The 56,163-nt window shown below is 56.1% G+C and carries 58 protein-coding genes and 2 pseudogenes (2 of these 60 running past the window's edge); 32 read left to right on the top strand and 28 right to left on the bottom strand.

The features are described from left to right. Positions 1-41 carry the start of a zinc-dependent alcohol dehydrogenase gene (locus tag A7K61_RS04720; protein WP_069557067.1) on the bottom strand. 1,099 nt of this gene lie to the left of the window's left edge, so 41 of the gene's 1,140 nt are visible here — the first part of the coding sequence; it begins with the start codon at positions 39-41; its stop codon lies off the left edge, out of view. A gap of 280 nt (positions 42-321) precedes the next feature. On the opposite strand from A7K61_RS04720, the gene A7K61_RS04715 reads away from it, so the two are divergent. The 3 genes from A7K61_RS04715 (at position 322) to A7K61_RS30930 (ending at position 1,676) form a co-directional block, all read left to right on the top strand. Then, positions 322-699 (top strand): Rho termination factor N-terminal domain-containing protein, encoded by a 378-nt coding sequence (locus A7K61_RS04715; protein ID WP_069557053.1) that lies wholly within the window; start codon positions 322-324, stop codon positions 697-699. Between the two features lie 234 nt (positions 700-933). Further along, the gene (locus tag A7K61_RS33505; protein WP_083263046.1) at positions 934-1,242 is read left to right on the top strand and encodes a hypothetical protein; all 309 of its coding nucleotides are present in this window, start codon (positions 934-936) and stop codon (positions 1,240-1,242) included. A gap of 188 nt (positions 1,243-1,430) precedes the next feature. Continuing rightward, complete coding sequence (locus tag A7K61_RS30930; protein ID WP_139129457.1) at positions 1,431-1,676, top strand: hypothetical protein; 246 nt, start codon at positions 1,431-1,433, stop codon at positions 1,674-1,676. A 169-nt stretch (positions 1,677-1,845) separates the two neighbouring features. On the opposite strand, the gene A7K61_RS04710 is transcribed toward A7K61_RS30930, so the two are convergent. After that, positions 1,846-3,300 carry a site-specific integrase gene (locus tag A7K61_RS04710; RefSeq protein WP_069557052.1) on the bottom strand — a complete coding sequence of 485 codons (1,455 nt, stop codon included), beginning with the start codon at positions 3,298-3,300 and terminating at the stop codon, positions 1,846-1,848. Between the two features lie 332 nt (positions 3,301-3,632). On the opposite strand from A7K61_RS04710, the pseudogene A7K61_RS30925 reads away from it, so the two are divergent. Then, positions 3,633-3,913, top strand: a pseudogene (locus A7K61_RS30925) (IS630 family transposase); the annotation flags it as partial. A gap of 83 nt (positions 3,914-3,996) precedes the next feature. Here the strand turns inward: A7K61_RS30925 and A7K61_RS04700 are convergent. The 13 genes from A7K61_RS04700 to A7K61_RS04640 form a co-directional block, all read right to left on the bottom strand. Further along, complete coding sequence (locus A7K61_RS04700) at positions 3,997-4,257, bottom strand: hypothetical protein (protein ID WP_069557051.1); 261 nt, start codon at positions 4,255-4,257, stop codon at positions 3,997-3,999. An 82-nt stretch (positions 4,258-4,339) separates the two neighbouring features. After that, positions 4,340-5,587: an acetyl-CoA hydrolase/transferase family protein gene (locus A7K61_RS04695; RefSeq protein ID WP_044275667.1), complete on the bottom strand. Its 1,248-nt coding sequence runs from the start codon at positions 5,585-5,587 to the stop codon at positions 4,340-4,342. A 94-nt stretch (positions 5,588-5,681) separates the two neighbouring features. Next, on the bottom strand, positions 5,682-5,960 hold the full coding sequence (gene catC / locus A7K61_RS04690; RefSeq protein ID WP_044275668.1) for a muconolactone Delta-isomerase: 279 nt from the start codon (positions 5,958-5,960) through the stop codon (positions 5,682-5,684). Positions 5,961-5,974: 14 nt separating this feature from the next. Then, positions 5,975-7,279 carry an MFS transporter gene (locus A7K61_RS04685; RefSeq protein WP_069557050.1) on the bottom strand — a complete coding sequence of 435 codons (1,305 nt, stop codon included), beginning with the start codon at positions 7,277-7,279 and terminating at the stop codon, positions 5,975-5,977. A gap of 133 nt (positions 7,280-7,412) precedes the next feature. Then, on the bottom strand, positions 7,413-8,288 hold the full coding sequence (locus A7K61_RS04680) for an acyl-CoA thioesterase II (protein WP_069557049.1): 876 nt from the start codon (positions 8,286-8,288) through the stop codon (positions 7,413-7,415). After that, positions 8,285-9,007, bottom strand: coding sequence for a 3-oxoacid CoA-transferase subunit B (locus tag A7K61_RS04675; protein ID WP_371914716.1), 723 nt, complete (start codon positions 9,005-9,007; stop codon positions 8,285-8,287). The genes A7K61_RS04680 and A7K61_RS04675 overlap by 4 nt, the downstream gene beginning before the upstream one ends. Then, entirely contained in the window at positions 9,004-9,708 is a 705-nt protein-coding gene (locus A7K61_RS04670; protein WP_044275672.1) for a 3-oxoacid CoA-transferase subunit A, read from the bottom strand. The genes A7K61_RS04675 and A7K61_RS04670 overlap by 4 nt, the downstream gene beginning before the upstream one ends. 201 nt (positions 9,709-9,909) lie before the next feature. Then, on the bottom strand, positions 9,910-10,611 hold the full coding sequence (locus A7K61_RS04665; RefSeq protein WP_044275673.1) for an SDR family oxidoreductase: 702 nt from the start codon (positions 10,609-10,611) through the stop codon (positions 9,910-9,912). A 22-nt stretch (positions 10,612-10,633) separates the two neighbouring features. Next, entirely contained in the window at positions 10,634-11,686 is a 1,053-nt protein-coding gene (locus tag A7K61_RS04660; protein ID WP_069557048.1) for a cyclase family protein, read from the bottom strand. Positions 11,687-11,809: 123 nt separating this feature from the next. Next, on the bottom strand, positions 11,810-12,733 hold the full coding sequence (locus tag A7K61_RS04655; RefSeq protein ID WP_044275675.1) for a LysR substrate-binding domain-containing protein: 924 nt from the start codon (positions 12,731-12,733) through the stop codon (positions 11,810-11,812). Positions 12,734-12,824: 91 nt separating this feature from the next. Further along, complete coding sequence (locus tag A7K61_RS04650) at positions 12,825-13,715, bottom strand: MBL fold metallo-hydrolase (protein WP_044275676.1); 891 nt, start codon at positions 13,713-13,715, stop codon at positions 12,825-12,827. 33 nt (positions 13,716-13,748) lie between these two features. Continuing rightward, positions 13,749-14,609: an alpha/beta fold hydrolase gene (locus tag A7K61_RS04645; protein WP_069557047.1), complete on the bottom strand. Its 861-nt coding sequence runs from the start codon at positions 14,607-14,609 to the stop codon at positions 13,749-13,751. 13 nt (positions 14,610-14,622) lie between these two features. Further along, positions 14,623-15,819 (bottom strand): acetyl-CoA C-acetyltransferase, encoded by a 1,197-nt coding sequence (locus A7K61_RS04640; protein WP_069557046.1) that lies wholly within the window; start codon positions 15,817-15,819, stop codon positions 14,623-14,625. 263 nt (positions 15,820-16,082) lie between these two features. Between A7K61_RS04640 and A7K61_RS04635 the strand changes: the two genes are divergently transcribed. Next, positions 16,083-17,321 carry an OprD family porin gene (locus A7K61_RS04635; protein ID WP_069557045.1) on the top strand — a complete coding sequence of 413 codons (1,239 nt, stop codon included), beginning with the start codon at positions 16,083-16,085 and terminating at the stop codon, positions 17,319-17,321. Positions 17,322-17,399: 78 nt separating this feature from the next. On the opposite strand, the gene A7K61_RS04630 is transcribed toward A7K61_RS04635, so the two are convergent. The 3 genes from A7K61_RS04630 to A7K61_RS04620 are packed head-to-tail and all read right to left on the bottom strand — an operon-like array spanning position 17,400 to position 20,248. Further along, positions 17,400-18,218 carry a CoA ester lyase gene (locus A7K61_RS04630; protein ID WP_044275680.1) on the bottom strand — a complete coding sequence of 273 codons (819 nt, stop codon included), beginning with the start codon at positions 18,216-18,218 and terminating at the stop codon, positions 17,400-17,402. An 11-nt stretch (positions 18,219-18,229) separates the two neighbouring features. Then, entirely contained in the window at positions 18,230-19,393 is a 1,164-nt protein-coding gene (locus A7K61_RS04625) for an acyl-CoA dehydrogenase family protein (RefSeq protein ID WP_044275681.1), read from the bottom strand. A 27-nt stretch (positions 19,394-19,420) separates the two neighbouring features. Beyond that, positions 19,421-20,248, bottom strand: coding sequence for a MaoC family dehydratase N-terminal domain-containing protein (locus tag A7K61_RS04620; RefSeq protein ID WP_069557044.1), 828 nt, complete (start codon positions 20,246-20,248; stop codon positions 19,421-19,423). A gap of 237 nt (positions 20,249-20,485) precedes the next feature. On the opposite strand from A7K61_RS04620, the gene A7K61_RS04615 reads away from it, so the two are divergent. The 3 genes from A7K61_RS04615 to A7K61_RS04605 all read left to right on the top strand — a co-directional run bounded on the left by A7K61_RS04615 (position 20,486) and on the right by A7K61_RS04605 (position 22,753). Continuing rightward, complete coding sequence (locus A7K61_RS04615; protein WP_235369491.1) at positions 20,486-21,034, top strand: TetR/AcrR family transcriptional regulator; 549 nt, start codon at positions 20,486-20,488, stop codon at positions 21,032-21,034. 106 nt (positions 21,035-21,140) lie between these two features. Next, complete coding sequence (locus tag A7K61_RS04610) at positions 21,141-22,418, top strand: MFS transporter (protein ID WP_044275684.1); 1,278 nt, start codon at positions 21,141-21,143, stop codon at positions 22,416-22,418. An 11-nt stretch (positions 22,419-22,429) separates the two neighbouring features. Further along, positions 22,430-22,753, top strand: a complete 324-nt coding sequence (locus A7K61_RS04605; protein ID WP_044275685.1) for a 4-methylmuconolactone methylisomerase — start codon at positions 22,430-22,432, stop codon at positions 22,751-22,753. Between the two features lie 647 nt (positions 22,754-23,400). Here A7K61_RS04605 and A7K61_RS04600 read toward each other — a convergent pair. Genes A7K61_RS04600 through A7K61_RS04590 form a run of 3 tightly spaced genes read right to left on the bottom strand, consistent with a single transcriptional unit; the run spans position 23,401 to position 29,334 of the window. Beyond that, on the bottom strand, positions 23,401-25,644 hold the full coding sequence (locus A7K61_RS04600) for a DEAD/DEAH box helicase (protein ID WP_083263044.1): 2,244 nt from the start codon (positions 25,642-25,644) through the stop codon (positions 23,401-23,403). Further along, the gene (locus A7K61_RS04595) at positions 25,619-26,914 is read right to left on the bottom strand and encodes an ATP-binding protein (protein ID WP_069557042.1); all 1,296 of its coding nucleotides are present in this window, start codon (positions 26,912-26,914) and stop codon (positions 25,619-25,621) included. Before A7K61_RS04595 ends, A7K61_RS04600 begins: the two co-directional genes overlap by 26 nt. Next, positions 26,911-29,334, bottom strand: a complete 2,424-nt coding sequence (locus tag A7K61_RS04590; RefSeq protein WP_069557041.1) for a TerB N-terminal domain-containing protein — start codon at positions 29,332-29,334, stop codon at positions 26,911-26,913. The genes A7K61_RS04595 and A7K61_RS04590 overlap by 4 nt, the downstream gene beginning before the upstream one ends. Before the next feature lie 777 nt (positions 29,335-30,111). Here A7K61_RS04590 and A7K61_RS04585 point away from each other — a divergent pair. Next, complete coding sequence (locus tag A7K61_RS04585; protein WP_069557040.1) at positions 30,112-30,462, top strand: helix-turn-helix transcriptional regulator; 351 nt, start codon at positions 30,112-30,114, stop codon at positions 30,460-30,462. A 36-nt stretch (positions 30,463-30,498) separates the two neighbouring features. Continuing rightward, complete coding sequence (locus A7K61_RS04580) at positions 30,499-31,557, top strand: NAD(P)/FAD-dependent oxidoreductase (protein ID WP_069557039.1); 1,059 nt, start codon at positions 30,499-30,501, stop codon at positions 31,555-31,557. 41 nt (positions 31,558-31,598) lie between these two features. On the opposite strand, the gene A7K61_RS04575 is transcribed toward A7K61_RS04580, so the two are convergent. Continuing rightward, on the bottom strand, positions 31,599-32,801 hold the full coding sequence (locus A7K61_RS04575) for an MFS transporter (RefSeq protein ID WP_069557038.1): 1,203 nt from the start codon (positions 32,799-32,801) through the stop codon (positions 31,599-31,601). Here A7K61_RS04575 and A7K61_RS33500 point away from each other — a divergent pair. From A7K61_RS33500 to A7K61_RS04545, 7 genes are all read left to right on the top strand, one after another. Continuing rightward, positions 32,800-32,934 (top strand): hypothetical protein, encoded by a 135-nt coding sequence (locus A7K61_RS33500; protein ID WP_256557700.1) that lies wholly within the window; start codon positions 32,800-32,802, stop codon positions 32,932-32,934. The genes A7K61_RS04575 and A7K61_RS33500 overlap by 2 nt on opposite strands. Before the next feature lie 5 nt (positions 32,935-32,939). Then, positions 32,940-33,437 (top strand): MarR family winged helix-turn-helix transcriptional regulator, encoded by a 498-nt coding sequence (locus A7K61_RS04570; protein ID WP_069557037.1) that lies wholly within the window; start codon positions 32,940-32,942, stop codon positions 33,435-33,437. A 64-nt stretch (positions 33,438-33,501) separates the two neighbouring features. Next, positions 33,502-34,005, top strand: a complete 504-nt coding sequence (locus tag A7K61_RS04565) for an arsinothricin resistance N-acetyltransferase ArsN1 family A (protein WP_069557036.1) — start codon at positions 33,502-33,504, stop codon at positions 34,003-34,005. 14 nt (positions 34,006-34,019) lie between these two features. Continuing rightward, positions 34,020-35,375 carry an NAD(P)-binding domain-containing protein gene (locus A7K61_RS04560; RefSeq protein WP_069557035.1) on the top strand — a complete coding sequence of 452 codons (1,356 nt, stop codon included), beginning with the start codon at positions 34,020-34,022 and terminating at the stop codon, positions 35,373-35,375. A 326-nt stretch (positions 35,376-35,701) separates the two neighbouring features. Next, the gene (locus A7K61_RS04555; RefSeq protein WP_069557034.1) at positions 35,702-36,646 is read left to right on the top strand and encodes a chromate resistance protein ChrB domain-containing protein; all 945 of its coding nucleotides are present in this window, start codon (positions 35,702-35,704) and stop codon (positions 36,644-36,646) included. Continuing rightward, positions 36,639-37,997, top strand: coding sequence for a chromate efflux transporter (gene chrA, locus A7K61_RS04550; protein ID WP_069557033.1), 1,359 nt, complete (start codon positions 36,639-36,641; stop codon positions 37,995-37,997). The genes A7K61_RS04555 and chrA overlap by 8 nt, the downstream gene beginning before the upstream one ends. A gap of 83 nt (positions 37,998-38,080) precedes the next feature. Continuing rightward, the gene (locus tag A7K61_RS04545) at positions 38,081-38,533 is read left to right on the top strand and encodes a chromate resistance protein ChrB domain-containing protein (protein ID WP_069557032.1); all 453 of its coding nucleotides are present in this window, start codon (positions 38,081-38,083) and stop codon (positions 38,531-38,533) included. 48 nt (positions 38,534-38,581) lie between these two features. On the opposite strand, the gene A7K61_RS32145 is transcribed toward A7K61_RS04545, so the two are convergent. The 3 genes from A7K61_RS32145 to A7K61_RS04535 form a co-directional block, all read right to left on the bottom strand. Beyond that, a complete protein-coding gene (locus tag A7K61_RS32145; RefSeq protein WP_139129456.1) occupies positions 38,582-38,713 on the bottom strand; it encodes a YHYH domain-containing protein in 132 nt (43 codons plus the stop codon). A 95-nt stretch (positions 38,714-38,808) separates the two neighbouring features. Next, the gene (locus A7K61_RS04540; protein WP_069557031.1) at positions 38,809-39,945 is read right to left on the bottom strand and encodes a nickel/cobalt efflux protein RcnA; all 1,137 of its coding nucleotides are present in this window, start codon (positions 39,943-39,945) and stop codon (positions 38,809-38,811) included. Between the two features lie 7 nt (positions 39,946-39,952). Next, positions 39,953-40,252, bottom strand: coding sequence for a metal-sensing transcriptional repressor (locus tag A7K61_RS04535; RefSeq protein WP_069557030.1), 300 nt, complete (start codon positions 40,250-40,252; stop codon positions 39,953-39,955). 513 nt (positions 40,253-40,765) lie between these two features. Here A7K61_RS04535 and A7K61_RS04530 point away from each other — a divergent pair. The 14 genes and pseudogenes from A7K61_RS04530 (at position 40,766) to A7K61_RS33480 (ending at position 52,352) form a co-directional block, all read left to right on the top strand. Next, entirely contained in the window at positions 40,766-41,503 is a 738-nt protein-coding gene (locus A7K61_RS04530) for a HupE/UreJ family protein (RefSeq protein ID WP_069557029.1), read from the top strand. 12 nt (positions 41,504-41,515) lie between these two features. Then, the gene (locus A7K61_RS04525) at positions 41,516-42,157 is read left to right on the top strand and encodes a transmembrane anchor protein (RefSeq protein ID WP_069557028.1); all 642 of its coding nucleotides are present in this window, start codon (positions 41,516-41,518) and stop codon (positions 42,155-42,157) included. Positions 42,158-42,838: 681 nt separating this feature from the next. Beyond that, on the top strand, positions 42,839-43,252 hold the full coding sequence (locus tag A7K61_RS33495; protein ID WP_069557027.1) for an arsenate reductase ArsC: 414 nt from the start codon (positions 42,839-42,841) through the stop codon (positions 43,250-43,252). A 9-nt stretch (positions 43,253-43,261) separates the two neighbouring features. After that, the gene (locus tag A7K61_RS33490; RefSeq protein WP_010455862.1) at positions 43,262-43,633 is read left to right on the top strand and encodes a metalloregulator ArsR/SmtB family transcription factor; all 372 of its coding nucleotides are present in this window, start codon (positions 43,262-43,264) and stop codon (positions 43,631-43,633) included. 27 nt (positions 43,634-43,660) lie between these two features. Continuing rightward, positions 43,661-44,131 (top strand): arsenate reductase ArsC, encoded by a 471-nt coding sequence (locus tag A7K61_RS04510; RefSeq protein ID WP_069557026.1) that lies wholly within the window; start codon positions 43,661-43,663, stop codon positions 44,129-44,131. A gap of 17 nt (positions 44,132-44,148) precedes the next feature. Further along, positions 44,149-45,222, top strand: coding sequence for an ACR3 family arsenite efflux transporter (gene arsB, locus A7K61_RS04505; protein WP_069557025.1), 1,074 nt, complete (start codon positions 44,149-44,151; stop codon positions 45,220-45,222). Then, on the top strand, positions 45,215-45,931 hold the full coding sequence (gene arsH, locus A7K61_RS04500; RefSeq protein WP_069557024.1) for an arsenical resistance protein ArsH: 717 nt from the start codon (positions 45,215-45,217) through the stop codon (positions 45,929-45,931). Before arsB ends, arsH begins: the two co-directional genes overlap by 8 nt. Positions 45,932-45,943: 12 nt before the next feature. After that, a complete protein-coding gene (locus A7K61_RS04495; protein ID WP_069557023.1) occupies positions 45,944-46,456 on the top strand; it encodes a cyclin-dependent kinase inhibitor 3 family protein in 513 nt (170 codons plus the stop codon). Between the two features lie 23 nt (positions 46,457-46,479). Then, entirely contained in the window at positions 46,480-47,484 is a 1,005-nt protein-coding gene (locus tag A7K61_RS04490) for an ArsJ-associated glyceraldehyde-3-phosphate dehydrogenase (protein ID WP_069557022.1), read from the top strand. A 9-nt stretch (positions 47,485-47,493) separates the two neighbouring features. Next, a complete protein-coding gene (gene arsJ / locus A7K61_RS04485; RefSeq protein ID WP_069557021.1) occupies positions 47,494-48,714 on the top strand; it encodes an organoarsenical effux MFS transporter ArsJ in 1,221 nt (406 codons plus the stop codon). Positions 48,715-48,787: 73 nt separating this feature from the next. Continuing rightward, positions 48,788-50,329, top strand: coding sequence for a hypothetical protein (locus A7K61_RS04480; RefSeq protein WP_069557020.1), 1,542 nt, complete (start codon positions 48,788-48,790; stop codon positions 50,327-50,329). A gap of 154 nt (positions 50,330-50,483) precedes the next feature. Continuing rightward, positions 50,484-50,663: pseudogene (locus A7K61_RS04475) on the top strand (hypothetical protein); the annotation flags it as partial. Between the two features lie 175 nt (positions 50,664-50,838). Continuing rightward, positions 50,839-51,618 (top strand): hypothetical protein, encoded by a 780-nt coding sequence (locus A7K61_RS33485; RefSeq protein WP_256557699.1) that lies wholly within the window; start codon positions 50,839-50,841, stop codon positions 51,616-51,618. Next, positions 51,567-52,352: a YaaC family protein gene (locus A7K61_RS33480; protein WP_256557698.1), complete on the top strand. Its 786-nt coding sequence runs from the start codon at positions 51,567-51,569 to the stop codon at positions 52,350-52,352. The genes A7K61_RS33485 and A7K61_RS33480 overlap by 52 nt, the downstream gene beginning before the upstream one ends. Before the next feature lie 60 nt (positions 52,353-52,412). Here the strand turns inward: A7K61_RS33480 and A7K61_RS04465 are convergent, their stop codons facing one another. The 3 genes from A7K61_RS04465 to A7K61_RS34170 all read right to left on the bottom strand — a co-directional run bounded on the left by A7K61_RS04465 (position 52,413) and on the right by A7K61_RS34170 (position 55,322). After that, on the bottom strand, positions 52,413-53,876 hold the full coding sequence (locus A7K61_RS04465) for a site-specific integrase (protein ID WP_069557018.1): 1,464 nt from the start codon (positions 53,874-53,876) through the stop codon (positions 52,413-52,415). A gap of 723 nt (positions 53,877-54,599) precedes the next feature. After that, entirely contained in the window at positions 54,600-54,698 is a 99-nt protein-coding gene (locus tag A7K61_RS34175; protein WP_371914715.1) for a hypothetical protein, read from the bottom strand. A 60-nt stretch (positions 54,699-54,758) separates the two neighbouring features. Next, entirely contained in the window at positions 54,759-55,322 is a 564-nt protein-coding gene (locus tag A7K61_RS34170; RefSeq protein WP_069557017.1) for an AAA domain-containing protein, read from the bottom strand. 641 nt (positions 55,323-55,963) lie between these two features. Here A7K61_RS34170 and A7K61_RS04455 point away from each other — a divergent pair. After that, positions 55,964-56,163, top strand: the start of a protein-coding gene (locus A7K61_RS04455; RefSeq protein ID WP_083263041.1) for an AAA family ATPase. It continues 862 nt past the right edge of the window; the window shows 200 of its 1,062 coding nt (coding positions 1-200); the start codon lies at positions 55,964-55,966; its stop codon lies off the right edge, out of view.

Genomic DNA, 56,163 nt, shown 5'->3' with positions numbered 1-56,163 from the left:
AGCCGGATGTCACCCACGTCATGAAATACGACTGCTTTCATCATCCACCTCGCCATTGGTTTTCAGTTCAGTTGTCTAGCAATGGAGGTCTTGGAAATACGAAAGGTTTATTTAATTAAGATGACCCTGACGAAAGGAACGAACTCTTGAGGCACGCCGGTTACCGGGTCGTGCCCGGCGTTGGACGTGAAAATTAGCGAAGGGAGTAATTGGTCTCGAGATCAATCAGATAAACCACTGGTCGACCTAGACGAACTGATGGTTAAACCGGCGCTTCTACCTTAGTAGGTGAATGTCACTGTTAACTAAGAGGATTTGATCATGCCGCGCGGTGATAAAGACAAATACACAGACAAACAGAAACGTAAGGCCGAACACATTGAAGACAGCTATGAGGCCAAGGGTGTTTCCAAAAACGAGGCAGAGAGCCGTGCCTGGGCTACCGTGAACAAACAATCAGGTGGCGGTGAGCGTAAGGGAGGCTCGGGGCAGAAAACCAGCGAAGCGGCAAAGACAAAGGCTCGTAAATCGTCAGGCCGTCGAGCGGCAGTTAGCCGACAAGGCGTGGCTAGAGCTGGTCAGCAACTCGAGGACATGAGCAAGACGGAATTAATGAGCCGAGCGCGAAAACAGCAAATCGCTGGACGCTCAACTATGCGTAAGGCTGAGCTAGTCGAGGCTTTGCGCCGAGCCAGTTGAGTCAGGATCCTGAGCCTGGCGAGTTTATGGATTGGACTCAGTCACAACTCCGATGGTGATTGTGATGGGGTTCGTTGTTGCGGCTATAGCAGTTGGAAGTTGTACAAAAAATTGGAGCGTGTACAGCTGTTTTCTACCAGTTGTCCGATACTGTTTCGACGAGGTTGCACTTCGCTTGTAGGGGTCTAGTTTTGGACACTACTGACCATCATAGGGAACGGGCGGGAGGGCTCTATGAGACTTCGAGGCGACATCTTCTGGGAGTGGGCAGACCCAGAGCTCCACTGTAGAACACATGATGAAACTCTTAATGATGGGACTCACATCGACGTACAAGTTAGGCTTTCGCGCGCCGGCGAAACGCAGATGTTCATCGGTATTTATGCGCCCGATGGCATGGCTTTGCATGAAATGGCGGTTGACTCACACCCTGGCGAATCGATGACCAGAGTTCTGGCTTGGGGTGTCGGTCGAGCTCGGCAGTTGGCTGCTGGTGCTGGTGCTGGTGGTCCGGCGATTCGTAAATCAGCGTCCTCGAAATAGCGATCAACCTTGAAGGGTGGAGAGAGCAGTAAATCGCCAAAATAGACAGTTCGAAAAATTCGGCTTGGAACTCAATTTCCCGTAACCGACTGTCCGACCGTTCGCAATGAAATGCTCAGTACTGTCACACTGATGTCATGTGGTGCGGGAACGATCCCGCCCGCTCACCAAAATATAAGTGTGACGTCATGCCTTCGATTGATGATTTTCGCTTCACCGCCCACCATCTTTTGCTCGATCTCGATGCAACTACCAACCATCTTATGATGCTAGTGGTTTCAAGCAAGGTTTCGGGAAGCCAATGGGATGAAGCGGTGGCTCGACACAAGAATGCATATGCTGCGTGGGCTTCCATCGTAACCGGCGTTCAAACGGATCCGATGCCTGCTTTAGACGCTCGCCCGGTAGATGGAAATACACCCTCGGCGGACTAACTATCGGTGCAGGTACTTTCGGCGATCAAGGAAGATGCTTTACGAAGAAACGTAGGTATTGACCTCCGCGAATCTGTACATGCAATCGGTCACCTTTGCTCATCGCAAATCACGTCGAACGCGGGTTGTCGAGGATGTTAAATTTTAGACAACTCTTTGTGCAGCAATTCTATGAGGGTGGCCGCATCTCTGTCGCCGCATACGCTGGAAAAGACAACATCGACTCGTTTGGCGTGTGCTCGTAGTTCGAGGACAGCACGGCACTGAGCCGATCGCCCAACAGGTCCCAAGCGCGCTTCTTCTCTTCGGCATAGTCGTGATGCAGGTAATGGCGTCTTACCCGCGAGCCGGCCAGCACATGATTTTGGCAACGATCGATAACGTCCAGGCTGACACCTAAGGCCTGCATCATGGTGGCGCCGGTACGGCGCAGGTCATGCGGCGTCCAGTCGCCGATTTGGCCATCGGCCAGCACCAGGGTATCGTCATGACGCCGTCTGGAGAGGGCCTTGCGGTTTTTGAACCGGGCCTGGCGATCGCCGACCTGTTTGCTCACCACTTTCACGTCCACATGCCCATCATCCAGCTTGTTCGGAAAGCACCACTGGGAGTCTCCCGTCAGGGTCTTGAGCTCCTGAAAGAAATGCAAGGCGAAGGGGGAGAGGAAGACATGGTGGTCCTGTTTCTTGCCGCGGGAGCCTTTGACGTTTTCGCTCGGGAGGAAACAGGTCTGCCGCTCCAGATCGACATTTTTCCATTCGGCCTGCAGTAACTCGCCAATCCGGCACAGCGTTCCCAGGCTGATCCAAAGCGCGAGTTGAGTCTCCTTCTTTAATGGACGAATACCCTCGTACTTTTGGCCGGCGGGGAGGGCGTTGTAATCGGCGGTCATTTGCTGGAAGCGGTTGTGCAATTCCAACAGCTCAGCTGGGGAAAGGATGCGGCTTCTTTCCGCTTCGTAGTCGGCAGGGATCAATGGGGAGATGTCGACCAGTTCAGTCGGATCGCCCTCAACCAGTAACGCCCGCCAAGGTTGGCGCTTTCTGGCCCAACTGAACATTTGATTGAGGTCGGCGAAGAAGCTGATGGCTTGCCGGTGAGCGCCGCGGTTGACCACGGCCCGGATCAGCGCCCGAACATCATGCTCGGACACACTACTGACTGACGTCTTGCCGAGTGCTGGGTAAAGGTCCTTATTAAAGCGTCGTTGCAACTCGGCATTGCCGTCTTTACGCGCGACGCCATCTAACAGCCACGCCTTGGCCAGATCCTGGACGGTCAGCGTTTTCACCTTCGTCGTTTTTACTAGTTCAGCCTCTACGTTAGCAGCGGCGTATGCTTGTGCCTTGGCGGTTTTCTTTTGCTCGTTGGGATTGATCTGCTCATCGATGAGCGCACGTGCCTGGTTGCGTGCTTTACGGATGTCCGTCAGGGATTTGCGCGGCCAGGTTCCGCAGGCGTACTCTTTGTTCTGGTCGCCCCAGCGATACCGATAGAAAAAGCTGACCGACACACCGTCCTTACGGACTGAGATTCGACCGGCGAGATTGCCATCCTCCCTGAGGATGCGGCCGGCATCATTGGCGGTCAGCGACTCGAGTTCTTTGATGGTAATTTTGGCCATGAAACGGACTCCCCCTACTTTTACCCCCACAAAAACGTCGGCTCTTGATGGACGTTACTGGACTCTCGTAGAGCAGAACACCGCTGGAGCTCAAGTAAATACTAGCTTAGAAAAATCCAGAGTGAAATTTTGGAGTCTTTCTAGAAGTATGAAAAAGGAGATGGGGTGCTAGGGGTCGAGTGTTCGAATCACTCCGTCCCGACCATATAATTCAAGGGGTTGCGAGATTTTATCTCGCGACCCCTTTTTATTTCTAATCGTTTTTACCCCTACAATACGACTGGCTCTCAGTGGAATCCTCACTGTTGGCGCTGATTGAAAACTGACCCACAAAGCATCCCAAAGTGAGGGCGTGGCTGGGAAAACATAAACGCTTTCATATGCATTTCACCCCGACGTCCAGCTCGTGGATGACATGGTTGAACGCTTTTTTCGGGACATTACGGTGTATTTGCGTGATGGCAACTTCAGTTCAGTGCGCGAGCTGGAGACCTCGATTACCACCTTCCTGGCCCTGCGCAATGCGCAACCGACTCGGTATGTCTGGAACGCAAAAGGTGAAGACATCCTGAACAAAATTCAACGCGCCCGGGAGGCACTGGTCACAGGCTAATGAGTGAATTATTTTGAGAACAGCACACTAGGCCGCTTAACGTCATGCACGGTGCCGCCGCCGGTCGTGTCGCAGATACCATTTCACGGTTTCATAGGACAGCACCAAGGCCCGGGCGATCTTTGGTTCGGGAGTGCCTGGGCGAGCAGGCGCAATAGTGCTCTCTCACGTTTGTTGAGGGTGTTCACCCCGGCGGCAGCTTCCAATGCACTGCGCTGGATTTGCCTGCTGACTCTCACTTCCCGCAACTGCACCGGTTGCCGAAGTGCCAGAAGGCGCTGGCCATAGAAAGTCAGCATCGGGTCGAGGTTTTCGTTCTCGGCGATGCGGGTAAGCAAGTTCAAAGCTGACGCCTGACCCCTGATCACCGAGGCTGACACGACCCAAGCTCAACATACGCTGGAGCACTGCAAAGATACTGAATAGTCAATGCGCCGAGTTTTGCAGCGCAGTCCGGTGGTCGGGATGAGCGATCTGCAACAATTTGCGGGTGCGCTGATCAAGCGTCAAACCGCGTAAATCGGCTACGCCATGCTCGGTGACGACAATCACCGCATCGCTGCGGGCAACGGTGACGGGGCCGCTCAACTTGGTCACGATTCTGCTTTGTGCACCTGCGGTGGAGGGCAGGGCGATTATCGGTAGGCCGCCTCTTGAAGCGCGCGCACCGCGGATAAAGTCGATCAGCCCGCCGACGGCCCCGATGTAACTGCCCGCGGCACACTCCGAATTCACCTGGCCAGTCAGGTCAACCTCGACCGCTGAGTTGATCGCCACCAGTTTGTCGAGACTCGCCAGGACGTGCGCATCGTGGGTATAGCGCGTCGAGCGCAGTTGCAGGGACGGGTTGTTGTGCGCGTAACGGTGCAACAGGCTGCTGCCCATGAGAATGCCACCGACGCTGATGCCGCGGTCGATCGGCTTGCGTTGATTGGTGATAGCCCCGCTCTGCATCAGCCTTGCGACGCCATCGCCAAGGCTGCCCGAATGCACGCCTAAATGGCGGTGCTCAGCCAGCGCACTCAAAACGGCATCGGGTATGGCGCCGATGCCCATTTGCAGAGTGGCACCATCTTCGACCAGCCCGGCGATGTGGTTGGCGATCTGGCGAGCGCTTTCGCGGATAGGGCTGACTGCGTTCTCCATGGGCGCCCGGTCGGAAAACACAATGGCATCCAGGTCGTCGTCAGTCAGGGTCCTATCAGCGTAGGTCCAGGGTGCCTGGGCATTGATTTCTGCGATGACCAAGCGCGCGCTGTCGAGTGCTGGCAACAAGTACTCGCTGGCAATGCTCAGGCTGTAGCGGCCCTCGGCGTTGGCAGGCGCCAGTTGCAGCATCAACACATCGATGCGCAAGGCACCGCTGGTGATCAGCTCGGGCAGCTCGGAGTAGTGGCTGGGCAGTACCTGCAATAACCCGGCGTCCGCCAGTTCGCGATTGGCGCCTGCGCCGCAATAGGAGATGAAATCTACGCGGTCCGCGTGCTCTGGTTTGCAGGTGGAAGTGTTGGCAATGCCCAGCATCACCCGGAATCTGCCTATCTTATGTCGCTGGGCCATCAATGCCTGGGTCAACGGCAGAGGCTCTGCGTTGGCTTGGCCCCACATGACGGTGTCACCCGGTTGAACGAGGCCAGCGAGGTCCAGCGATTCGAGGTGCAAGAGGTGTGGCATCAGGCGATCTCGGCAACAGCCAGCCGCGGCTGCCGTTTGGCCAGCCGAGGCTCGACGGAGGAGGGGAACGGCGGCGGCAGTGCCGCCGCGGTCGTTAGACGATTGAGGACGGATGTTTAGCCAGCGGCGTGACCTGGATGGTCATGTACGGGAACAGCGGCAGGCTCGACAGCAGCGCATGCAGCTCGTCATTATTTTCCACGTCGAGGATGCTGATGTTCGAGTACTGGCCGACGATCCGCCACAGGTGCGGCCATTTACCTGACTCCTGAAGTTCGGTGGCGCGTTTTTTCTCGGCGAGCTTGATCGCATCGATGGTATCGACAGGGATATCGCGCGGTATGTTGACGTCCATTTTTACGTGATAAAGCATTGGTTTTGCTCCGCTCAGATTTTGCTATTGGTCAGTGGATGGTCGGCAACCCTGGACGTACGATCGTCCGCATTGGCGTCCAGGTTTGCATCGACATCTTCCAGTCGTACGCCGCGCGTCTCCGGGAGCAGCAATACGGCGATGATTGCCAGGGCGTAGGCCACCAGGCAAAAGCCTCCGATTGCCTCAGCCAAGCCGAAACGCTCGGACAAGACCCCCACCCCAGCGATGGACAGCGCACCCAGGGACTTACCGAGGTTGTAGGAAAAGCCCATGCACGTGGTGCGGATGTGGGTCGGGAACAGCTCACTCAGGAAGGGGCCGACAACCGCGAAGATACCTGTTGCGAAGGCGCCTACCGGAAAGCTCATCAGCATCAGCACGGTTGGGCTCATCGGCACCAGCATGTAGATCACGGTGAAGATCCACGCGCCCAGGCAGAACAGCAGCAGCGCCGGTCGCCGACCGTAGCGATCGGAGAGGTACGCGGTGAGCACGAAGCCTGCGAATGCACCAGCACACATGATCAGCATGGTGATGACGACCGGCCCCGGCTTCAGCCCGCGGACCTGCACCATCAAGGTCGGCAGCCACGCCATGATGGTATAGGCGGCGGCCTGCAGACCCGTCACCAACAGTGCGCCCAGCAGGGTCAGGCGGATCACGGAAGGGCGGAACGCGGAAAAGATCGAGGCTTTTTCTTTGTTGGCAGCCTTGGCTTCCTTGAAAATTTCCGGGTCCTTGACGTGACGGCGGATAAACAGCACGAACGCGGCCGGAATGATTCCCACCCAAAATGCCACACGCCATGCCATTTCCGCAGGCAGGTAAGCGAGCAGGGCGGTCATCACCACCGCAGACATGGCCCAGCCCACCGAGAACCCGCTTTGCACGAAGCCCATCGCCTTGCCGCGATGCTGAGGACGGACCACCTCGGCCATCAGCGCGGCACCCACGGCCCACTCGCCGCCGAAGCCCAAACCTTGCAGGGTCCGCACTACAAGCATTTGTTCAAAGGACTGGGTAAAACCGGCCAGCACGCCGAACAGCGTGAACCAGCAGATGGTGAAGATCAGGATCCGCACCCGACCGTAACGGTCGCTGAGGATACCGGCGACCCAACCGCCCAGGGCTGCCGAAAGCAAAGCGGCGGTGCCAAGGATGCCGGCCTCGCCTTTAGATATCTGCCAGACCGCCATGAGCGTCGGTAGCAGGAAGCTGAACATCTGGGCGTCATAGGTATCCAGCGCCCACCCGGAAAAACATGCCCAGAACGTTTTACGTTCTTGCGAGGAGCCGGTTTTGTACCATTCGAACATTTCGCTGTCCTTTATTGTTATTGGGCTTCTTATTGAAAGTACTTGGGCTGCGAGGCCGTGATCCAGCATGCAACAGTTAGCGGATGGCGCCCATTTGCCTTTGCAAAACCCGGCCTTCCAACCTGGCTAATGCTTAGGCATCGCGTGGAGAAATCAACAAATCTTGGGCCATGCTGGCGACCAGGCGGCCGTCTTGCCGATAGATATGGGTCATGTTAAGCCCTCTACCTGACAGGCTGCGCACGGCATCGTTGACGAACAGCAACCACTCATTGACGTTGATCTCCAAGCTGTGAAACCACAGCGTGTGGTTGAGGTTGCTGACGTAATGGTTTTGCCAGAGATCGAGCATCCCATGCGCGGGCGCCAGGCTGGCATTCAGCCAACCGTCGGACAGGTAGGCCAGCGCCGTATGATGCAGGCAGCCTTCGGCCGTGAGCGGTTGGGTCAAGCGCACCCAGTAAGCGATGTCGCGGCGGGCGGCGGGCTGCTCGAAAGCATCCTGATGAATCAAGCGGATATCGAGCAAAGGCCGGCCGCTGAAACCAAGCTGCACGGCTGCGCTGTCCGAGGCGTACTGCTCGGCCAGTTCGGCCAGCGTCGGCAGGCCTTCCGGTGCAGGCATTTGCATTTGCAACCGGTGCGGCTCGCCAGGCTCGGACTGTGCCGCCTGAAAGCTGGCGTTGGCGCTGAGGACCACCCCGGTGCCTTGCACGCCATAGACATGGCGGGTGGACAGGCGTCGGCCGTCTTGCAGCGCTTCGACGCTGTATTCGATGGTGTCATCTGGGCGGGCGCCCTGCAGAAAGGTCATCTGCAACATGCTCGGGCTACGCCCCGGCGCCGTTTGCGCTGCGGCCCACAGCGCTTGCCCCAGCAACTGACCGCCGTAGACCCGGCCATTGGCATTGATGTCGCAGGCATAGCTGTGCCAATTGTGTTGGCCTGCCGGTTCCAGGGTCAGCAACTCGGTGAGATCGCGCTGGTCCCAACGACGCCCACTGTTCATGGCGTCAGCGTCGCGAGTGGGCGATGGTCCATCGACGGCTGCGCAGTCGACGCGACTTCATGCGCGTTCAGCGCACTGAAGTCCAGCGGCACTTCGGTTACGTCCTGCAGGGCCAGCGGGGTGATGCCGCCGATCAACTCACGTACTTTTACGCCGGTCGCGGTGATGTCCAGGGTCGCCAGTTCGGTGTAGATACGACTGACGCAACCGAGCCCGGTCAATGGGTAAGTGCACGCCGGCAACAACTTGCTGCGACCGTCCTTGCCCAGGTGTTCCATCATGACGTAGACGCGCTTGGCGCCGATCGCCAGGTCCATGGCGCCACCCACCGCGGGAATCGCATCCGGTGCGCCGGTGTGCCAGTTGGCCAGGTCACCGCTGGCAGACACTTGGAATGCACCCAATACGCACACGTCCAGGTGACCGCCGCGCATCATGCCGAAGGAGTCCGCATGGTGGAAAAAAGCGCCGCCAGGAGCCAGTTCGATCGGTTCTTTGCCGGCGTTGATCATGTCCCAATCTTCTTCCCCGGGTGCGGCCGCTTGCCAGCGGCCCATGACGCCGTTTTCACTGTGCAGGAAGAAGTCTTTATCCAGCGGCAGGTGGTTGGCAACCAGAGTCGGCAGGCCAATACCGAGGTTGACATAAGAGCCTTCGGTGATGTCTCGGGCGACGCGTTGCGCCATGGCATTACGTACATTCTTGTCCATACCAATCATCCCGCTAGATTTATAGGTGCCGTCGCTACGGCGGCCTGGTCGCGACGCAACACCAGGTGCTTGACGAAGATGCCTGGCGTAACGATGGTCTCGGGGTCCAGCTCTCCCAGCTCGCAGAAGCGCTCAATGGAGGCAATGGTGTTTTTCGCCGCCATGGCCATCACCGGGCCGAAGTTGCGTGCCGTCTTTCGGTACACCAGGTTTCCCCAGCGGTCGCCAGCCTCGGCCTTGATCAAGGCGTAATCGACGTGAATGGGATACTCGAGTACGTAATCGCGACCCTCAATGGTGCGGGTCTCTTTACCTTCGGCCAGCAACGTGCCAAAGCCGGTAGGGGTAAAAAACGCGCCGACACCCACGCCGGCAGCGCGCAAGCGTTCTGCCAGATTGCCTTGAGGCACTATCTCCAGTTCGATGTTTCCCGCCCGGTATAGCGTTTCGAAAACGTGCGAGCCGGTCATCCTCGGGTAGGAGCAGAGAATGCGGCGAACGCGTCCGGCCTTGAGCAGTGCCGCAAGCCCGGTATCGCCCTGGCCTGCGTTATTGCTGACGAGCGTCAGGTTGCAAGCGCCCTGTTCAATCAGCGCGTCAATCAGGTCGTCGGGCATACCTGCGCCGCCGAAACCGCCCACCGCGATGGTGGCTCCGTCGGGAATATCAGCCAAAGCCGCCTGGACGCTGGTGGAAAGCTTGTCGATCATGGATGGAGTCCTTGTTGTGAATCTTGCGCCGTTACCGCCAGAGTCGGGATAGAGACGGGTACAGGCAGACGAAGCGCCGGGTGCGTGGCCAAGACGCTTCGACTTCCTGGTTGGATCAGCTTGCCCAACCCGGCCGCCAGCCACAATTTCGGTGTTCGGAAGGCTTGATTAACCGGTGGTTAACAGCCGCCCGACCTTCACTCAGACACCCGCCACGCCGACTGTCATGCCGCCACAGACATACAGCACCTGACCGGTGACGAAGCCGCTGCGGGCGTCCAGAAAGAACGCGGCAGCCTGGGCAATATCCTCCGGTAAACCCAGGCGCTGAACTGGCACTGAATCAATGATGGCTTGCGTGCACGGGCTGTCTGGCGGATTGGCCCGCTCAAACAGTTCGGTGCGGATCGGCCCGGGGCCGATCGCGTTGGCCGTGATGCCAAAGCGGCCCAGCTCCAGCGACCAGACGCGGGTCATGCCCAACAATCCTGCCTTGGTAGCGGCGTAGGCACTGCGCAGTTCCTTGCCCAAGGCCGCGCGTGACGACATGTTGAGGATGCGCCCGAAACCGGCCTCTTTCATGCCGGGCAACAGCGCTTGCATGCACTGCAACGAACAACGCAGGTTGAGCGCCCAGACCTGCTCCAACTCCTCAAGACTCTGCTCTTGCGCGTTGTTGGGACACACCCTGCCGACGTTGTTGACCAGCCGGGTGATGGGACCGCCGCGAAGCGCTTGTTCCAATGCCTGTGCGGTGGCTTCAACGTTGCTGAGGTCAGCGATCAGGCCATCGCCGATACGGTCGATCACCACCGGTTCGAAACCGTCTTCGATGCAACGCTGCGCAATCGCCGCGCCAATACCTGACGCGCCGCCAGTAATCAATACGCGTTCTCTGGACATGCTTGTACTCCTTTGAGGGGTTCTAGACGGTGGCAACAGGATTCAACGGCGAACCAACGGCGCCCGGCAGGCGCAAGGGCGGGGCGGTCAGCAGAAAACGATAGCGCTGGTGGGCGCGCAACCATTTGGCCAAGGGCGTGAGGTGCCACAGTTCGCCCAGATGAATGCCCAGTTTGAACAAACAGTGGTGGTGCAGCGGCATGACCGAACAGCAGCCATCGCCTTGCCCGTTGGGGAATATTTCCACCGAGTAATTGTCCGCAGCGATAGCGACCAATCCACTGTCAGTGATCCATTGCAGGAGGCGCTGGTCATTACCGTCCAACACGGCTCCGAGTGCCTCCAGGGCCTGGGGATCCGGGTTCTTGTTCATCCCGAGCAGCGCTTCGGCGTAACCGGTGTGCAGGCAGACGATATCGCCGGGTTCGACTTGCACTTGGTCGGCGTCAAGCACGTGCATCAACTCGTCGTAGCCGATATGGACACGCGCGTCACCGTAGTGATGGTGCAGGTCAATCATCACTCCGCGGCCTTGCACGCAAGTTTCGGCCATGCGTTCGATGCCCAGGGCGTGGGCACATGAGGTGCTGTGCGGAGCAATCGGCCCCTCGACGCCACAATCGGCAAGTTCACTTGGGCCAACGACATCGATACCCGCTGCGTATCCGTTGTAATACAGCGGTTCAGGCACGCCGTCGCCGTCCGCGTCGAACAGCGCGCCAACGTGCGAGAGGGCGTCCCATTGAGTGGAATACTGCAAATGCAGAATGGCCAGGTCGTCGCTCAATACATCGGGGCGCCCGGCCTGGATGCGGTCATACTGATAGTTCATGTTGACCCCGCCTTTACGCAGCAACGGGCGTAAAATCGGTGGCCGGCGGTTGACGTTCATGGCGTTGCCGCCCGGGTAGTCCAGCGGCAGACTCAAGCAGAAAGCCAGGCCTTCTTGGACCTCGGCGATGCCCTGTAGAACCTTGTCCGCGGTCAGCAGGTTGAGGCGACCCTTCTGGTCGTCGGGGCCAAAATCCCCCCAGTTCGATCCTTCGGGACGATGTTTCCAGCGGTGATGGAACATCTGGCGTTCCTCAATATTGTAAATTTCAAGCGGCCGTCAGCCGCCGACAGGCTGCGGGCCCGCTTCGCACAGGCGCTTTGAGCATCGGTATCGTTTGCTCGACTGCGGCGTGTCAGTCGTGGATCAGCTTCCGGGGGCTGCGGCTTCGGAGGCGTGGCACCATTCGATCAGGCTGTTGGCAAAATCCCGGGCGAAAGATGAAAGCCCGTCAAAATCCTGAGCACAGAGCTGGAACGTGCGGATTGCCCAAGGGTCGAGCAGGGCGCATGAACCGATGTTCTGCTGACCCTTGAGCCGGGTAAATCCAGCCTGGGGCACGATGGCAATGCCAGCACCTGCCTCGACCATTCGGAAAATCGCATCAGAACTCGCGACTTGTACGCGAATCGTCAACGGCGTGTGCAGTGCGGCGGCGGCTCGGCTCAGGAAGACGTGGATAGCACTGCCTTCGAGCAGTGAGACAAACGCGTATTGCAACGCCTCTTTGAAAAACACTTCGCTGTTGGTCAGTATCGGATGCCCAAGCGGGGCAATGACCATCAGGCGACTGGAGACCAGCGGCACGCTTTGCAGACCTTCGGTGACCACGCTGCCAGAGACGATTCCGAGATCCGCGGCGCCATCGCGAATGCTGCGCACGATATCGTCGCTAAGGCGCTCGCGCATGTCGATGTGCACGTCCGGGTGAGTCTTCAGATACTCGCCAACGACTGGTGGCAAATATTCAGTAATCGCCGTGGTATTGGCCAGCAACCGCAACTGTCCCTTCAAGCCAATGGCATATTCCTGGAGGTCCCCAGTGAGCAACGCAAGTTGCGCGAGGATCAGTCGCGCATGTTGCAGATAGGTTTTGCCCGCGTTCGTCAGCGTCACTCCTTGCGGTGAGCGTTCGAGCAGGCGCATGCCCAGGTTGTCCTCCAGGTTCTTGATGCGGTTGCTGGTCGCCGGTACCGATAGAAAGGAACGCTCGGCACCGCGCGTCAGGCTGCTGGTTTCCGCGATGTTGATGAACAAGCGGAAATCAGTGATATCAAAATGAGTCGCCATCAGTGCTCTACTTCTCGGTCAGGGGTGACCCAAGGTAGTGGCAGCAGCCATCGTCTGTCCACGGATGAACGGCGCCGTGTTCCCGGCGGATTTACCACTGCGCCGGCTCGAACAGAAAACCGTTGCCCTGGCGGCGCACATACCCGCAGTGAGGTTCGCCAAAATGCACTGGCATGATCAGCGCTTCCCGATCAGCGGCGCGGTTGAGAAACTCCATGCGTGTCGTGCGTGCGGTGTCTTCCCAGATGCAGTAACCGGAGTTGACGTCTGGCCTGACGATTTGAATCGGGCTGTGCAGGATGTCGCCGCAGAACACGCCTTCCTCGCCGCCAGAACGAACGCGGAAAACCACTTGTCCCGGGCTGTGTCCTGGCGCTGGCTCGACCACCAGGCAATCGGCAATTTCCTGCGGTGCCTCCATCATCACGCCAAGCCCTTCATCGATGATGGGCATGACACTGTCAAAAAATGCATCGCCGAAGACGTCGATGACGTCCGACGCCTTGTTCTTGCCTTCCTTGCAGAACAAGAAGTCTTCCTTGGGAATGTAGTACTTGGCGTTAGGGAATGTCGGCACCCAGCGGCCGTCTTGCCAGCTGGTATTCCAGCCCACGTGGTCGGCGTGCAAGTGCGTCATGACGACATGGGTGACTTTTTCCGGCGCCGCACCGGCAGCGGTCATCCATTCGCGGACCAGGGTATTGAGCATGTTCATCCGGGCAATGCCGGCACGGGGCTTGAAGTTGCCGACGCCCGTGTCGACCACGATGATGTTGTTGCCCGCGTGAACCACCCAGAACTGGATGGTAACGATCAATTTATTCATGTGTGGCACCCAGTGATTCGGGGCCATCAATTCGCTGTGCTCTTCAAGTACGCTGCGATCGATCGAGGGGAACAGAAAAGCCGGATCATGGGTCGGCCCTGCGTATTCGAGGATTCGCGTGACTTTGATATCGCCGATCATGCGTGACTGCATCATGGGGTGTTTTTCCTTTTCTCGTATAAGGCTCAGTCAGGCAGCGTGTCCGCTGGTGGCAACCCGATGTTCCGGCTGGGCCATGAATACCTGGTAAATCTCGGCGCCAGTACGGCCCTCAAGAATGTAATGATCGAGCAGTGCACTGACCCAACGCGGACTCTGTACCGGCATAAAGTGGCCTGAGGCAACCTGTAGCGCTTCGATATGGCTGGCGAAAGCGGCGAGCCGGTGGATTTCTGCAGGGGGGCGCAGGCTGTCGTATTCACCGGCAACCAGCAGTGTCTGGAGCGGCAAGCGCGGTAAATCGCTCTCGAGTTCCATGCGCGCAAGCATGGAGAAGATAGCGGCAAAGCTGTGCGGGTCAGCGCTTAGCCAGCGCAAGCTGAACCGTTCGAATTCGCCAGCGTCGGTGCGCAAGGGTTCGGGCCAGGTCTTGTCCAGAAGCGCCGGGATCAGTGTGTTCAAACCTTGCAAGCGAATCGCCTGGGCGCGTTCCAATGTGGCTTCCCGGGCCGCGGGCGCCACGCCGCAGGCCGGCGCCATGCCGATCAGGTGGCTGACTCGCAGCGGGTGGAGGGCTGCAAAACGAATGGCAATGGCAGCGCCTACAGCGACCCCGGCCAGGGCCACTGGCCCTTGAATCTGTAACGCATCCAGCAGCGCAGCCAGATCGTCAACGTGCGCGTCGAGATCGACTTCACCAACGATCTTTTGCGAAAGTCCCGAGCCGCGCACGTCGTAGCGCAGGGTCTGGAATTTACCCTTGAGAAGGCCGCAGACCTGATCCCAACTTTCCACGGCGCCGCCCATTTCATGAATCAATACCAGCACCGGGCCCGTCGTTGGGCTCAGTTCGTACCTTAGCACTTGATCATTTGCCTTCAGCCACTTCATGTTCATGCCTCGTTCAGACGCGCTCGAAGATCGCGGCCATACCCTGGCCGCCGCCGATGCACATGGTTTCCAGACCGTATCGCACGTCACGGCGACGCATTTCATGGAGCAGGGTGGTCATGATGCGCAAACCGGTTGCGCCAATCGGGTGGCCTAAGGAAATACCTGAACCGTTGACATTGACCCGCTCGATATCCTGCATGTCCCAGGCGCGCAAGACCGCCAGCGCCTGCGCGGCAAAGGCTTCGTTTACCTCGATCAGGTCCATGTCGGCCAGGCTCAGGCCCGTGCGTTGCAGCAGTTTGGCCACTGCGGGCACCGGGCCTATACCCATGCGTGCCGGTTCACAACCTGCCGAAGACCAATCCACCCATCTGGCGATTGGTTGCAAGGCGTGGCGTGTTGCGTATTCGCGAGAGACCACCAGGCAACCTGCAGCGGCATCATTTTGCTGGCTCGAGTTGCCGGCCGTGCAGATCCCGTCCGGCAACAGAGTGCGCAGGCCAGCCATGGTGTCCAGGTCGGCGTCAGCGCGGATGCCTTCGTCAATGCTCACCCGTTCGCTAGCGCCACGTTTGCGCGGTACGTCCACGTCGATGACCTCGTCGGCAAAACGTCCTTCGCGCCATGCCGCTGCTGCATTCAAGTGGCTGCGCACGGCGAAGCGATCCGCTTCGTCACGCGAAATGTGGAAATCCTGAGCCAGGTTCTCAGCGGTCTCCGGCATGCCCGAAATGCGCCCGAAACGGGTCTCGGGCTGTGAACGCTCGCGGCCTCGTTCCAGGCGGTCATGCAGTTTCACACTGCCGGCGCGCGCACCCCAGCGCATGTCGTTGCTGTAGTACTCGATGTTACTCATGCTCTCGACGCCAATGACCATGACGGCCTCGGCATGGCCGGTCTGGATGCGCATCGCGGCATCGGCCATGGCTTGCAGACCGGAACCACAACGACGATCGACCGTATAGCCGGGCACTTCTATCGGCAAGTCGGCCAGCAGAGCGGCGTAACGGCCCATGCAAGGAGCTTCGCTGTTGGCATAAGACTGGGAAACGATGACTTCATCCAGCGTGTCAGGGGCGATATTCAACCGCTCCACCAGCGTTCGAATAACGGTCGCCGCCAGGTGGTCGGCAGTCAGTGAGGCGAGAGCGCCGCCAAATTTGCCGATAGGCGTCCTGAGGGGCGACACGATCAATGCGTCTTTCATCACGCTGGTACCTTTTGTTATGGGCGTGTGCGGCTAGGTCGATTGAGCATGGCGCTGGTTGGCCGCCCAGACAATTTCGTTTAGCGAAAGACTGCGTTTCGCGCTGCTTAACCAATGATGCCTGGCGTGGGGTGTTTTCCTCAGCGCAAGTGCCGATTAACCAAATCCCAATACCCAAGCGCAAGGGGGCTGCCCATGCTTGCATCGCCCGGACGACCTACGCCCTGGCGACCAATAAAAACAATGAGCGGGAACCACTTTTCATGCAGAAGCATCCCTTGGCGCATGCGTGCGCGTTCACCTGCGTTGCACCCATGCTGGCCCTTCCTGGCATCGCCCAGGCCGACTTCCTTGCCGACAGCAGTACCACGCTCGGTTTGCGAAACTTCTACTTCAACCGTGATTTTCGCCAAGACAATGCACCACAGTCCAAACGCGAGGAGTGGGCGCATGGTTTCATGTTCAATGTTAAATCCGGCTATACCGAAGGTCCGGTCGGTTTTGGTGTTGACCTGTACGCGGCGCTCGGGTTGAAACTGGATTCATCCGCTGCCCGGGCGGGAACCGGGCTGCTGCCTAACGCGTTTGGCAATGCCGGGCCGGACGAGTACAGCGACCTCTCGGGTGTGTTCAAGGCCAAAGTGTCAAAAACCGAGCTCAGGGCGGGGGGCTTGATGCCCAAATCCCCCGTGCTGCTGTCCAGCGATGCGCGCCTGTTGCCACCATTATTTAACGGTGTCGCCCTGACGTCGACTGACGTGGACAATCTGATGATTGATGTCGGGCAATTTCGCAGCGTCAACTATCGCAACGCTAGCGCCAATGACGATGACTTGAGAGCGGGCAACTTCACTGCCAGCAGTGATCGTTTCGATTATGCCGGTGCTTCCTACGCCTTTGGTCCCCAACTGACGGCATCTGTCTGGCGGGCGGAGCTGGAGGACGTCTACCAGCAGAATTACTACGGTTTGGTGGCAACTCACACGCTGGGCCGCTGGAAGCTTGGCGGCAATCTTGGGTATTTCGATTCTGCTGACGCCGGCGCCCAACGGGCCGGCGAGATCGATAACGGCCTGGTTTCGGTGCTGTTGTCGGCCAAACTAGGTGCCCATACCTGGCGTCTCGGCTTTCAGGATAACCGCGGACGTTCACCGTTTCCTTACCTGCAAGACGCTGACCCAAACGTCGCAAACGTGGTGCAGATCCTGGATTTTACCCGCGCCGACGAACGCTCCTGGCAAGCTCGCTATGACGTGGACATGGCTGCGTACGGCGTGCCGGGCCTGACCTTTCTCGCGCGCTATCTGCAAGGTGACGGCTTCGATGTGGCGGGTAGCAGCGGCCAGGAGTGGGAGCGTGATCTGGACGTGAGCTACGTCGTCCAGAGCGGACCGCTGAAAAACGTCGGGGTGCGCTGGCGCAACGCGATGGTGCGCTCGGATGCCCTGGGGGACTTGGACGAAAATCGCTTGATCCTGTCGTACACCTACGCGTTCAGATAACGTGAGTTGACCTTCCGCACACAACCAAAAAAAAAGGACCATCAGAGGCTGATGGTCCATTGGCGGCAGCGTTGACCGTCAGCTGTTAGCGACGCTGGCCAGGATGTTGCGAGCACGTTGGATCACCGGCGCATCGACCATCTGCCCGTCGAGTTGAAAGGCGCCGGATTGATCCGAACCTGCCAACACCCGACGAGCCCAATCCACCAGGGTGGGGGTTGGCTGTAAGGCCCGATGCACGACTTCGACCTGGCGAGGATGAATACACAGCATGCCCGCGAACCCTTTGTTTTGCGCGCTTGCGGCGAAATGCTCAAGCCCGTCAGGATCGTCGATGCGCGGATAGACCGTTTCCAGCGGTGGAGCCAGCCCAGCGAGGCGACTGTGCAGCAGCAGTGCGAAGCGTACCGAGTCGAGCATGCAATCGGCGCCAGCGGAACCGGCCACGAGGCCCAGGTCCAGACTCATATCCAGACCACCGTAGGTCAGCCGCTCAATCCCGAAAACCTGCGCTACCGCCGGCAGAGCCTGCACCCCCAGGGCGCTTTCAACAATCGGCCAAACCGGCCGGCCAGTGGCAGCGACGCGAGCCACTTGTTCTGCGCTTTCCGCTTTCGGGAGCATGACGCCGCAGACCCCGGAGCGCTCGGCGCAGAATGCTAGATCAGCAGCATGCTGCGTGTGGCTCGCCATGTTGATCCGTACCCAGACTCGGGCCGTGGGTGTGGCCTGCAAAAACTGCCCAAGATTTTCCCGAGCCAGGGCTTTGTCCGATTCCTGAACAGCGTCCTCGAGATCCACAATGACCGCGTCGGCGCCACTGGCCAGCGCCTTGGCGAACCGTTCGGGCCGGTTGCCAGGCACAAACAGCGCCGAGCGCATCAGTTTGCCATTCATGGCTTCGCTCCTTAGAAACTGCGTGGCAGTTCGAGCAGATGCTCGGCCACGTAGGACAGAATCAGGTTGGTGGAGATTGGCGCCACTTGATACAAACGGGTCTCGCGGAACTTGCGCTCTACGTCGTATTCGCAGGCAAAGCCAAAACCGCCGTGGGTCTGCAGGCAGGCGTTGGCCGCTTCCCAGGAAGCCTTGGCCGCCAGGTACTTCGCCATGTTGGCGCTGGCTCCAGCGTTCTTGCCGCTGTCGTATTCCTCGCAGGCGCGCCAGCGCATCAGGTCGGCCGCTTCAATCTCGACATGCGCTTCGGCAATCGGGAACTGTACGCCCTGGTTCTGCCCGATAGGCCGACCGAACACCACGCGATCCCGGGCATAGGCACTGGCCTTCTCGATGAACCAGCGACCGTCACCGATGCATTCGGCGGCGATCAGCGTACGCTCGGCGTTTAAGCCATCGAGGATATAGCGAAAGCCTTTGCCCTCTTCGCCGATCAGGCTGTCCAGCGGCAGCTCGAGGTTGTCGAAGAACAGCTCGTTGGTCTCATGATTGACCATGTTGGCGATGGGCTGGACGGTCAGGCCGTTGCCGATGGCTTCGCGCAGGTCGACGAGGAAGATCGACATGCCCTCGGACTTTTTCTTGACCTCGGCCAGTGGTGTTGTCCGCGCCAGGAGGATCATCAGGTCGGAATGCTGCACCCGAGAGATCCAGACCTTCTGCCCGTTGATGATGTACCTGTCACCCTGTTTGACCGCGGTGGTCTTGATCTTGGTAGTGTCGGTGCCGGTAGTGGGCTCGGTCACGGCCATCGATTGCAGGCGCAGCTCGCCGCTGGCGAGCTTGGGCAGATAGTGACTTTTCTGCGCGTCGCTGCCGTGTCGCAACAAGGTGAACATGTTGTACATCTGCCCATGAACCGTGCCCGAGTTGCCCCCGCAGCGGTTCACTTCTTCAAGAATAATAGAGGCTTCGGCCAGACCAAGACCGGAGCCGCCATACTCGGCGGGGATCATCGCCGACAACCAGCCGGCGTCAGTCAGGGCCTTGACGAAAGCTTCGGGGAAGCCTTTTTCTTCATCGATCTTGCGCCAGTAAGCCGTATCGAACTCGCTGCACAGGGCGCGCACGCCTTCGCGAATGGCGTTGAAATCTTCGTTGTGATTGGGATTCATCATAATTCCTATGGAGTGAAGTAAAACTCAGTCGAAGGCGACGCTTGCGCGCTGGCTGATACCGGTCCCATCACCGGCCCACAGGTCGGCGAAACCGCTTTGGGCATGGTGACCCCCCACCTTGAAGTCGGCGGGAGCGATCAGCGGGCGGATGCCTCGAAACGAAAATTGGCGAACCCGTGCCAACGGGTTGGCCTGCACGAAAGCCGCCAGGTTGAGGGTGGCGGTCAGCGGGCCGTGCACGACCAGGCCGGGATAGCCCTCGTCACGAGTGACGTAAGGCCAATCAAAATGGATGCGGTGGGCGTTGAAGGTAGCGGCTGAATAGCGGAACAGCAGCAGGGGGTCAGGGCTGATGGTTTCGCACCACTGCATCTCGGGAAGCGGATCTCCGGCGCCGAGCTTGGGCGGGTTCGGTTCGCGATAAACGATGTCTTGTTCTTCGCGCACGCACAATTGCTCGTCTTGCCATAGATCATGGCTGAGCGTGACAAAAAGCAGTGATCCAGTGCGGCCGCTTTTTTCCTCAATGTGCTTGATGGTGGTATGACGGCTGGCGGCTTCACCGACTCGCAGTGGGTGCAAGAACTCGACCCGGCTACCGGCCCACATGCGGTTTCGTCCATGCGCAGGTGGCATGAATTCACCCAGCGCCGGGTGACCGTCAGGGCCGAGCTCGCGTTGTTCGGCGCAGTCATCAAAAAAACACCAGTGCCAGAGCCAAGGTAGCTCCTGGCCCTCGGCGGGTGCCGGGGTATTGAACATCGCGGCGATACGCCGTACCAAAGTGAAGCTGAAGTGGTCATCCCGAATCTGCGTTCGGCCCACCCAGTTACCCGGTTCGAAATCTTGCATGCTGAGCATTCCCTGTTGACTGCAGTTGCAAACAGGATGAAGGGGCGAGGGGAGGTCGGGAATTTGCTTTTGCGTAAGTCAGTGTGAAGCTTTGCCTAAGGCTGTGCAGAGGGTGCAACACGGTCTTCCAATCTTTGAAATGGCCGGCAACGGCGCGGCCGATCATGCTGATCCCGGATTACGTGGGAGCAGGCCGCCATCAACACATTTCTGAACACACGCCAACAGGCGCTTTCGTTGTTTGCGAGCAACGGCTACACCAACGTCAGCATGCGCGAGCTTGCCTCGGCGCTGGGGATCAATTGCGGTTCAATCTACAACCACATAGAGAGCAAAGAAGCTCTGCTGTACGAGTTACTTGAAGAGCTGCTGGGATTACTGCAGAGCAAGGGGGCGATGATTCAGCGCAAAGTCAGTCCACCCAACCGGCTGCGCAAGATCATTGAAATGCACCTGAGCCTGCAGGACCGCATGCCATGCCATTTCCAGCTACTGGAGCGAGAGTGGCGACACCTGAATGAGCCTTGGCTCAGTCAAGCCGACAGCCTTCGCGCCCGCTACGAACAGGTCATCGCGGCAGCGGTTGGCACTTCGGCATGCGATCGAGTTCGCGCAAAAAGTATTGTCACGCTCCTCAATCAAACGCCCAGCTGGCTGGCTGCGTTAAAGCTCACGGCACGCGCCCGCCTGGATCTGATCCATTCCATGGTGGCACTGATTCTTGCGCAAGCGCCTTGCGATTTGCCAGGACCACTGAGTGGCGCTGCAACAGGCAAGAGTCATTAGCGAAAGGAGAAGGCCGACTTCCAATAACGAAAATGGGCACATTCACAGGACTGGTTCATGCTCGACTCACTGTAAAGCACCCCCCATAACAATAAGGATCAGCGCCATGTTCTCCTGGTATAGAAGCGGTACACCGCGTGAGAAAAAGACCTTTTGGGCCTGTTATGCAGGATGGGCGCTGGACTCCTATGACATGCAAATGTTCAGCTTCCTGCTGCCTACGTTGATTGGCATCTGGGGGCTGACAAAAGGCGAGGCAGGCGTCATCGGAACATCGGCTTTGCTTTCCGCGGCGCTGGGAGGCTGGATCGCGGGAATCCTGAGCGACCGCTTCGGTCGGGTACGTATCCTGATTTTTACGGTGTGCTGGTTTACCTTCTTTGGCGTGGTAGCGGGGTTTGCGCAGAATTTCGAGCAGTTATTGGTCGCCCGTACGCTGCAAGGCCTGGGGTTCGGCGGCGAGTGGGCCGTTGGCGTTGCGCTGATGGCCGAGGTTATCAACCCAAAAAACCGTGGCAGGGCGTTGGGTTTCGTGCAGTCCGGTTTTGCCTTGGGATGGGCAGGTGCGGTGCTGATCGTCACTGGGATCCTGGCCTATTTCCCCGCTGATTACGCCTGGCGGCTGGCGTTCTGGGTGGGGGTCGTGCCGGCTCTGGTGGTGATCTTCATTCGACGCAACGTCAAAGATTCGGAAGCCTTCAAACAGTCCCAGAAGCTGGACACCGACAAAGCTTCTATTGGCACCGTGTTCTCCGCCAAATACGTCAAGGTCAGCGTGCTGGCGAGCCTTTTGGTGATCGGTTTGCAGGCCGGATGCTATGTGATTCTGGTCTGGACACCCTCGCTGATGGCTGAGCGCGGTGTCGTTTCCGGATCGCTCGTCCGGACGATTTTGATCATGGCATTCGGCAGTCTTTGCGGTTTTGCCGCTACCGCCTACATGTCCGACCGCTTGGGCAGACGGCCCACGTTGATCATGCTGTCGTTGGGCTCCTGGATTGTCACCGTGGCGTACATGTTCGTGCCGCTCAACCCTGTGATCGCGCATGTCATGGGTTTTCTGGTCGGTGCATTGGCCATCGGGATGTTCGCGGCGCTGGGGCCCTTCCTTAGCGAATTGTTTCCGACCCAGGTGCGCACCACCTGCATGGGGTTCTCCTACAACGTTGGCAAATCGGTAGGTGCAATGGCTGTCACAGGCGTCGGCCTGCTGGCCGCCAAGTACGGGCTCGCGCAATCCGTGGGCGCCTTCTGCCTGGGTGCCTACGCAATCGCGGTATTTGCCCTGCTGCTGCTACCAGAAACCAAAGGCGTCCGGCTGGATGACGTTGTTGAAAATGAAGCGGACGTCGCCCCGCAACCAATGCTCGAACCACGGACTTGAAGGGTGTTCAAATGATCAGAATTGTGTACTTGCTGGCTAAACCTCAAACCATGAGCGATGAGACCTTCAAGCAAGAATGTGTGCGCCACTTTGAAATGAGTGCAGGGATTCCGGGATTGCACAAATATGAGGTCAGGCTTGTGGCGGACAATCCCAGCGACACTCACGTACCGTTTCTGGATGTGCCGGCTGTACACGCCATAGGCGAGTGCTGGTTCCGCGACCAATCCGACTATGAGCTTTACATGCAAGCCGATATTCGAAAGGCCTGGTTCGAGCACGGCAAAACGTTTATCGGCGGACTCAAGCCGTTTGTCACGTGCGAGATAGTTTGAAGGCTATGGGGCCGGGATCTTGCGAATTCAGATCAACGAAACATCCTGAGCGAGCACAAGGCGGAAGAGTCATTCAATTCTCCCGCCTTATTCGCTCGCTCTGATGTTCTTCAAACAGCCATGTCGGCCTGGCGTAAGGTAGCTAAACCGGCATCTACGGATTTCTCAAGGGTAAAGCCTTTGTAACTCGAGGTGCTGATATCGGTAATGACCTGTTTGTTTCGTCGACCGTGCCCGAGTGCGTAAAGCATGCGCGTGCTGATGGTTGCTGACAGGTTTCCTGAGTTGCCCGTGCATGAATTACGACTGATATTGGCCCCCGGGGGAGTTGAGTGAGCCAGGGGAGGCGTTGGTAGGATTGATCAGGTATGGCTTTGAGTGTTAACGCATGGGATCAGTAGCGAGCGACTGCTTCGGGCCGATTCTGTTGAAAAAGTCGGATTTTCAGATCGCCTGAACTCAGGCGCGACTACCACCGGAGAACCTACTCACCACACTGAGTGGTTTTTCGGCCCTTCGGTGACCTTTGCTGCTCTGTTATTGGGTTAATTTGAGGTTTTTTGCTTGGTGCAGGCGCACCTATCCCGTGACTGGTGGTCCCTTGAGACATGGATGCGTCGGGTCCAAACGGCGTGGGTTTCTTCCGCTTATTTTTCCACAGAATAAGTCTGTGCAAAAAGAATTGCTGTTGAGATATCAAGCGATATGGAAGCAAACGACTTCATCAGCAAGGATGGCGGCAGTGCCCAGTCCCACTTTTCTCGCAGCATGTTTTCTACCTCCGAAAGTATCGAGTCTAGATCAGCAGCATCCAGGCTCCCGACTTCCTCCAGCGCCATTTGGGTTCGATTGATGTCGGCATCAACCTCGATGGCAAGGCCTGCGTTATCACAAGAAAGGCCGACATGATTGAATAACAAGCGCAGTGCATCGTTGGCATGATCACCTAGCCAGCTCATCAAATAGCACTTACCGCCCGACTCAACTATGTAGCGCTTACCAAGGCCAAGTGAAACAAATGTCTTTCGAGCCTCATCGAGAAGCTCTTGAGCCACTTGATCAATAAAAGGGCAGGGGAGTGTGTCTGCCAAGACGGCTCGCATCTCTTGGCGTACGTTGTCATGCACCATCGCACCCAGACCGTCGAACTGAGGAGGGGCACCACCGCGTGCTGCTGAAACGATGATGACTTTGGACTGGAGATCAACATCACGAACCTGCCACCTCCGGCCTCCGAAAATAATGCGCTGATCCTTGGTCAGTGGACGGCTTACTGGCACAGATCCCAGTGCCCTACCATCGCATACAAGGCGAAATTCTTCGTCGCTGGTGAATGCGCTGTAGAACTCATAGTGGTTGATCAATCGCTCTCCAACCGTCCCAGGAAGAAGCAACCCTGAGCTGTCCTGAACAATGAGCTCGTGCTCGCCGAGCGCCTTGAGCAACTTCACAAAGTCTGGTTTTTCAACTTTTGGAAATGCTCCCTCAGCAATCAAACTTTTCCAGAGATCTGTAGCAGATGCACCGCCGCACTGGGCGATCACTGAAAGACATTGTTGAACGAGGGTGGACGCGTGAATGCCTTGAGCCCTGGGAGGTTCAAACCACCCCTTGGCCAGCAGTCGAACCATGGCAATGGTTTGGACCAAGCCTTGGCGCAGTTGATCCGAGAGGCTCGATCCATCTTTGAGTGGCGATTCCTTGCAGTAAACGCGCAGCGTTGCTTTTTCTCCTGGGCGCCTTCCCGATCGCCCTAGACGTTGTCGCAGACTCGCCACCGATGGTGGGGCACCAATCTGCACGACTGTTTTGATGCTGCCGATGTCTATGCCGAGCTCAAGCGTCGTGGTGCAAATCGCGGATGCTGCATGAGTCCCTGCCTTGAGAGCATGCTCTGCTTGCTCACGCAAGTCCTTCGAAAGGCTACCGTGATGAGGCCAGAATTCGTTAGGCACGCCGTCTTTCTCGCAGCGCCGTCGCAGTTGATCTGCGTACCATTCAACCTGAGACCGGCTGTTTGGGAAAATCAGGTTGTTACTGCCGCGTAACACCTTGTAAAGATGATCAGCGATCGCGAAGTCTGGGCTTGCCTCGTTCTCTGTCTCGTCTTCATTTTCCGCCTGGCCAGAGAGCTTTACGGGCTTCTTCTTGAGCTCGCTCATGGGTGGCTGAATGTGACCACGAACTTGCACTTGGAGAGTCTGGTTGGAGCTTTTTGATTCAATGACGGTAACGCCATCGGCATTTCCCGAGCGCAAAAATTCCGACGCCATCTTCATATCGCCGAGGGTGGCTGAGAGCCCGACTCTAGGGAGACGGTGCCCGGCAACAAGTTCTACCCTATGCATCAGTGACTGAAGTTGCTTGCCTCGTTCGCTACCGATGAACGCATGCAGCTCATCCACGACGATATAGCGCAGGTGCTGGAACACCCCGCCAAGACTAGAACCGCGGTTGACGAACAGGGCTTCAAGGGATTCAGGAGTGATCAGAAGCACCCCCTCAGGGGACTTCAAAAAGCGATGTTTTTTGCTTGAGGAGATGTCCCCGTGCCAAGCCACTACGCGAATCTCAAGCTGCTCACAAAGACGGCTTAACCTGTCCCACTGGTCGTTGATCAGGGCCTTGAGCGGGCTGATATACAGCACCGAACCGGGTGGATCATCACGATTCAGCAAATTGGTGAGTATGGGAAGAAAAGCAGCCTCGGTTTTGCCTGCCGCTGTTGCTGCGGCGATGATGACATCCTGATCGGCATCCACCAGAACAGGTACCGCCCATTCCTGGGCGTCGCGCAAGGAAGTCCAGCCTTCCGCCCAAACCCATCTCTGGATTCGGGACTCAAGTTGATCGAAACCCGATGACTCAGAGTGTGAAGGTGGCAAGTTCATCGTCCGCATCGACTTTGGTATCGTCTTCGCCGCCTGAGTCCCTGGCGACCTCGACAGCTCCAAGCAGCATTCGCCAATCGGCGCCCGGGTTTTGCTCCAAGATGGCGAGCAGGTTGATGAACGCTGTGATCGTGGTACGTGGCGTGCGGAAGTAAGCTTCTCCCAGGCGCTGATTACAATGCGCCATGAACAAGGGGAGCGCTTCGTCAGGTAGTAAGTATTTTTCGACATCCCCGCCAGCGTATACGTGACGAAGTTTCTGAAGCAGCACGTAGAAGTCTTCCGGGGTCAGGCTGGTCAGGCGAATGACCGGCCCCGACAGATCCACCAATCCTGATTTTGCAAACGAGTTCTCGGCCAATCGAGATTGCAGGGCAGGGTAGCTGAATAGCCCCCGACGAGTGTCCATCAAAAACTCAGGCGTGCCACCTAAAACGAAACCAAGCCCTTCGGACGATCCCTGCAGAGAGTCATTGAGGATACGGAGGATCTGTTCGTAATTGGCATTACGAGCTTGGGTATTGGCCAGTTTGTAGAGGTTGACCAGTTCGTCGAGGCAGATCATCAGACCGCCAAAACCTGCAAGTCTGACGAATCTCGACAGGAGCTTGAGCTGATCGTAGACGGAGGCATCATCAATGATGGTTCGTACGCCCAAGGCTGCTCGGGCATCAGTCTTAGTGGTGAACTCTCCACGCAACCAACGGATGGCGTCGGCCTTGAGCTGCTCGTTGCCTTCTTCGAAACCTCGGCAATAGGCGGCAATCACCTCCGCAAAATCATACCCGTTGACCATCTCGGTCAGCTCGGCCAAGTGAGCACGAATAACAGTCTCGCTGTCTGTACCCGCCGCCTTGGCTTCGGTTTTGGCCTGAGAGATGAATTTCTCAACAATGCCTTGCATAGCCCCACCGTCGGGCTTCGTACGCGTCGACATGTTTTTAGCCAACTCGGAGTAAAGCGAACGTGCTTGTCCACCCGTGGCATGTAATCTGCGATCTGGGTTCAAGTCGGCATGCATGGTGACAAGCTTGCGCTCCATGGCAATGGCTCGTACTAGGTTCAGAAAAAACGTCTTGCCTGCACCGTACTCGCCAATGACGACTCGAAATGCCGATCCACTTTCAACCAGGCGATTGACGTCCTTGATCAGTGCATCTAGTTCGCCTACCCGGCCAACCTGAATCAGGTGTTGGCCCACGCGAGGAACGACGCCTGCGCGTAGCGACTGGATGACCGCATCGCGATCCTTGGCTCTGATAGTGCTCATAGGGCTAACTCTTCCAGAATGTCTGTATTGATCTCGACAGGGTCATCACCCTCAGTTACGGGCATGTCGAAACGTTCAAAAGCCATGTCGTTAATTTGTTCCAGGGCACCATCGAGCATCAGCTCCATGTCGCTGGCGGCAGCTTCAAGTTCGGAGCGGCTCCACTCAGGGCGTGAGACCAGCAACCGAAGGAATGCGGAGTGTTCTAAATCGAGACCATCAATGTCTGCACTCGATTCTTGTATTGATACTGCCTCATCGACCAACTGCTCCGGTTCGTCAACTTGGTCCTCGGTGAAGACTTTAGCAAGGAGGGCGGAGACCTCTGCGGTTTCTCGTTGCAGTTCTGCAATGCGCTCGTGATCAAGCACGAACCCTTGATTCGCAGTGGCGGTGATCGGGGTACCAGGCTCGGAACGAGGAATGCCGGCTTTTGGTTTTACGGAGGCAATACTTGCTCCAGATGCAGCACCGTGGAGATCGCTGTACAGCAACTGACTGTCTAGCTGCAGGGCCTTGTAAACGCGCTCAAGAAGTTTCACTTCCAATGGGTTGACGATGCCATCAGCTTGCGCCAGATGGGTCAGGAAGCTCGCAATCGTGCGTTTGGCTTCGACCGTTAGTGGGTCGAGTTTTTTCTTCAGGCTGGCCAGCGTTGGTGGTTGCTGGATCTGGATTCGCAGGTGTGCTTTAAGGCGTTTGCGATGGGCCACACTCAGGTGATTCCAGGAGTCGATGTGTTGAGCAAGCAGCGTAATTTCCTCAGTGGAGGTATCACCATCGGCAGCAGCCACAGCACTAGCAAGGTCGAGCGTCACCGAAGCAGCATTGTAAGCTGCAGAAGCTCGCAGTGATCCGTCTTCTGGTTGAGTCACGAACAGCGCGATTTGATCCTCTGCCTTCGGTGTCTTACTGCCAGCCAGTACGTCGGGTTCAATACCGATGTGAAGCGATTCGAATGCGCGGGCAAGTGCAAGTACTTTGTCGCGGGACAGGGCGCCGGCGCTCTTGAACCGGCCTGCGAGTTCGCCAAAGCTCATGACAATCAGGTCGTCGCCAATTCTGAGCTGAAGCTCGTCCAACTCTGTACGGGCTGCTGTCGGCCAGAGAGCGACGGGAAGCTGCAAAAGACCTTCGAGAGCTTCTGCGCTATCAGGGTTGCGGCCCAAATATCGGCTGTAGGGTTCAAGCTCGGTAGTGCATAGCTCAACCAGCAACTGCAGGCTTTTTCGTGTACCTGACGTGGCCAGGACATCAGGAAGGTCACCCAAGCTAAGCGTGGGGGCCATTAAGACCGCGGAGGCCGGCCTATAACTGGTTTTAAGTTTGGTCTTGTTCTGCGCCAGGACAAGACCCTTAGGATGGGCGCTTGTGTACTTAAGCTTGAACAGTCTCGAAAAGACATCCTTGCAGCGAGTCACGGGCGTGCGTTTGCTGATGTTGGGGTCAGCTAACGCCCAGGCTAATGCCCAATCGGCATCAAGGGGGCGCTTGTTGGAAGCGAATTGCCCCAGACCTACGCGCAGTGGTAATGGCATCTCGTAGCTATACGCGACAACGTTGGGAGGTGGGCCAAGGTAAAGGTCTGGATCGATCTTGGTGTTGCTCAGGTAATCCAGAAAACCTTCCGCATATCCCCTGAACGACCTATTTTCCCCATAGATATTCAATAGGCGTCGGACTTCTTCGACGATCAAAGGAAGCTCAGCCTTGGCGCTCGGATCACTCATTGCGTCAACGAGCGCTCGACGTTCCAGACCGTAGAAATACAAAAAGACGTAGCCAGTGTCTGCCAGTGGGTAACGACGACCACCCTCCAGCCATTGAAGGTATCCACGGCGAGCCTCTGACGTGATGGAGTGGAAACTGGGCCAATAGGACATCAGCCGTTCTTCTAGATCGACGTGTGTCTTTGCGATACGGAGCTTGGGGTTAATCAGTGAGGGTTCTCCGGCATCGTGCCGGACACCTAGTACGCTGCCCATATAGAACATGCCACCGGGAACTGTAAAACCGGAAACGGTGACTGATTCACCTGCTGGCACCCAGCGAGCATCAGATTTTTGCGTTCTCGCATTTGGAATTTTGAAGGACTTTGAAGGTTCTGAGCCGAGTTGGACAGTGTAAAAATCTGAGGTTTCCTCAGCGCCCATATGGCGCCCTGATACCTCGCGCATAGAGAAAGTGAGGCCAGATCGTTGATGCTCCCGCAGATGTTCCGTATCCGAAATGGCCACTGACAATTGCTCTGCATGGCGCCTTGAGCGACGAACCAGCAGCCAAAAAACCGCGGCAACGCAAGCAATAACACCAATGGCGATCCAAGCATTTTTCGGGATCGATGCGACTGCGCCGACGGCCAGAGCGAAAATGATGAGGATGCCGTTACTTGTGGAGTTTTTTGCTTTCTTCCTTGCCATGAGTCGTTTCAACCTTGAAAGATGGGTGCTGGCGCAATGGCAGTATCCGATAAATGGCCTACGAGAACCATGGGCAGAGGAACGTTATTGATCGGAAAATTTTGCTTGCGCACGAAATAGCTACAATCATAAAAAGTAGCTTCTCAGCAGGAAGCGCGAAGATCATCCCCTCCATTGCTAATAGCTGCGATTCATTGTGGGCAGTTATCGGCCAGAAGTCGAAGCTCACTAGTCGATGATGTCAGCCCGTTCGCAAAGCTTGGATTGTTGCGTTGGCCATCTCTTCTCGACTATAGCGACAGTACCTCGAGTTATTTGATGATAATGTCGGCCATAAAATGGACTCCCCCTACTTTTACCCCCACAAAAACGCTGGCTCTTGATGGACGTTACTGGACTCTCCTAGAGCAGAACACCGCTGGAGCTCAAGCAAATACTGGCTCAGAAAAATCCATAGTAAAATTCCGGAAGCTTTCAAGAAGTATGAAAAAGGAGATGGGGTGCTAGGGGTCGAGTGTTCGAATCACTCCGTCCCGACCATATAAATCAAGGGGTTGCGAGACTTTATCTCGCGACCCCTTTTTATTTTCGAGCGTTTTTGCCCCTACAAAACGACTGGCTCTCGGTGGAATCTTTACCAACACCACCTGGGGTTACACCCTAAATTGTTGGCTTTCTCGGGGAGTTGGTTACCTTCACGGCACAGCTTTTAGCCTTAGGAGAGGTGCAATTGCAGAGTGTTGACGTGTGCATGGATATGCACATATAGTCGGTTGCATGACTAATCGAATCCTTAACCGAACCCGCGCAATTGACGCTGCAATCGAGTCTCTCGATGGCGCTTTCTTCAAGGCGCTTTGCGAGCCTTCGCGTGTAGCTGTGCTCAAGCGCGTGATGCAACTGGGGCGCGCCGACATCGGAGAGATTGCGGAAGCACTGCCCCAGGAACGCTCAGTTGTTTCCCGGCATCTGCAAGTACTGTTAGAGGCAGGTATCGTCCGCGGTAACAAGGTCAGCAGGCAGATGTTCTACGAGGTGGATGGTCCGGCAGTGGTGACACGCCTCGAAGCCATTCTTCAGCATATGAAAAGCCTCGCCCCATTCTGCTGCCCAGGTACGTCCGGATAGTTTTTTTTGCTCTGTAGTGTGCATGAGTGTGCATATATGAATGTAATAAATGAAATCTTGGATGTCATTGTGATCGGTGCAGGCCAGGCAGGATTAGCGTGCGGTTGGCACTTACAGCAGCAAAACCTTAGGTTCCTGATTTTGGATGCTGAGCGGTCACCGGGAGGGAATTGGCGCAATTACTACGACAGTCTGAAGCTTTTTTCTCCAGCTGCTTACTCGTCATTGCCAGGCATGCGCTTCCCGGCAGAACCTGATCATTACCCGCTTCGTGATGATGTCGTACGCTATCTGGAAGACTATGCAAAGGCATTCAGATTGCCAGTTCGTCAGTACACCCGCGTGCAGCATGTACGAAGGGAGCGCGAGCTGTTTCAGCTTCAAACGGACGATGGAGAAATTTTCTGCTCCAGGGCGCTGGTCGTGTGTACGGGGGGATTCAATCAGCCGTTCATTCCAGATATTCAAGGGCTTCAGGGCTTTCTCGGGCGCAGTTTGCACAGCGCGGAATATCGAAATGCCGAAGGCTTTGGTGATCAACGAGTGGTTGTGGTCGGTGCTGCGAACTCGGCTGTTCAAATTGCTTATGAACTGGCCCATGTGAGCAAAGTCGTGCTGGCAAGCAGGGAGCCAATTCGGTTTTTTCCACAAAAGATACTGGGTTCGGATTTTCATGCGTGGCTGAAATGGTCGGGGTTGGAAAAGACCCGTTGGTTGAATGACCAAAGTACGCCGGTGCTTGATGACGGGATCTATCGTCGAGCCCTTAAGAAAAAGTTGTTCGAGCGTAAGCCGATGTTCGAGGCGATAACACCAACCGGCGTGATCTGGGCTGATGGGCAGCACACTGAAGCCGATAGCCTGGTGTTTGCTACCGGATTTCGCCCGAACTTGGAATTTTTGAGCGGGTTGGAATGCCCAGGCGATGAATATTGGGCTCATCGTAACGGGCAGGCCGAGCACCTACCTGGGCTGTATTTTGTCGGTCTGCCGAAGCAACGGAACTTTGCTTCAGCGACCCTCAGAGGTGTCGGCCAGGATGCGTCTTACATCATGCCCAGCTTGATGCGATTTGTCCGCGATATGCCTGTTTAGAAGACAACTTGGCAGTTGACGAATCTCAACCGCAGCAACGTTTAGTCAGTGCGTCGAGTCGTTGGAAGGCGCCAGCTGGCGATGAAGCACAGCAAAACCAAACCGCACATAACGACAAGCAATGCCGAGGCTCCAAAGTTCTGCAAAACAAATGCGGCGGCTATCGGGCCGCAGGCCTGGGCCACGAGTACCGGCCTGGCGAGAAGCCCCATTCTCGCTCCGTAGCCTTGCGGGCCAAACAGCGCCAAGGGGAGGGTGCCGCGAGCGATCGTTAGGATGCCGTTGCCTGCGCCGTAGAGTGCGATCGCCACGAAGGCCATCCAGGGCATCCCTGAGATCAATAATCCCAACCCGACCAGGCATAGAAACACACCGACCCGCGCTGACCAGGTCGGGTGGAGATTTCTGCCTATGGAAAACTCTGCCACCCGTGCCAAGACTTGCGAGGGACCAATCACCATGCCGATGGCCAAGGCCACAGCGGTCGCGATTCCCAGTTGCTTGAGGACATTAAGCAGGTGTACTGAGATACCTGATACCACCAGCGCCAGAACCGTCAGCATGGCGCCAATCAATAAGAATAGATAATTGGTGGTCTTGGGGTGAAGCTCGGACGCGCGGGGTGATTCTGTTATGACGGGGTGGGGTGGTTGTTTTGTGCTTCCTGGAATCAACAGCGAGTGGATGGGTAGCCCAATCAAGAGATGAGTAGCCGCGAGAACAAAGCAGGCGTTTCTCCAGCCGATCCAACTTTCCAGTCCTGCGATCACCGGCCAACCTATGGTACTGGCGAATCCACCTAACAAGGTCAGCCCGGTAATTGACGTTCGAGCCCCTTCGCCGAAAAGACGTCCCAGGGTTGAGAAGGCTGCGTCGTATAAACCCGCCGCCATGGCAACACCGATCAACGTCCAGGCGACATAGTAAGTGGCAATGTTGCCCGCCAGTCCCATCAGTAGCATGCCGAGAGCCAGCAGCAGTGAACTGGCCGCTAGGACAGAGCGTCCGCCGTGGCGGTCAATCTGACGACCAACGGCCGGCGAGGAAGCTCCCGCTACCAAAAGTCCCCAGGACAGACCGCCCACCACATTGGTGATGGACCATCCCGTCTCTTTGGCTATCGGAGGCGCAAGCACTGCGGGCAAGTAGTAGGTCGAGCCCCAGGCGAGAATTTGAGTGAAACCCATCGCCCATACGAGTCTGGAGCGATTGATCGGGGGATGAATCTGTTCTGGAGGTGTCATGACCGACGTGCTCATTTTTTTGTTGTCAGTAACAACAAGCTATCGCCTTCCTTTGGTCATCGTCAACCGAGAGATCGGTGTTGACGATTCCGAGATACCAGGATTATTGTTGCAGCTAACAACTAATTTGTGACGGTTATGACGAAGCGTAAAAACGATCAGTTGACTCAGGATTCCGAGGACCTGTACGAAGTGTTGAATCAGTTAGTTCGCGTCCATCAGTTCCGTGATCGTGATCGGATCTGCTGTTACGACGTATCTGTAACCCAATGCTATGCCGTCGAGACTCTGGTCAAAAGGGGCGCACTGCGCCTTCAGGTCTTGGCGGAAGAAATGTTCTTGGACAAGAGCACGGCGAGTCGCGTGATCGATACCCTGGAACGCAAGGGGTATGTGTCCCGAGTTGAGGATGATGAAGATCGGCGTGCGGTGCGAATTCAGGCAACGGATGCTGGACGTGAGCTATACGAGAAAATCAGAGCTGACCTGATTGCAGAGGAGCGAGCGATGATCGATAACCTGTCAGCTGAAGCCAGGCAGGGAGCGCTGAGTTTGCTCAGGCAGATCACGCGGGCCACGGAGATTCGCTGCGGGCTCGTGAGTGAGTGCTGCCCAGCCGTGAAGAGCAAGGAATGAAAGGGAAGAATTTCCCTTTTTTTGCCAATAATGTTGTTACTGCCAACGTAATGGGGCTCCAACAATGCGAGTTCGTGTAGCTGAACCCAGCGACACTGTTTCAATAGCCGCCATCTACAACCAGGGGATCGAGGAACGTAGCTCTACGTTTGAAACGACTCCTCGAAGCCCGGCAGACATGCTTAATCGCATCAACTCCATGGAGCGTTATCCAGTGTTGGTCATGGTCGATGAGACGGGTCAGGTTGTTGGATGGGCAGGACTCAGTAGTTATCGCGCTCGTGCCTGTTACGACGGCATTGCAGATTTTTCCATTTACCTGGATCGCAGTGTTCGCGGCCAGGGGCTCGGTAAGCAGTTACTTCAGTCACTGCTAGAAGAAGCCGAAGCTCGTGGATTCTGGAAAGTTCTTTCACGCATTTTTACCTTCAATCACGCCAGCCTCGCATTGTGCGAAACCTGCGGTTTCCGCCAAGTTGGGGTGTATGAAAAACACGCCTGTCTTGAAGGACGCTGGCTCGACTGCGCTATTGTCGAGCGCCTGTTCCCGAACAATCAGCCAACCTGAAGAAGGAGTTGATCATGGATAACACTCACCTTCCCGTCGCCATCATTGGAGCTGGTCCGGTGGGCCTGGCGGCAGCCGCTCACCTGCTGGCCCGAGGTCTCACGCCGCTGATTCTGGAGGCTGGCCCGAAAGTGGGGTCCAGCATTGAAGAATGGGTGCATGTGAAGATGTTCTCTTCGTGGCAGTTCAATGTGGACAAGGAGGCGGCAAAACTTCTACTGGCCGATGGTTGGACTCCACCACCGGAGAACGAGTATCCAACGGGTCGTGAACTGCTGGACCGGTTTGTTCGACCTCTCGCGGACCTCGAACAGATCAAGCGTCACTTGCAGCTCAATACCCGTGTTCTGGTAGCCACTCGCGTCGGTCAGGATGTGATGAAGACCCAGGGCAGATCGGCAGCTCCTTTTTTACTGCGTGTCACAGGGCCAACGGGTGAACAGGATGTGCTGGCCAGTGCTGTCATTGATGCCTCGGGCACCTACCTGACACCGAACTGGATGGGCGCCCATGGCATCCCTGCCTTGGGCGAGATCGAGCATGCAGTACACATCGCATATGGCATTCCGGAGGTACTGGGCCGTGCCCGGAATCGCTATGCCAACAAAAGAGTGCTGGTGGTGGGTGGTGGTCACTCCGCTTTTAACGCTCTCCAGGATCTGGTGCGACTGACTCAGGAGGCGCCGCAAACCAAAGTGCTCTGGGCGATCCGGGGTAATTCTCTTGAGCGCATTCTCGGTGGTGGTGCGAATGACCAATTGGAAGAGCGCGGAAAACTCGGCCTGAAGATTCTCCAGTTGCTGAATGACGGCGTGATCGAGTTGTTCAGAAACGTCGCTATCGATCAGGTCGCAGGCAATGGCCAAGGACTGGTCGTGAAGGCGGGAGAGCAGGTACTTCCAGCTGTGGACGAACTCATTGTGGCGACTGGATTCCGCCCAGACATGAGCCTGCTCGCGGAGCTGCGTGTCGCACTCGATCCTGCTACCCAAAGCTCAATGTTGCTTGCTCCAATGATTGATCCCAACGAACACAGCTGCGCGACGGTCAGGCCTCATGGCGCGGTAGAGCTGGCCCATCCTGAAGAAAGTTTGTTTATTGTGGGGATGAAGAGCTATGGTCGGGCGCCTACGTTCTTGTTGATGACGGGGTATGAGCAGGTGCGGTCTGTCGTCGCCGCATTGGCGGGTGATTGGGATGCGGCCAAGAGGGTTGAGCTGGTTCTCCCGGAGACCGGCGTATGCAACTCGGACTTGGATGAAGTCGATGATCGCTTGAAGGTTTCGGCAAGTCGGACGTCTTGTTGCGGCAATGGAGGGGCGACTTCTGATGATGCACCACGTAGCTCGCCAAGTTGCTGCAAAGGCTAGTGCACATCAACCAAGACCTGCCCCCTGCGACGGGGTGAGTAGGTCCACGTGTTTATTTCTTCAGCGTGCTCAGATCGTGCGAGATACGTCCGCCCGTATGCATTCGAGCTGACCAGTCATTGCGTTGCATCTGATAACGATTGCATCGGATTGACCAGCACCTTTCGTGATCATGATCGGCAAAAACAGCCGTTCACCGCTGCTCGCGCAAGTCCCCGTGCATCTAGCTAACCTCGCCAAAAAATTCTAATTATTAAGGACGGCTTTTCAAGATCTCGGATCAAGTATAATGTAGCGGTAACTACAAAATAATTAGTAATATCTACATGAATAATTGGCTGGCATTGATTCTCGGTTTACCCACCGCTAACGCCACCGAGCGCATGCGAGCCTGGCGTGCTTTGAAAGCATCAGGCGCAGCAGTTTTGCGCGATGGTGCCTATCTGTTGCCTGATATCGGTGTCTGTCGTGAAGCTCTGGTGGCTGTTGAGCGCGACATCCTGTCCATCAACGGCACTGCTTACATCCTGCCTGTGGTCGATCTGGATAGTGAACGCTTTATCGAGCTATTCGACCGTAGCGATGATTACAGCAAGCTACGCGTAGAGATCGAAAAGTGCCGTGGACAACTCAATCCCGAAAACGCATTGGCCACCACCAAACAAATTCGCAAACTGCGTAAAACCTACGATCAGCTGACCAACATCGATTACTTCCCAGGTAAGCCGAAGCAGCAGATTGACTCAGCCTTGCAGGAGCTTGAGACGGCCGTCAGCAGAGCGTTATCTGCGGATGAACCCCATAGCCGATACCAGCTTATAACGGCACTGAACCGTGGCGACTATAAAGGTCGTGTTTGGGCAACCCGTAAGCGTCCGTGGGTTGACCGTCTGGCTTGTGCCTGGTTGATTCGGCGCTTCATCGACCCCCAAGCCAAGATCCTCTGGCTCAACAGCCCAACAGACTGTCCAGCAGATGCCTTGGGTTTTGATTTCGATGGGGCGACCTTCAGTCATGTCGGCAATCGCGTGACCTTCGAAACCTTGCAAGCCAGCTTTGAACTTCAAGAGCCCGGCCTAAACCGCATTGCCGCGCTAGTCCACTACCTCGATATCGGCGGCATTCAGCCGGTGGAGGCTGCCGGCATCGAGCGCGTGCTGGCAGGACTGCGCGAAACCATTACCCACGACGACCATCTGCTGGCAGCTGCCAGTGCCATCTTCGACGGCTTGCTCGCCGGGTTTGTGAAAGAGGAACAACCCCATGAGTAAGGTTTCCGCATTGGCAGTTGACGAGGATTTGGCGAGGCCTGAGCCGATCAGTTTGCGTGAGGCGTTCTGGTTCTGGCTGAAGCTCGGCTTCATCAGTTTCGGCGGGCCAGCAGGGCAGATTTCGATCATGCACCAGGAGCTGGTAGAACGGCGGCGCTGGATCTCGGAACGACGCTTTCTGCATGCGCTCAATTACTGCATGTTGCTGCCAGGGCCAGAGGCTCAGCAGTTGGCGACCTACATCGGCTGGCTGATGCATCGAACCTGGGGTGGAGTGATTGCGGGGGCATTGTTTGTGCTGCCCTCGCTGTTCATCCTGATCGCTCTGTCGTGGATGTATATCGCCTTCGGCGAAGTGCCGGTGGTGGCCGGGCTCTTCTATGGGATCAAGCCCGCCGTGACCGCCATCGTGGTGCAGGCGGCCCATCGAATCGGCTCTCGGGCGTTGAAGAATAATTGGCTGTGGGCGATAGCGGCGGCGTCATTTATCGCGATCTTCGCGTTCAATGTCCCATTCCCGCTGATCGTGTTGGGGGCCGCGTTAATCGGGTATGTCGGCGGACGCCTGGCGCCCGAGCAGTTCAGAACCGGTGGTCATAGCGCCGCCAAAAAGTCCTTTGGCCCGGCCTTGATCGATGACGACACCCCATCCCCGGAGCATGCCCGGTTTATCTGGTTGAATTTGGCATCGCTCGCACTAATCGGCGCCGCGTTATGGGCATTGCCGATGGGGATCTTGACCTCCCTCTTTGGCTGGGAAGGTACCTTGACCCAGATGGGCTGGTTCTTTACCAAGGCCGCGTTGCTGACCTTCGGCGGGGCCTACGCTGTGCTGCCGTATGTTTACCAGGGCGCGGTCGGTCACTACGGTTGGCTGACCCCGACACAGATGATCGACGGGTTGGCTCTAGGGGAAACCACCCCGGGACCGCTGATCATGGTGGTAGCCTTTGTCGGTTTTGTCGGAGCCTATGTCTCGCAAGTGTTCGGTGCCGATCAGGTGTTTCTGGCTGGAGCCGTCGCAGCCTCTCTGGTGACCTGGTTCACCTTCCTGCCTTCGTTCCTGTTCATCCTCGCGGGTGGCCCTCTGGTGGAGTCGACCCATAACGAACTCAAGTTCACTGCACCACTCACCGCCATTACCGCCGCCGTAGTTGGGGTGATCCTCAATCTGGCGTGCTTCTTCGGCTATCACGTGCTGTGGCCAAAGAGCTTCAGCGGCACCCTCGACTGGCCCTCTGCACTGATCGCCATTGCCGCGGCGATTGCCTTGTTCCGCTTCAAGCGGGGCGTCATTCAGGTGCTGATGGCTTGCGCGCTCGTCGGCTTGGCGGTGCATCTGCTGCGCTAGAGAGCACGAATTGATTAACTGTCTCTGGCGGGCACTGGGTCTGCCAGATCACCCAGCCTACTGAGCTAGGCAGGAGGTGTTCCATGAGGTGGATTACCCGTGAACGACCCAAGATCGACCGCATCGCCTGCCCCTGGCTGATCACTCGCTTTATCGATCCACAGGCTGAGTTTTTATATGTGCCTAGCGGTGATGTGCTGCGGATTGCAGTGGAGAAAGACGCAGCCCCCTACGACATTCCCGGCGTTGAGTTTACGCATGAGGGCGAGTTGTGCAGCTTCGACGCGTTTCTGAAGAAGTACCAGCTCAGTGAGCCCGCCTTGCAGCAGCTGGCCAAAATCGTACGCGGGGCAGACACCTCTCGCCTGGATCTGACGCCGCAATCAGCTGGGTTGTACGCCATCTCGTTGGGGCTATCGCAGTGCTTTACAAACGACCATGAAATGCTGACGCACGGTCTGATTATGTATGACGCACTCTATGCCTGGTGCAAGGAGTGCCAAGGTGAATCGCATAACTGGCCTCCGCAGATGTGAAGAGGCCCGTTTGTGCAGAAGCCCAGACTAGAGCTGGGCTTTTTTACATTAGTGGCAGTGGTAGTCATTCGTTTTGTGGTTGCGATGGCAACCTTTTGCATCAGTGCCACCGCTATGCGCGTAAGCAGCCACGGACGTCATCGAAAGGACGGCGGCGATCAGAAGGGCAAATAGTTTCATCAGGCTAACTCCATGCTCATGTTGTTTTTAGGGTGAGTTCTCTCATCCTAAGCATGGTATGGCCAGTTGCCTCTATTTAATACTCGACTATCGCATTATGCATTTAGGCCTATCCAACCATGGGTGCCCACGTAAAGGCCAACTCCAATGATCAGCGCGCTGGACAGGTAAGGTGCACGACGAGCAACGGTGCCCAGCCATGGCCAACGGTTGGAAGCCTGTCTAGCGCCAATGGCCGCAGCAGCACCCACAGCCACCAAGGTGATCGCCAAGCCGATGCTGAAGCACAGGACGAGCATGCCCCCAAGAGCAACTTCTTTAACCTGAAGGCACAGCAGCAGGACGGTAATCGCAGCAGGGCACGGAATCAGCCCCCCAGTCAGACCGAACATGACGATCTGGGCAGTAGTGACCTCACGGTTGGTGAAGCGTTTACGGATATCGTTGGCATGCGCACGTTCATGCGCATCCTGATAGCCGTCAATCGACAACTCCAGACCTTCCAGTTCGGAATGCGCATGCCCGTGATCATGTTCCTGGTACTCCAGGTCATAATCATGGGAGTGGCCCGAATGCCCAAGACTCAAGCGAGCACTGAACTCATGAGGCTCGGGAATATCGACTGCCGACTCCAGGAAGCCTTCGCGCTCGACGAAAGAGAATGATTGCGTGCTGCTGTCCGGACGAGTCGTCATCAGGCGAATATCCGAGGCAGCCCAGGCGTGTCCGGTCAGTGTTTTCAGGCGCCAGTGCGGTGGCATGCCTTCTTCGAAGATCGACAGTTCGACACGGCCATGGCCGGTATCGATTCGGTGGGTTTCATCATGGTGACCATGGTCATGCGCGCCGTGGTGGTGATCATCACCTTGCTCGAACTTGAACATCTGCTCACCGCGCCAGGTACGCCACAGCATCCAAAGCGCAATCACGATGATCAGGGCGGAGGACGCGAGTTGGAAGTACGGCTCTGTGGTCTCGGCATCCAGACCTTGGCCCAGGTACATGCCGCCGATGGCGACCAGCCACACTACAGCGGTGTGCGACAGCGTCGCGGCCAAGCCCAACAAAACGGCCTGTTTTACTGAGCCGCGGATGGCCACGATGAAGGCCGCCATCATGGTTTTTGAATGGCCCGGTTCCAGACCATGCAAGGCACCGAGCAGAATAGCGCTCGGAAAATACAGCCAGGCGTGAGCCCCACCTTGTTGCAGCAGTTCAGCGAAGTTGGGCATGTCAGACCTAGAGGTACTTGGTAATTTGTTTGAACGCTTCCAATGGTGCGCGCTCGCCATTGTTCAAGGCCGAGACGGTGTCCTCCAGGCAGTGATCGATGTGATCCTGAATGAGCGTGCGCTTGGCTTGGCACACCGCTTTTTCAACAGCGTGTAGCTGCTGGGCGATGTCCACGCACTGACGACCCTCTTCGATCATGGTGATGATGCCGCGTAAATGGCCGTCTGCCCGCTTGAGACGCTTGATGATCGCCTCGTGACTTTGGTGGGTGTGGGGATGGCTGTGTTCGTGTTCGTGCTCACTCATGACTTGAGCCTCAGGCATCATTGAATTACGCTGGCATCCTATCCCCCCTAGGGGGATATGGTCAAACGCATAAAATCCCTACAAAACGAGTTGAAATCCGAACGCTATGTTCAGCAGAACACTGACAACAACGGTGGTAATCGCGCTTGCTCTCGCCATGTTTGTGGCCTGGGCCGGGCATACCTATACGTTGTCGGTAACGTCGAAACCGCCTGCCTGGGAGATTGCGCAAGACGCCCATCACTCCCATGAAGAGCAAGCCGAGATGTCGTGTGCGAGCTGCTCGGATCACTATCACTCGCCGTTGACCCCTGATCATCAGCACGAAACGCCACAGTTGACCTCCGCGTTGAGTTTGGCCACTCAGCCAAAGCTCTCTATGCAGGTCGATGCGCCACGCTATTCCGTTCCCCGCCCGCCGATTTTCTTGATCGAGCGACCACCGCGTCCTTCGTTCGCATCCTGACCATGGCCGCACCGCGGCCTTTGATCCCTGCAACGTAGGATTGATCTATGCATTTGCACTCGATGAGCGGCGTTGGCGCATTTACTGCGCCTTCGCGTCGCCTGCTACTGCTGCTGTTTTTATTTGTCGCGTCACTTTTCCTTGCAATGCCCGAGGCGATGGCTCATGCCGTCGCCGAAGGTGACAAGGGATTCATCCAGGAAAGCTCCGGCGTCATGTTGCTGCCCTTCATCTACATGGGCGCCAAACACATGATGACGGGCTATGACCACCTGCTGTTTCTGTTCGGGGTGATCTTCTTCCTCTACCGTCTGAAAGATGTGGGGCTTTACGTCACGCTATTCGCCGTAGGCCACTCGGTCACGCTGCTGCTGGGTGTGCTGAATGAGATCAGCATCAGCTCTTACATCATTGACGCCATCATCGGTTTCTCGGTGGTGTACAAGGCGCTCGACAACCTAGGCGCATTCCAGCGTTGGTTCGGTTTCCAACCCAACACCAAAGTGGCCACGCTGATCTTCGGCCTGCTCCACGGTTTCGGTTTGGCGACCAAGATCCAGGAGTACGAAATCTCGCCTGATGGCCTGATTCCGAACCTGATCGCCTTCAACGTTGGTGTCGAGATCGGCCAATTGCTGGCCCTCAGCGCGATTCTCATTCTGATGGGGTATTGGCGACGTACGGGCAGTTTCTGGCGCCACGCCTATACCGCCAACGTCGCCATGATGAGTGCCGGTTTCCTCCTGATGGGTTACCAAATCACCGGCCTGTTTGTCTCCGCGTAAGGAATTCTGACTATGTTCAATACTCCGCTTCCAACTGTTAATGAATTGCCTAGCACTCGCAAACTGGTGCGCTCGACTGTCATTGCCCTACTGACTGCGGTCGGCCTGCTGGTGACCGTGGTCATGCCTTCGGAATACGCCGTTGATCCTACGGGTGTGGGCCGCGCACTGGGTCTGACCCAGATGGGCGAACTGAAGATCATCCTTGCCCAGGAGGCTTTGGCAGATGCAGCCCCACCGCAACCAGTATCTCCAACTCCAGCTCCACAGATTGCGCAAATCCAGCCCGCCGAGATACCTGCGGTTCAGCCAGTGACGACGCCTGCCCCGGCTCTGAAGACGAATCAAATGAGCGTCACGCTCAAGCCAGGTGAAGGGACAGAAATCAAACTGGAAGTGCTGAAGAACAAGACTGTTAGCTATGAGTGGACAGCGGCTGGTGGGCCTTTGAACTACGACACCCATGGCGAGCCTTACAACGGTGAAAAGGGTTACTTTCACAGCTACAACAAGGGCAAGCAGGTCAAAAGTGATAAAGGTGAGTTCACTGCCATTTTTGACGGCACCCACGGTTGGTTCTGGCGTAATCGCAGCAACAACGACGTGACCATCTCACTGAAAACGACCGGCGATTATTTGAGCGTCAAACAATAATTCGAGACGGGGATGGCTGTTCTACTGCCGAAAATGCAGCGTTCAGCCTGACCACAGACCATTTAGTTCATTCATTTTTTGAAGAGCCTCCCCATGAAAACTCCAACCACTCTGATTCGTTCGATGCTCCTGATCTGCTTCCTCGGCCTGATGACGGCATGCGGCGGTGGTGAGAAGAGCGCAACCTCCGAGAGCGCCGAACACGGACACTCACACGAGTAGCACCTTGGAAAACAACATGGCCGCGATTGCGGCCTTGTTTATCTTTACATCTCAATCCATGTGCCTCGTGCTTTGAACGAACGCAGCCTTTTTTTACACATTTACTTCCGGGTAACAGACTCTGTTGGCTCGCGAAGCTAGCGCTCGCAAATAGGCTAGCCAGTTAAGCGGTTCTTATCTTCTATTTTTGCATCGTTCTGTCTCTTGGTTAGGTTCACCAGGCATCAGGCAATCTATGCATCAATGACATATTTATTACAAAAACCATATATCTATTCCCTCTGATGTTTTTGAAGCGAACCTCTGAGCCATTTTTGTAGCTAGCGCCATAACATAGGGCTTTTAGTGAAGTCTGTCGGCGGAGCCCTATCGCTTGATGGATTAATCTGCCGTTGACCCTTTACCTCGCATGCGGAAAAACATATATTCGTTAAACCGCATATGAGCTGAGGCTTCACAATGACCAGCAAAGCCCGTGTCCTGTTCGTCTGTACCGCCAACGCTGCACGATCTCAGTTGGCCCAAGCGTTGCTGAGGCATATCGATTCGGAGCATTTCGAGGCGTTCAGCGCCGGCACAACTCCGACTCAGGTAGATCCGCGCACCTTTGAGGCGCTTTCACACAGCGGTGTGAGTACTGAAGGGTTACGTAGCAAGTCGATAGACGAGTTCCGTGGTGAGCGTTTCGATTACGTCATCACCTTGTGTGATAAAGCCGCATCGGAATGCCTGTCTTTACCTGGAGCCGGTGAGGCATTGGCCTGGAGTTTTGAGGACCCAGTCACCAGCACCAAACCCGATGCCTTCCGTCACACCCTTCACGAAATTCATGAGCGCATCAAGATGTTCGTCTTGGTCAAAAACAAACACTGAGAAAACGATATGGCTGACCATCTGACACCGACCACTGTTTTCAAATGCCTGGCTGACGACACTCGGGTCCGCACGATGATGCTCATCACCCGTGAAGGAGAGCTTTGTGTTTGCGAGCTGACCTGCGCGTTGAACGAGAGTCAGCCAAAAATCTCCAGGCACCTAGCGCAACTGCGTACTTGCGGCCTGTTGTCGGACCGTCGGCAAGGCCAATGGGTGTATTACCGACTGCACCCGAACCTCCCTGACTGGGTTCATCAAGTTCTGACCACTGTGCTCGAAAGCAACAAGCACTGGTTGAGCCCTGATGCCAAACGCCTTGATGAAATGGGTGACCGTCCTGAACGTGCAGCCGTGTGCTGTGAAAGCAAAATCGCCTGATTCCGCCTTCGACTACGAGATCACTCGATGAAAATCCTGTTCCTCTGCACTGCCAATAGCTGTCGCAGCATCCTCTGTGAAGCGGTCTTCAATCACTTGGCGCCGGAAGGCATGAAAGCCTACAGCGCGGGCAGTCAGCCCAAAGGTGAAGTGCATCCGCTGAGTCTCAAGACGTTGGAAAACGCTGGTATTTCGACGGACGGGTTGTTCAGTAAGTCCAGCGATGTCCATGTGAACTTGGCTCCTGATTTCGTCATCACTGTGTGCGACAAGGCTGCCGGTGAAGCCTGTCCGGTATTTTTCGGACCGGCCACTAAGGCCCATTGGGGGCTGGCTGACCCTTCGGAATACCAAGGGACGCAAGAAGAGATCGAGGCGGCTTTTGAAGCCACTTTGGAGCAGATCAGAACCCGTGTTGAAGCCTTCCTGGCTCTACCGCTTTCCCAGCTAAGTGCCGAACAGCTCAAGGCAGAGCTGGCCCTGATTGGCACGCTGTAACCACAGGAGCAATGATCATGAGTAACAGCCGCCTTTCTTTCCTGGACCGTTACTTGACGCTGTGGATTTTTCTCGCCATGGCCTTGGGCATCGGTTTGGGGAGCCTGTTCGAAGGCTGGCCGCAGTGGCTCAACAGTCTTTCTGTGGGCACCACCAACATCCCAATCGCTATCGGCTTGATCGTGATGATGTATCCGCCTCTGGCCAAGGTTCGTTATGAGGAACTGCCGGAGGTCTTCAAGGACAAGCGCATCCTCGTCTTGTCTTTGCTCCAGAACTGGGTCATCGGCCCGGTGTTGATGTTCGCGCTGGCGATCATTTTCTTGAGGGATCAGCCGGAATACATGACGGGCCTGATCCTGATCGGGTTGGCTCGTTGCATCGCGATGGTGCTGGTCTGGAATCAGATCGCGGGAGGCAACAATCAGTACGTCGCCGGGCTGGTAGCGTTCAACAGTATCTTCCAGATCCTGTTTTTCAGTGTGTATGCCTGGGTCTTCCTTGGTCTGCTGCCGCCGCTGTTTGGGTTAGAAGGCAGTGTGATTGAGACCAGCTTTGTCAGTATTGCCGAGTCGGTCCTGATCTACCTGGGTGTACCGTTTCTGGCAGGCTTCCTGACCCGCAGGATCCTCATTGCCCGTAAAGGTGAAGCTTGGTTTCAGGAGCGCTTCATTCCAAAGATCAGTCCGCTGACGCTGGTGGCACTGCTGTTGACCATCGTGGCCATGTTCAGCCTCAAAGGTGACGTGGTACTGCAATTGCCATTGGATGTGTTGCGTATCGCAATCCCTCTGACGATCTACTTCGTGGTGATGTTCTTCATCAGCTTCTGGATGGGCAAGCTGCTCAAGGCTGACTATCCGCGCACCACCGCGCTGGCTTTTACAGCCGCAAGCAACAACTTCGAACTGGCGATTGCCGTGGCCATTGCCACCTTCGGCCTGGCTTCCCCGGTCGCTTTCGCCACGGTGATTGGCCCGCTGGTGGAAGTGCCGGTATTGATTTCCCTGGTCGGTGTTGCGCTCTGGTTGAAACGCCGCTGGTTCGATGAATCCAAGAGCGCCGTTGCGCAGGACAAAGACTATGTTTGATGACCACATCCCCCAACTCGATACCGAACTGGTTGATCTCCCATCGACTGACAAGCTGGGCATCGAGAAGACTTCTATCCATAAACCACGCATTTTGCTGTTGTACGGATCGACCCGTGAGCGCTCCTTCAGTCGCCTGCTAGTCGAGGAGGCCGCTCGATTGCTGGAGCACTTCGGCGCCGAGGCGCGGGTTTTCAATCCGTCAGGCTTGCCGCTACCAGATGACGCCCCCGACGATCATCCCCGTGTGAAGGAACTGCGCGAGCTGATGCTGTGGTCCGAGGGGCAGGTTTGGTGCTCTCCAGAACGTCACGGCTCCATGAGCGCGGTGTTCAAGGCGCAGATTGATTGGGTGCCACTCGCGATGGGCGCGGTACGCCCGACCCAGGGTAAAACCCTTGCGGTCATGCAGGTGTGCGGTGGCTCGCAGTCGTTCAACGTGGTCAATCAGCTGCGAGTGTTGGGACGTTGGATGCGCATGTTCACCATCCCCAACCAATCCTCCGTGCCGAAGGCCTATATGGAATTCGACGATAACGGCCGGATGAAGCCTTCTCCGTTCTACGACCGCGTCGTTGATGTGATGGAAGAGTTGGTGAAATTCACGCTGCTGCTTCGCGACCGCCAAGACTATCTGGTGGATCGTTATTCCGAGCGCAAAGAGTCGGCGGAAGAACTCATGAAACGTGTCAATCAGCGCTCCATCTGAGGATTTTTTACCGTGCCACAACACCCTTATTCCGTACTGCCTCTGGCACAGTTCAATGGCCAATTGATCTTCACCCCGTGCCCAGGCACGAAGGGCACCCGACCATTCGAGGCGTTGCAAACCCTTAAGGATGCGGGGGCATCGGCGTTGCTGACGCTGATGCCGACCGAGGAGTTGCTTCAGAACGAGATCGACCTGCTGCCCGAAGAGTGCCAAATGCTCGGCATCGAGTGGTTTCACCTGCCAGTAGAAGACGATCAAGCGCCTGGCGAAGCATTTAAAGCCGCTTGGGCGCAGCACCATCCGCGACTCAAGCAATTGCTGACCGAAGGGAAAACCATCGCCATCCATTGCAAGGGCGGCTCGGGCCGTACCGGTTTGGTCGCCGCTCAACTGTTGATCGAGAGCGGTGTGCCCTTCAGCGATGCCATCCGCGATGTTCAGTCGTTGCGTCCGCGTGCCATTCAGCATCCTGCCCACATTGAATACATCGGCCAGTTTGACACTCAGTCGAACTCCCACTGACAACAGATACAGAGCACAACAACATGACTATCAAAGTTGGCATCAATGGTTTTGGTCGGATCGGTCGCCTCACGCTGCGCGCCGCTTGGAACTGGCCAGAATTCGAATTCGTGCAGATCAACGATCCGGCAGGCGATGCAGTAACCCATGCGCACCTGATCAACTTCGACTCTGTGCATGGTCGTTGGCACAACGAAGCCAGCGCAGAAGGCGATCAGGTGGTGATTGGCGGCAAGCGCATCAAGGTGACCGCGAACAAAGCGATTGCCGACACCGACTGGTCGGGTTGCGATCTGGTGATCGAGGCCAGCGGCAAGATGAAAACCGTTGCTGTGCTTCAGGCTTACCTGGATCAGGGCGTTAAGCGTGTGGTGGTCTGCGCTCCGGTGAAGGAAAAAGGCGCGCTGAACGTCGTCATGGGTGTCAATCATCAGCTGTTCAATGCTGCGGAACATAGCATCGTCACCGCTGCTTCGTGCACCACCAACTGTTTGGCGCCAGTGGTGAAAGTCATCCACGAAAAGCTGGGCATTCGCCACGGTTCGATCACCACCATCCACGACCTGACCAACACACAAAGCATTCTCGATCAGCCGCACAAGGATCTGCGCCGTGCGCGTGCCTCCGGTATGAGCCTGATCCCAACCAGTACGGGTTCGGCCACCGCCATTGCCGAAATCTTCCCGGAGCTGCGTGGACGCCTGAATGGTCACGCCGTGCGCGTGCCGCTGGCCAACGCTTCGCTGACGGACTGTGTCTTTGAGGTCGAGCGAGCCACAACGGTGGAAGAGGTGAACCAACTCCTCAAGGACGCTTCCGAGAACGAGCTGAAAAACATCCTCGGTTTCGAGGAGCGTCCATTGGTATCCATCGACTACCGTACCGATCCGCGCTCATCAATCATCGATGCGCTGTCGACCATGGTCATCAATGGCACTCAGGTCAAACTCTATGCCTGGTACGACAACGAATGGGGCTATGCCAATCGCACCGTCGAACTGGCCAAAATGGTCGGTCTGGCAGTCTAAGGAGTGGTCATGAAAGCGTTGTCAGCCCTCGCTCCGGAAGTGCGGCAGTACCTGCTCGTCACGGGCAACTACTGGGCCTTCACCCTCACTGACGGCGCCTTGCGCATGTTGGTGGTGTTGCACTTTCACGCGTTGGGCTACAGCCCACTGCAAATCGCGGCATTGTTTCTGTTCTACGAACTCTTTGGCGTGATCACTAACCTGGTGGGTGGCTACCTCGGCGCTCGGCTGGGTCTGAACCGAACCATGAACATCGGGCTGGGCCTCCAGGTCGCGGCGCTGTTGATGCTGACGGTTCCGGTAGCCTGGCTAACCATCCCTTGGGTGATGGGCGCTCAGGCACTATCGGGAATTGCCAAAGACCTGAACAAGATGAGTGCCAAAAGCTCCATCAAGCTTCTGGTCCCCGATGGGCAGCAGGGCAAGCTCTACAAGTGGGTGGCGATCCTCACCGGCTCGAAGAACGCACTCAAGGGTGTCGGCTTCTTTCTTGGTGGAGCCTTGCTGGCACTCATCGGCTTCAAAGGCGCCTTGCTGGCCATGGCGGGTGTCCTGGCGCTGATCTGGATCAGCAGCTTGATCCTGTTAAAGAAGGACCTGGGCAAGGCCAAAGCCACGCCAAAATTTCGCGACATCCTGTCCAAAAGCCGGGCGATCAATATCCTTTCAGCGGCCCGAATGTTCCTGTTCGGCGCCCGCGATGTGTGGTTTGTGGTGGCCTTGCCGGTGTACCTGAGCAGCGTGTTCGGCTGGGACTTCTGGGAGGTTGGCGGCTTCCTCGCGGCCTGGGTGATTGGCTACGGCATTGTGCAGTCCTTCGCGCCCAACATCACCGGCAAGAAACGTGGCCATGTACCGGATGGTCGTGCGGCATTTCTGTGGGCACTTGCACTGGCAGGTCTGCCGGCGGCCATTGCTCTTGGACTGAACACAGGTTTGTCGCAGCAGATGGTGCTGCTCGGCGGGTTAATGGTCTTTGGCGCGCTGTTCGCGGTGAATTCGTCTCTGCACAGCTACCTGATTGTCTCTTACGCCAAGGAAGACGGGGTGTCGCTGGATGTAGGTTTTTATTACATGTCGAACGCTATGGGACGGTTGATAGGCACGGTGCTCTCCGGCTGGGTTTATCAGGTGTATGGGCTGGGTGCGTGCTTGTGGATATCGAGCGCATTCGTGCTGCTCGCAGCACTGATCTCTATTGCGTTACCGAGGCATGCCGAAGCGTTTTAATCACCCCTAAAGGCGGCTTGGAGTCGAACGCTGTGTGAGAATGTCATTGATCTCAAACAAGGATGCCACTCTCATGGCGAAGCTGCCGATCAGCGCAAAGAGTTTCGACGAAGGCTTGACGGAAATTCAGCGCATTATTCGACGCTACGACCCGCTCAGCTTATTGGAAGCGGCGTTGAGGTATCTGTACAGTCCCACCAAAGATCGCTTTGAGCAGGCATCCAAGCAGCCATGGTTGATCATGTTGTTTATTAAATGGACTTTTCTAGATCCATTAGTAAATAGCCCATTGAGGCGCCCCTCAATCTCTCAGAATGAAATGCTTGAGTTGCTACAAAAGGTCCTTGACCTGACGGAAACCGGTAGCCTGCCCGATGAGTACGAAGACGTACGGCTTTTTTTCCGGGCGGTGGCCTACCAGCAGTTTTTTCATCAGACAGAGAGCGGCTTGGTTGATATTGCTCGTCAGGAGCTTTTGTTCGCAAAAGTCCCGGAAAATCATTATTTCAAAACTCGTTTCCTGAATGGCACTGGGGTGTCCATACAGGACTTTCTGCGTCTTTCTTTTGCGGTCCTTGCTAGCACGAAGAAAAGTGGTCCTGTACTTCAGCGAGCCACTCTTTTTGGTCTCTGTCCAGCCTTTACACCGATGGCTGTAGACGCCTATCTACGTACCATTTCTGTCGAAGTTGGAGATTTGCATCGCACCTTAGAAGAGGTAGACAAGGACGGACGCCACCCGAACGAGTATTTGCAGCAAACGCCCTTCCTAAAATTCCCATTCATCAAGGTTCGCTCCGAATATTTGTGTGTGTCCCCTCATGTTCTTGAGCGATCCTTGGGACATTTCATCTACGACTACCTCAAGCGAGCTGACGTAGACGGGTTCAATAACGCTTTTGGAAAGTCGTTTGAAAAATATGTAGGCGACTGGTTGAGCAAGTCAGGGTTGCCGACAGCCAACGAGAGCGAATTGACTCTGGTCCTGCCTGGTCAAGGGAAAGTCGTCGATTTCATTGCTGCTGATGGTGATTCGAATGTGCTGATCGACGCCAAAGGTGTGGAAATGGCGCAGCGGGGTATGGTTGCGTTTCAACGGGGGGATGTTCGTCGAGCGACCCAAACGTCCTTGATTAAAGCTTTCGAACAAGGGCATGAAGTTGCTGCTCGAATCGCTTCGATGGGCGGTGATCATCCCGTGATTCGTCAGCGCTCCTCAACCTACTTGCTGGCTATTACATACAAAGAGCTGTACATCGGGAACGGAGTTACTTTCGCAGCCGTTGTAGGAGATGCAGTGCTCGAAAAAATTCGATCCAAATATGCTGAGCAACATTTGATCCCCGTCGAAAATATTTACTTCCTCACGATCCATGAATTTGAAGAGCTGATGAGTCTGGTAGCAAGCCAAAAAATTGGTTTAGTAGAAGCCCTGGAGAAGGCTAAGCAAGCTGATTCTGAGCGGATGACCCAAAAATTCAATTTCGAGCTGCATATCCATGAGTGGTCGAAGCAACTGGGCAGAGAGCAACCATTACGAGAAATCCTCAAATCGATGGTGGATGAAATGCGCGTTGCGTTTCCTGCTCAGCCCGAGACAGCGGCGCAGAAATAAATCGGGACGCAGTTCGTCAATCACTTCAATTTCGCGCTGATAATGCTGGCTTAATTCAGGTCCAGTGATATCGCCTGGATCAGGGCCTTTCGATAGACCGCTGAGAACATTCATCCAATTGTAAGAGCCATTTGCAGCGACTGCACTCCAGCCCATGAAACGCTATCTGCGGTTTTGCCTTATCTTCTTGATCAGCCTGGCGCTCCCCCTCAGCGGGATGGCGGGTGTTCAGGCACCGACAGAACCTTGTCCAATGAAGACGATGGGCATGGCGATGATGGACGACATGGGCGTGGACTGCTGCAACGAAATGAAAAGCCCTTCCGAGCACGGTAATGGAAGTAGCCGGAGCGCAATGTTGCGTCGGCTTCTGCCACCCGCTTTTTACGAAAACCAATTATTCAGTAACGTAGCGTGAATGGCCGTTATTGGCTGTGGATTCGATCAATCAATGCTATGACTGAAGCTGCGATAATGCTTAGTAGAAAGACAGAGCATGGAGAAGGCATATGCAAGACAGCGGATGGAAGGCGCGCTTAGATATTCTGCGGGACGCAGTGAAAAGAAATATGCTTGACAAGCTAGTCGGACATGGCTGGGAAGCGTCCATAGTCCGTGAGGTTGCCGCAGGAGAGTATGTGGTCGTAAAGGCGTCTAGAGGCGGGGCGGAGCGTTCGGCCGCAGTACTCTATTCGTCAGCGACGAGCAACAATGTATACAAGCAACTGGCTGGAGAGGTGTCCGTTATCTTTTTTAACGGACAGCCGTACATGGTTGAGTCATTCGCTATGGGGGTATCCATTCCCGTGAAGCCGATTGACGATTTTCAACCCCTTCTCATCGAATGGAACCGTGAAAGCAGCACTGGAAAGTTTGCGCCTACGACAATGAAAGCAGAAGAGACGAGCATTGAAGAATTGCAGGCACCGCGGCGAGTGCTGCTTTCAGAAACTCCGATAGAAGCAGTCTGGGCGAGGCTTGCTCAGTTAAAAAGTGCGACTCTTGCTCGAAAGATGGTCGACCGTCGCGCTCAACTTGAAAGCCTAAGCCTTGAGCCGTCGACTATTGTGTCAAAGGGAGAGGGCGTTGCTTTCGCGCTCCGAAATGCCACCGATTATTTCAGTGCCATTGATCGAAGAAATGTCAGTCAACGTGTACTCAATCTGTATTACGGCACAATGTCGTTCGCATTGCCGAGATGCTTGCTTCACCAAGTGGTCCTCAAACCCTCTCAGAGTTGGAGGCAACAACCAAAAAAGGGCATGGCCTTTATACCCATGATGGTTTAGATGACCGATTTGAGAGTTTGGCCATTGGCGCGCTCGTCTCGGGTTTTTTCCCAAGTTGGGTTAAATCGATGTCTGCAAACTCACTTGTCGCTGCCAAACGGAAACCAGACGGTCTGGATGCACTGAAAGCACTGCCCGTTGAAAGCTGGCTTACGATGGAGCAGCTGTTTTCTCGGATACCTGAGGTTGCGGATCTTTTTGAGGACATATTTGAAGGTAAACCTTCTTGGGTAACTCCTGCTTACGATCAAGAAAGTAATGGTCGGCACCACCGTGCGACGACGACCTACGCTCTTTTGATAGATGAGTCTGGGCGAATGACGGTGGATGATATTGCTGCTTTTCCTGGGGCAATTCGCGAGATCATCCAAGTTTCGTCTAGGTCATCAGCAAGCCATTTCCGTGTGGCAATTGATCATCCGGAGTCGAGTATTTGGTGGGATGCACTTCAGCTACATCACAGCCCATTTAAAAGACATGCGCTAATGCTGCCTCTCTTTGGAACGATAAATGAGTATCGAGCGACATGTTTGGTGTTGCTCTATGCGTTGTCCATTCTGGTTCGCTATCGTCCAAGCCTATGGCGGCAGATACAGGAAGGGGAGCTTGATCATTTCAGGTCACTGATCGAGACGTTCCTCTCAGCAGTTGAGCGCATTCTTCCAGAACAGTTTCTGGAGAAAATTACCGGTCAGTCGATCTCTGTACATCAACCCGGCTCGTTTTTTTCCTAGGGGGGGGCTGACGATCTTGAGCGTTCCTCCATCCGCTTTCAGTTGATAAATTCGGGAAACCTACCTATCCGATTGAGGCAGCAGGGGGCCAGTGGTGGCGTACGCTGGAAAAGACATCATCGACTCGGAAGGTGGGTGCTCATAGGTTGAGGACAGCACGGCACTGAGTCGGTCGCCCAACAGGTTCCAGGCTTTTTTCTTCTCTTCGGCATAGTCGTGATGCAGGTAGTGGCGTCTCACCCGCGAGCCGGCCAGCACATGATTTTGGCAACGATCGATGACGTCCAGGCTGACCCCCAAGGCCTGCATCATGGTGGCGCCCGTGCGGCGCAGGTCATGCGGCGTCCAGTCGCCGTTCTGGCCGTCGGCAAGGACCAAGGTATCGTCGTGACGCCGTCTGGAAAGGGCCTTGCGGTTTTTGAACCGGGCTTGGCGGTCACCCACCTGTTTGCTCACCACCTTCACGTCCACATGCCCATCATCCTGCTTGTTCGGAAAGCACCATTGGCTATGTCCTGTCAGGGTCTTGAGTTCCTGAAAGAAATGCAGGCCGAAGGGGGAGAGGAAGACATGGTGGTCTTGTTTCTTGCCGCGGGAGCCTTTGACGTTTTCGCTCGGGAGGAACCAGGTCTGCTGGTCTAGATCGACATTTTTCCATTCGGCCTGCAGCAACTCGCCAATCCGGCATAGCGTGCCCAGGCTGATCCAGAGCGCGAGCTGCGTTTCCTTCTTTAGCGGACGAATGCCGTCGTATTTTTGGCCCGCGGGGAGGGCGTCGTAATCGGCGGTCATTTGCTGGAAGCGGTTGTGCAGTTCCAACAGCTCAGCCGGCGAAAGGATGCGGCTTCTTTCGGCTTCGTAGTCGGCAGGGATCAAGGGGGAGATGTCGACCAGCTCAGTTGGATCACCCTCGAGCAATAAGGCCCGCCAAGGTTGGCGCTTTCTAGCCCAGCTAAACATCTGGGTGAGGTCGGCGAAGAAACTGATGGCTTGCCGGTGAGCGCCGCGGTTGACCACGGTGCGGATCAGCGCCCGAACATCGTGTTCGGACACACTGCTGACCGCTGTCTTGCCAAGTGCCGGAAAAAGATCCTTGTTAAAGCGTCGTTGCAACTCGGCATTGCCGTCTTTGCGCGCAACGCCATCCAACAGCCACGCCTTGGCCAGATCCTGGACGGTCAGCGTTTGCACCTTCGTCGTTTTTACTTGTTCGGCCTCTACGTTAGCCGCGGCGTAGGCCTGTGCCTTGGCGGTTTTCTTCTGCTCGTTGGGATTGATCTGCTCATCGATGAGCGCACGGGCCTGGTTGCGGGCCTTGCGGATGTCCGTCAGGGATTTGCGCGGCCAGGACCCGCAGGAGTACTCTTTGTTCTGCTCGCCCCAGCGATACCGATAGAAAAAGCTGACCGACACACCGTCCTTACGGACTGAGATTCGACCGGCGAGATTGCCATCCTCCCTGAGGATGCGGCCGGCATCATTGGCGGTCAGCGACTCGAGTTCTTTGATGGTAATTTTGGCCATGAAACGGACTTCCCCTACTTTTACCCCCACAAAAACGTCGGCTCTTGATGGACGTTACTGGACTCTCGTAGAGCAGAACACCGCTGGAGCTCAAGTAAATACTAGCTTAGAAAAATCCAGAGTACAATTTCGGAGTCTTTCAAGAAGTATGAAAAAGGAGATGGGGTGCTAGGGGTCGAGTGTTCGAATCACTCCGTCCCGACCATATAATTCAAGGGGTTGCGAGATTTTATCTCGCGTCCCCTTTTTATTTTAAAGTGTTTTTACCCCTACGAAACGACTGGCTTTGGATGGAATGCTCGTCTGTTTCGAAGAAAACGGACGCGAGACTTCTGGGTGCAAATGTTCCCCCGCAGTAAGTTCGGCGATGGAGGGTAGGGGGACCTAAATGACGACTCGTCAGCAGTCTCCAGCTTTGTCTTTGGGGGGGCGCTACCGAGAAGCCCCAATAGCCCCATAAGACAAAATGTCAGCAAAATCGGGGCTAGAAGATCTGGGGCTCGATGCCTATCCATTCAAACTCTCAGTCCTGTCGATCCACCTGAAGCCGCGTGACCAGGTTAGGCTGCCGCTGAGAGCGTAGCTTGCGCGGCCTGATTCATCCAACCATAGAAATCACCGATCTTCCCACAAGCGCTGTCAGTGCCGGCAGCCTCTTGCTTCGGATGTATTCGATGCTTCCCACCAGGTAGACACAGTCTCTGGCCCGGGAGATGGCGACATTCATGCGTCGGTCGAGAACGTGGCGGGCCCGACGGTACGCACGAACGAGAAGAAGACGACGTCAGCCTGACGCCCTTGGAACGCATCGACGGTATCCACCTCGATTGTCAGGTGCTCGCGGAAATCGAGTTTGCCTAGGGCGAGCTTGAGCTGCCTGCATTATGCGCTGTACGGCGTGATCACGGCTACGCTCAGCCGCTTGCCGTCGCTGAAGTAGGACTTGGACTCTTCGCTTTGAAGAACGGTGGTGCTGGCATCCATCAAAACATCACCAGAGCCCTCGGTATCGCCGCGGGCTGAGGCCTCAGCAATCACAGCAGACTTTGCTTCGCTGATTTGCTCACACATCGTCTTCAGGCGATCAACGATGATCTGAATCTCGCGCTGGTTGATCAATGTCTTTTCATCTTCCCCGCGTTCAGGGGGGACGAAGTACCCCTTGGAGTCGTAGGTCAGCCAGGCGAAGTGCTCGAACAGGCCATTACCCTCCGTGCGGCAGTGGTCGAGGCCGTTGTTGTAGAAGTGCTTGGAGAGGAATTTGCCGATCTCTGGCAGCATCCGGTACTGCTTGAGCTGCGTGCTTTTAATGTGCTCGGGGAAATTCTCGAAGATGCGCTCGATGACGCCGCCTCTGATGAGCTTCTCCTGGGCCTTGTCGAGTGCCGAGAGGGCTGAAGACTCTTCTTTGCGAAAGGTCTGTGGCAACTGCTCGTGGTCGCCCAACCGCTTGCACAGCGCTCCGGTACACAGGTCGCCGCGTCACCTAGCAAGCTAACCGCAGCCCTAGGCGTAGCACTTTGAACATCAAGTGGTGGCAGAATATGCTCATTGGAATGCGGGCTAGGGTTCGGTACGGCCTGAGCTACTGGGCGGAGCCTGCTAAGCAGCCGCTACTTCTGAGTCTAGGGGCGTGGCGGCAGTGATGACGGTAAGTGACATGTCGACTTGAGTTGCTGCGCGGGCCGGGGCTTGAGGTCTGGCTCTGCTAGTCCTGGACCAGGGTCGCGATAACTGCTTGGCTGGTGTAGCTGAACCGTCGATCTTGCGGGGCGATGGCCTAGTTTGGCCAGACTTGTGGGCCATGGTGCCCCGGCAAAAAAACTCGAACGGGACTGCAACGCCGGACCAGCCGATCGCTGACTGTTGCTCCTGGCGATTTCTGCCAGAAATAACGGGCAAAATTCGGCCCAATCGCTCTCCATCAGGATGAATGCTCTAGCGCGTTCACGCGGAGTTATTCAGAATAAGTGTTTCTCTGAAGGGCTCAGCCTCATGAGCGATGTTCTACTAAACTACTAGCGGCACAAAACAATACCTCATTCTCTCGTTCGCTTTTTAATAAGCACTGATGTGGAAGGCATAAAATGGAAGTTTGCTTCGTGGTCGGGCGTAATGGTGCCGGAAAAAGCCAATATTTAATTGAGCAAGCCAAAGGCAATAATCAAGACTCACTATACTTATGCAATACTGTTCATGATCGGTCACAGGAGCTCAAGACTTCAAAGAGATTCTCCGTTAAAAATACTGGATCACACCCGAACAATGTCATGAAATCGGTGATCAA

This window comes from Pseudomonas sp. AP42, from assembly GCF_001728935.1.
Taxonomy (GTDB): domain Bacteria; phylum Pseudomonadota; class Gammaproteobacteria; order Pseudomonadales; family Pseudomonadaceae; genus Aquipseudomonas; species Aquipseudomonas lactis.
Note: the sequence above shows the minus strand (reverse complement) of the source record. Positions and strands in the feature narration are given on the sequence as shown.

Coding starts and splice junctions, on each gene's coding strand:
- A7K61_RS04635 (WP_069557045.1), top strand. CDS start 16,083: ATGCAGAAGCATCCCTTGGCGCATGCGTGCGCGTTCACCTGCGTTGCA.
- A7K61_RS04625 (WP_044275681.1), bottom strand. CDS start 19,393: ATGAATCCCAATCACAACGAAGATTTCAACGCCATTCGCGAAGGCGTG.
- A7K61_RS04650 (WP_044275676.1), bottom strand. CDS start 13,715: ATGATGCAGTCACGCATGATCGGCGATATCAAAGTCACGCGAATCCTC.
- chrA (WP_069557033.1), top strand. CDS start 36,639: ATGAGTAAGGTTTCCGCATTGGCAGTTGACGAGGATTTGGCGAGGCCT.
- A7K61_RS04670 (WP_044275672.1), bottom strand. CDS start 9,708: ATGATCGACAAGCTTTCCACCAGCGTCCAGGCGGCTTTGGCTGATATT.
- A7K61_RS04675 (WP_371914716.1), bottom strand. CDS start 9,007: ATGATTGGTATGGACAAGAATGTACGTAATGCCATGGCGCAACGCGTC.
- A7K61_RS04655 (WP_044275675.1), bottom strand. CDS start 12,733: ATGGCGACTCATTTTGATATCACTGATTTCCGCTTGTTCATCAACATC.
- A7K61_RS04640 (WP_069557046.1), bottom strand. CDS start 15,819: ATGAAAGACGCATTGATCGTGTCGCCCCTCAGGACGCCTATCGGCAAA.
- A7K61_RS33505 (WP_083263046.1), top strand. CDS start 934: ATGAGACTTCGAGGCGACATCTTCTGGGAGTGGGCAGACCCAGAGCTC.
- A7K61_RS04600 (WP_083263044.1), bottom strand. CDS start 25,644: ATGAACTTGCCACCTTCACACTCTGAGTCATCGGGTTTCGATCAACTT.
- A7K61_RS04695 (WP_044275667.1), bottom strand. CDS start 5,587: ATGCCACACCTCTTGCACCTCGAATCGCTGGACCTCGCTGGCCTCGTT.
- catC (WP_044275668.1), bottom strand. CDS start 5,960: ATGCTTTATCACGTAAAAATGGACGTCAACATACCGCGCGATATCCCT.
- A7K61_RS04665 (WP_044275673.1), bottom strand. CDS start 10,611: ATGTCCAGAGAACGCGTATTGATTACTGGCGGCGCGTCAGGTATTGGC.
- A7K61_RS04580 (WP_069557039.1), top strand. CDS start 30,499: ATGAATGTAATAAATGAAATCTTGGATGTCATTGTGATCGGTGCAGGC.
- A7K61_RS04680 (WP_069557049.1), bottom strand. CDS start 8,288: ATGAACAGTGGGCGTCGTTGGGACCAGCGCGATCTCACCGAGTTGCTG.
- A7K61_RS04530 (WP_069557029.1), top strand. CDS start 40,766: ATGCATTTGCACTCGATGAGCGGCGTTGGCGCATTTACTGCGCCTTCG.
- A7K61_RS32145 (WP_139129456.1), bottom strand. CDS start 38,713: ATGAAACTATTTGCCCTTCTGATCGCCGCCGTCCTTTCGATGACGTCC.
- A7K61_RS04630 (WP_044275680.1), bottom strand. CDS start 18,218: ATGAATGGCAAACTGATGCGCTCGGCGCTGTTTGTGCCTGGCAACCGG.
- A7K61_RS04595 (WP_069557042.1), bottom strand. CDS start 26,914: ATGAGCACTATCAGAGCCAAGGATCGCGATGCGGTCATCCAGTCGCTA.
- A7K61_RS33495 (WP_069557027.1), top strand. CDS start 42,839: ATGACCAGCAAAGCCCGTGTCCTGTTCGTCTGTACCGCCAACGCTGCA.
- A7K61_RS04685 (WP_069557050.1), bottom strand. CDS start 7,279: ATGTTCGAATGGTACAAAACCGGCTCCTCGCAAGAACGTAAAACGTTC.
- A7K61_RS04565 (WP_069557036.1), top strand. CDS start 33,502: ATGCGAGTTCGTGTAGCTGAACCCAGCGACACTGTTTCAATAGCCGCC.
- A7K61_RS04480 (WP_069557020.1), top strand. CDS start 48,788: ATGGCGAAGCTGCCGATCAGCGCAAAGAGTTTCGACGAAGGCTTGACG.
- A7K61_RS04610 (WP_044275684.1), top strand. CDS start 21,141: ATGTTCTCCTGGTATAGAAGCGGTACACCGCGTGAGAAAAAGACCTTT.
- A7K61_RS33485 (WP_256557699.1), top strand. CDS start 50,839: ATGCAAGACAGCGGATGGAAGGCGCGCTTAGATATTCTGCGGGACGCA.
- A7K61_RS04535 (WP_069557030.1), bottom strand. CDS start 40,252: ATGAGTGAGCACGAACACGAACACAGCCATCCCCACACCCACCAAAGT.
- A7K61_RS04510 (WP_069557026.1), top strand. CDS start 43,661: ATGAAAATCCTGTTCCTCTGCACTGCCAATAGCTGTCGCAGCATCCTC.
- A7K61_RS04575 (WP_069557038.1), bottom strand. CDS start 32,801: ATGACACCTCCAGAACAGATTCATCCCCCGATCAATCGCTCCAGACTC.
- A7K61_RS30930 (WP_139129457.1), top strand. CDS start 1,431: ATGCCTTCGATTGATGATTTTCGCTTCACCGCCCACCATCTTTTGCTC.
- A7K61_RS04540 (WP_069557031.1), bottom strand. CDS start 39,945: ATGCCCAACTTCGCTGAACTGCTGCAACAAGGTGGGGCTCACGCCTGG.
- A7K61_RS33500 (WP_256557700.1), top strand. CDS start 32,800: ATGACCGACGTGCTCATTTTTTTGTTGTCAGTAACAACAAGCTATCGC.
- arsJ (WP_069557021.1), top strand. CDS start 47,494: ATGAAAGCGTTGTCAGCCCTCGCTCCGGAAGTGCGGCAGTACCTGCTC.
- A7K61_RS04465 (WP_069557018.1), bottom strand. CDS start 53,876: ATGGCCAAAATTACCATCAAAGAACTCGAGTCGCTGACCGCCAATGAT.
- A7K61_RS04490 (WP_069557022.1), top strand. CDS start 46,480: ATGACTATCAAAGTTGGCATCAATGGTTTTGGTCGGATCGGTCGCCTC.
- A7K61_RS04605 (WP_044275685.1), top strand. CDS start 22,430: ATGATCAGAATTGTGTACTTGCTGGCTAAACCTCAAACCATGAGCGAT.
- A7K61_RS04555 (WP_069557034.1), top strand. CDS start 35,702: ATGAATAATTGGCTGGCATTGATTCTCGGTTTACCCACCGCTAACGCC.
- A7K61_RS04560 (WP_069557035.1), top strand. CDS start 34,020: ATGGATAACACTCACCTTCCCGTCGCCATCATTGGAGCTGGTCCGGTG.
- A7K61_RS04585 (WP_069557040.1), top strand. CDS start 30,112: ATGACTAATCGAATCCTTAACCGAACCCGCGCAATTGACGCTGCAATC.
- A7K61_RS33490 (WP_010455862.1), top strand. CDS start 43,262: ATGGCTGACCATCTGACACCGACCACTGTTTTCAAATGCCTGGCTGAC.
- A7K61_RS04660 (WP_069557048.1), bottom strand. CDS start 11,686: ATGTTCCATCACCGCTGGAAACATCGTCCCGAAGGATCGAACTGGGGG.
- A7K61_RS04710 (WP_069557052.1), bottom strand. CDS start 3,300: ATGGCCAAAATTACCATCAAAGAACTCGAGTCGCTGACCGCCAATGAT.
- A7K61_RS04525 (WP_069557028.1), top strand. CDS start 41,516: ATGTTCAATACTCCGCTTCCAACTGTTAATGAATTGCCTAGCACTCGC.
- A7K61_RS04545 (WP_069557032.1), top strand. CDS start 38,081: ATGAGGTGGATTACCCGTGAACGACCCAAGATCGACCGCATCGCCTGC.
- A7K61_RS04645 (WP_069557047.1), bottom strand. CDS start 14,609: ATGAAGTGGCTGAAGGCAAATGATCAAGTGCTAAGGTACGAACTGAGC.
- A7K61_RS04620 (WP_069557044.1), bottom strand. CDS start 20,248: ATGCAAGATTTCGAACCGGGTAACTGGGTGGGCCGAACGCAGATTCGG.
- arsB (WP_069557025.1), top strand. CDS start 44,149: ATGAGTAACAGCCGCCTTTCTTTCCTGGACCGTTACTTGACGCTGTGG.
- A7K61_RS04715 (WP_069557053.1), top strand. CDS start 322: ATGCCGCGCGGTGATAAAGACAAATACACAGACAAACAGAAACGTAAG.
- arsH (WP_069557024.1), top strand. CDS start 45,215: ATGTTTGATGACCACATCCCCCAACTCGATACCGAACTGGTTGATCTC.
- A7K61_RS04590 (WP_069557041.1), bottom strand. CDS start 29,334: ATGGCAAGGAAGAAAGCAAAAAACTCCACAAGTAACGGCATCCTCATC.
- A7K61_RS04570 (WP_069557037.1), top strand. CDS start 32,940: ATGACGAAGCGTAAAAACGATCAGTTGACTCAGGATTCCGAGGACCTG.